At 75.5% G+C, this 57,200-nt stretch carries 40 protein-coding genes, 3 tRNA genes and 2 pseudogenes (1 of these 45 running past the window's edge); 19 read left to right on the top strand and 26 right to left on the bottom strand.

Features of this window, described 5'->3' with window-relative positions; translation table 11 throughout:
* Nucleotides 1-1,759, top strand: the 3' portion of a protein-coding gene (locus ACIRS1_RS17655; protein WP_402840565.1) for a phosphocholine-specific phospholipase C. It extends 347 nt beyond the left edge of the window; the window shows 1,759 of its 2,106 coding nt (coding positions 348-2,106); the start codon falls outside the window, past its left edge; its stop codon occupies nt 1,757-1,759.
* A gap of 9 nt (nt 1,760-1,768) precedes the next feature.
* On the opposite strand, the gene ACIRS1_RS17650 is transcribed toward ACIRS1_RS17655, so the two are convergent.
* Entirely contained in the window at nt 1,769-2,572 is an 804-nt protein-coding gene (locus ACIRS1_RS17650; RefSeq protein ID WP_402840562.1) for a phosphoribosyl-dephospho-CoA transferase MdcG domain-containing protein, read from the bottom strand.
* A gap of 174 nt (nt 2,573-2,746) precedes the next feature.
* On the opposite strand from ACIRS1_RS17650, the gene ACIRS1_RS17645 reads away from it, so the two are divergent.
* On the top strand, nt 2,747-2,974 hold the full coding sequence (locus tag ACIRS1_RS17645; protein ID WP_360209329.1) for a hypothetical protein: 228 nt from the start codon (nt 2,747-2,749) through the stop codon (nt 2,972-2,974).
* A 47-nt stretch (nt 2,975-3,021) separates the two neighbouring features.
* Here the strand turns inward: ACIRS1_RS17645 and ACIRS1_RS17640 are convergent, their stop codons facing one another.
* A complete protein-coding gene (locus ACIRS1_RS17640) occupies nt 3,022-6,276 on the bottom strand; it encodes a S41 family peptidase (RefSeq protein WP_402840560.1) in 3,255 nt (1,084 codons plus the stop codon).
* Between the two features lie 232 nt (nt 6,277-6,508).
* Here ACIRS1_RS17640 and ACIRS1_RS17635 point away from each other — a divergent pair, with 232 nt between their 5' ends.
* On the top strand, nt 6,509-8,188 hold the full coding sequence (locus ACIRS1_RS17635) for a chitinase (protein WP_402840558.1): 1,680 nt from the start codon (nt 6,509-6,511) through the stop codon (nt 8,186-8,188).
* 174 nt (nt 8,189-8,362) lie between these two features.
* Entirely contained in the window at nt 8,363-9,559 is a 1,197-nt protein-coding gene (locus ACIRS1_RS17630) for an MFS transporter (RefSeq protein ID WP_402840556.1), read from the top strand.
* A gap of 36 nt (nt 9,560-9,595) precedes the next feature.
* Here ACIRS1_RS17630 and ACIRS1_RS17625 read toward each other — a convergent pair whose 3' ends face one another.
* The 4 genes from ACIRS1_RS17625 to ACIRS1_RS17610 all read right to left on the bottom strand — a co-directional run bounded on the left by ACIRS1_RS17625 (nt 9,596) and on the right by ACIRS1_RS17610 (nt 12,509).
* Nucleotides 9,596-10,228, bottom strand: coding sequence for a DJ-1/PfpI family protein (locus ACIRS1_RS17625; protein ID WP_360209320.1), 633 nt, complete (start codon nt 10,226-10,228; stop codon nt 9,596-9,598).
* Nucleotides 10,228-11,214 carry a GlxA family transcriptional regulator gene (locus ACIRS1_RS17620; protein ID WP_360209317.1) on the bottom strand — a complete coding sequence of 329 codons (987 nt, stop codon included), beginning with the start codon at nt 11,212-11,214 and terminating at the stop codon, nt 10,228-10,230. The genes ACIRS1_RS17625 and ACIRS1_RS17620 overlap by 1 nt, the downstream gene beginning before the upstream one ends.
* Nucleotides 11,215-11,419: 205 nt before the next feature.
* Nucleotides 11,420-11,493, bottom strand: a tRNA-Lys gene (locus ACIRS1_RS17615).
* A 107-nt stretch (nt 11,494-11,600) separates the two neighbouring features.
* A complete protein-coding gene (locus ACIRS1_RS17610) occupies nt 11,601-12,509 on the bottom strand; it encodes an NADP-dependent oxidoreductase (protein WP_402840551.1) in 909 nt (302 codons plus the stop codon).
* Nucleotides 12,510-12,726: 217 nt separating this feature from the next.
* Between ACIRS1_RS17610 and ACIRS1_RS17605 the strand changes: the two genes are divergently transcribed.
* Both ACIRS1_RS17605 and pgi read left to right on the top strand, forming a co-directional pair.
* Nucleotides 12,727-14,310 (top strand): Na+/H+ antiporter, encoded by a 1,584-nt coding sequence (locus ACIRS1_RS17605; RefSeq protein ID WP_387901364.1) that lies wholly within the window; start codon nt 12,727-12,729, stop codon nt 14,308-14,310.
* A 224-nt stretch (nt 14,311-14,534) separates the two neighbouring features.
* Complete coding sequence (pgi, locus tag ACIRS1_RS17600) at nt 14,535-16,196, top strand: glucose-6-phosphate isomerase (protein WP_402840548.1); 1,662 nt, start codon at nt 14,535-14,537, stop codon at nt 16,194-16,196.
* 115 nt (nt 16,197-16,311) lie between these two features.
* Here pgi and ACIRS1_RS17595 read toward each other — a convergent pair.
* The 3 genes from ACIRS1_RS17595 to ACIRS1_RS17585 form a co-directional block, all read right to left on the bottom strand.
* Nucleotides 16,312-16,385, bottom strand: a tRNA-Lys gene (locus tag ACIRS1_RS17595).
* Nucleotides 16,386-16,453: 68 nt separating this feature from the next.
* Nucleotides 16,454-17,011 (bottom strand): bifunctional DNA primase/polymerase, encoded by a 558-nt coding sequence (locus ACIRS1_RS17590; RefSeq protein WP_402840545.1) that lies wholly within the window; start codon nt 17,009-17,011, stop codon nt 16,454-16,456.
* Between the two features lie 155 nt (nt 17,012-17,166).
* Nucleotides 17,167-17,541 carry a hypothetical protein gene (locus ACIRS1_RS17585; RefSeq protein ID WP_360209305.1) on the bottom strand — a complete coding sequence of 125 codons (375 nt, stop codon included), beginning with the start codon at nt 17,539-17,541 and terminating at the stop codon, nt 17,167-17,169.
* A 317-nt stretch (nt 17,542-17,858) separates the two neighbouring features.
* Here ACIRS1_RS17585 and ACIRS1_RS17580 point away from each other — a divergent pair, with 317 nt between their 5' ends.
* Nucleotides 17,859-18,176 (top strand): hypothetical protein, encoded by a 318-nt coding sequence (locus ACIRS1_RS17580; RefSeq protein WP_360209303.1) that lies wholly within the window; start codon nt 17,859-17,861, stop codon nt 18,174-18,176.
* Nucleotides 18,177-18,260: 84 nt separating this feature from the next.
* Here the strand turns inward: ACIRS1_RS17580 and ACIRS1_RS17575 are convergent, their stop codons facing one another.
* From ACIRS1_RS17575 to ACIRS1_RS17565, 3 genes are read right to left on the bottom strand one after another with little or no spacing between them, the layout of a single operon-like run.
* Nucleotides 18,261-19,613 carry an AAA domain-containing protein gene (locus ACIRS1_RS17575; protein WP_360209513.1) on the bottom strand — a complete coding sequence of 451 codons (1,353 nt, stop codon included), beginning with the start codon at nt 19,611-19,613 and terminating at the stop codon, nt 18,261-18,263.
* 8 nt (nt 19,614-19,621) lie between these two features.
* Nucleotides 19,622-21,253, bottom strand: a complete 1,632-nt coding sequence (locus ACIRS1_RS17570) for a hypothetical protein (RefSeq protein ID WP_402840541.1) — start codon at nt 21,251-21,253, stop codon at nt 19,622-19,624.
* Between the two features lie 46 nt (nt 21,254-21,299).
* On the bottom strand, nt 21,300-22,508 hold the full coding sequence (locus ACIRS1_RS17565; RefSeq protein ID WP_402840538.1) for a hypothetical protein: 1,209 nt from the start codon (nt 22,506-22,508) through the stop codon (nt 21,300-21,302).
* Nucleotides 22,509-22,696: 188 nt separating this feature from the next.
* Between ACIRS1_RS17565 and ACIRS1_RS17560 the strand changes: the two genes are divergently transcribed.
* The gene (locus ACIRS1_RS17560; RefSeq protein ID WP_402840535.1) at nt 22,697-23,353 is read left to right on the top strand and encodes a histidine phosphatase family protein; all 657 of its coding nucleotides are present in this window, start codon (nt 22,697-22,699) and stop codon (nt 23,351-23,353) included.
* A gap of 79 nt (nt 23,354-23,432) precedes the next feature.
* Here ACIRS1_RS17560 and ACIRS1_RS17555 read toward each other — a convergent pair whose 3' ends face one another.
* Nucleotides 23,433-25,031, bottom strand: a complete 1,599-nt coding sequence (locus ACIRS1_RS17555) for a tetratricopeptide repeat protein (RefSeq protein WP_402840533.1) — start codon at nt 25,029-25,031, stop codon at nt 23,433-23,435.
* 265 nt (nt 25,032-25,296) lie between these two features.
* Between ACIRS1_RS17555 and ACIRS1_RS17550 the strand changes: the two genes are divergently transcribed.
* Together ACIRS1_RS17550 and ACIRS1_RS17545 are read left to right on the top strand one after the other, a co-directional pair.
* The gene (locus ACIRS1_RS17550; protein WP_402840530.1) at nt 25,297-25,797 is read left to right on the top strand and encodes a hypothetical protein; all 501 of its coding nucleotides are present in this window, start codon (nt 25,297-25,299) and stop codon (nt 25,795-25,797) included.
* Nucleotides 25,798-25,938: 141 nt separating this feature from the next.
* Nucleotides 25,939-26,862: a spermidine synthase gene (locus ACIRS1_RS17545; RefSeq protein WP_402840527.1), complete on the top strand. Its 924-nt coding sequence runs from the start codon at nt 25,939-25,941 to the stop codon at nt 26,860-26,862.
* A 215-nt stretch (nt 26,863-27,077) separates the two neighbouring features.
* Here the strand turns inward: ACIRS1_RS17545 and ACIRS1_RS17540 are convergent, their stop codons facing one another.
* From ACIRS1_RS17540 to ACIRS1_RS17520, 5 genes and pseudogenes are all read right to left on the bottom strand, one after another.
* Nucleotides 27,078-28,013 carry a hypothetical protein gene (locus ACIRS1_RS17540; protein ID WP_402840524.1) on the bottom strand — a complete coding sequence of 312 codons (936 nt, stop codon included), beginning with the start codon at nt 28,011-28,013 and terminating at the stop codon, nt 27,078-27,080.
* Nucleotides 28,014-28,123: 110 nt separating this feature from the next.
* A complete protein-coding gene (locus tag ACIRS1_RS17535) occupies nt 28,124-28,570 on the bottom strand; it encodes a DUF4442 domain-containing protein (RefSeq protein WP_387901349.1) in 447 nt (148 codons plus the stop codon).
* A gap of 133 nt (nt 28,571-28,703) precedes the next feature.
* Nucleotides 28,704-28,779, bottom strand: a tRNA-His gene (locus ACIRS1_RS17530).
* A 222-nt stretch (nt 28,780-29,001) separates the two neighbouring features.
* Nucleotides 29,002-29,604 carry an oligoribonuclease gene (orn, locus tag ACIRS1_RS17525; protein ID WP_360209279.1) on the bottom strand — a complete coding sequence of 201 codons (603 nt, stop codon included), beginning with the start codon at nt 29,602-29,604 and terminating at the stop codon, nt 29,002-29,004.
* 895 nt (nt 29,605-30,499) lie between these two features.
* Nucleotides 30,500-31,505 (bottom strand): annotated as a pseudogene (locus ACIRS1_RS17520) (helix-turn-helix domain-containing protein); the annotation flags it as partial.
* A 946-nt stretch (nt 31,506-32,451) separates the two neighbouring features.
* Between ACIRS1_RS17520 and ACIRS1_RS17515 the strand changes: the two are divergent.
* Nucleotides 32,452-33,252, top strand: a complete 801-nt coding sequence (locus ACIRS1_RS17515) for a GNAT family N-acetyltransferase (RefSeq protein ID WP_402840521.1) — start codon at nt 32,452-32,454, stop codon at nt 33,250-33,252.
* 132 nt (nt 33,253-33,384) lie between these two features.
* Here the strand turns inward: ACIRS1_RS17515 and ACIRS1_RS17510 are convergent, their stop codons facing one another.
* Complete coding sequence (locus ACIRS1_RS17510; protein WP_402840518.1) at nt 33,385-34,455, bottom strand: HAD family hydrolase; 1,071 nt, start codon at nt 34,453-34,455, stop codon at nt 33,385-33,387.
* Between the two features lie 946 nt (nt 34,456-35,401).
* Between ACIRS1_RS17510 and ACIRS1_RS17505 the strand changes: the two are divergent.
* Nucleotides 35,402-35,863 (top strand): annotated as a pseudogene (locus ACIRS1_RS17505) (universal stress protein); the annotation flags it as partial.
* Nucleotides 35,864-36,005: 142 nt separating this feature from the next.
* On the opposite strand, the gene ACIRS1_RS17500 reads toward ACIRS1_RS17505, so the two are convergent.
* The 4 genes from ACIRS1_RS17500 to ACIRS1_RS17485 form a co-directional block, all read right to left on the bottom strand.
* Nucleotides 36,006-37,196, bottom strand: coding sequence for an acyl-CoA dehydrogenase family protein (locus tag ACIRS1_RS17500; RefSeq protein WP_360209269.1), 1,191 nt, complete (start codon nt 37,194-37,196; stop codon nt 36,006-36,008).
* A 164-nt stretch (nt 37,197-37,360) separates the two neighbouring features.
* Nucleotides 37,361-38,347, bottom strand: a complete 987-nt coding sequence (locus ACIRS1_RS17495; protein ID WP_402840514.1) for a hydroxymethylglutaryl-CoA lyase — start codon at nt 38,345-38,347, stop codon at nt 37,361-37,363.
* Nucleotides 38,344-40,644: an acetyl/propionyl/methylcrotonyl-CoA carboxylase subunit alpha gene (locus ACIRS1_RS17490; RefSeq protein ID WP_402840511.1), complete on the bottom strand. Its 2,301-nt coding sequence runs from the start codon at nt 40,642-40,644 to the stop codon at nt 38,344-38,346. Before ACIRS1_RS17490 ends, ACIRS1_RS17495 begins: the two co-directional genes overlap by 4 nt.
* A 154-nt stretch (nt 40,645-40,798) precedes the next feature.
* A complete protein-coding gene (locus ACIRS1_RS17485; RefSeq protein WP_402840508.1) occupies nt 40,799-42,508 on the bottom strand; it encodes a carboxyl transferase domain-containing protein in 1,710 nt (569 codons plus the stop codon).
* A 132-nt stretch (nt 42,509-42,640) separates the two neighbouring features.
* Between ACIRS1_RS17485 and ACIRS1_RS17480 the strand changes: the two genes are divergently transcribed.
* Nucleotides 42,641-43,306 (top strand): TetR/AcrR family transcriptional regulator, encoded by a 666-nt coding sequence (locus ACIRS1_RS17480; RefSeq protein ID WP_402840505.1) that lies wholly within the window; start codon nt 42,641-42,643, stop codon nt 43,304-43,306.
* A gap of 375 nt (nt 43,307-43,681) precedes the next feature.
* Nucleotides 43,682-47,758 carry an ABC transporter transmembrane domain-containing protein gene (locus ACIRS1_RS17475; RefSeq protein WP_402840502.1) on the top strand — a complete coding sequence of 1,359 codons (4,077 nt, stop codon included), beginning with the start codon at nt 43,682-43,684 and terminating at the stop codon, nt 47,756-47,758.
* 168 nt (nt 47,759-47,926) lie between these two features.
* On the opposite strand, the gene ACIRS1_RS17470 is transcribed toward ACIRS1_RS17475, so the two are convergent.
* Complete coding sequence (locus ACIRS1_RS17470) at nt 47,927-48,928, bottom strand: ATP-grasp domain-containing protein (protein WP_402840500.1); 1,002 nt, start codon at nt 48,926-48,928, stop codon at nt 47,927-47,929.
* 96 nt (nt 48,929-49,024) lie between these two features.
* Between ACIRS1_RS17470 and ACIRS1_RS17465 the strand changes: the two genes are divergently transcribed.
* Nucleotides 49,025-49,558 (top strand): NUDIX domain-containing protein, encoded by a 534-nt coding sequence (locus tag ACIRS1_RS17465; RefSeq protein WP_360209251.1) that lies wholly within the window; start codon nt 49,025-49,027, stop codon nt 49,556-49,558.
* 149 nt (nt 49,559-49,707) lie between these two features.
* Here ACIRS1_RS17465 and ACIRS1_RS17460 read toward each other — a convergent pair whose 3' ends face one another.
* Both ACIRS1_RS17460 and ACIRS1_RS17455 read right to left on the bottom strand, forming a co-directional pair.
* Nucleotides 49,708-50,973 carry a hypothetical protein gene (locus ACIRS1_RS17460; RefSeq protein WP_402840497.1) on the bottom strand — a complete coding sequence of 422 codons (1,266 nt, stop codon included), beginning with the start codon at nt 50,971-50,973 and terminating at the stop codon, nt 49,708-49,710.
* A gap of 118 nt (nt 50,974-51,091) precedes the next feature.
* Nucleotides 51,092-52,147 (bottom strand): ABC transporter substrate-binding protein, encoded by a 1,056-nt coding sequence (locus ACIRS1_RS17455; RefSeq protein WP_402840787.1) that lies wholly within the window; start codon nt 52,145-52,147, stop codon nt 51,092-51,094.
* A gap of 279 nt (nt 52,148-52,426) precedes the next feature.
* On the opposite strand from ACIRS1_RS17455, the gene ACIRS1_RS17450 reads away from it, so the two are divergent.
* The 4 genes from ACIRS1_RS17450 (at nt 52,427) to ACIRS1_RS17435 (ending at nt 57,097) form a co-directional block, all read left to right on the top strand.
* Nucleotides 52,427-53,998, top strand: coding sequence for an APC family permease (locus tag ACIRS1_RS17450; protein WP_360209510.1), 1,572 nt, complete (start codon nt 52,427-52,429; stop codon nt 53,996-53,998).
* Nucleotides 53,999-54,248: 250 nt separating this feature from the next.
* Nucleotides 54,249-55,307 carry a tryptophan--tRNA ligase gene (gene trpS, locus ACIRS1_RS17445; protein WP_402840494.1) on the top strand — a complete coding sequence of 353 codons (1,059 nt, stop codon included), beginning with the start codon at nt 54,249-54,251 and terminating at the stop codon, nt 55,305-55,307.
* Nucleotides 55,308-55,405: 98 nt separating this feature from the next.
* Complete coding sequence (locus ACIRS1_RS17440) at nt 55,406-56,365, top strand: LD-carboxypeptidase (RefSeq protein ID WP_402840491.1); 960 nt, start codon at nt 55,406-55,408, stop codon at nt 56,363-56,365.
* 51 nt (nt 56,366-56,416) lie between these two features.
* A complete protein-coding gene (locus ACIRS1_RS17435) occupies nt 56,417-57,097 on the top strand; it encodes a nucleoside/nucleotide kinase family protein (RefSeq protein WP_402840489.1) in 681 nt (226 codons plus the stop codon).
* Nucleotides 57,098-57,200: the final 103 nt, after the last annotated feature.

Below are 57,200 nucleotides of genomic sequence, written 5' to 3'. Positions count from 1 at the left end.
GCAGTTCAGCCAGACCAAGCCGGCCGGCGGGGCCGACCCCGAGCGCCTCGCCCAGTGCAACGGCGACCTCGCGCACGGCTGGAGCGACCAGCACAAGGCCTGGAACGGCGGCAAGCTCGACTCCTGGGTCGCCGCCAAGGGCAACGTCCGCACCCTCGGGTTCCTCACCCGCCAGGACATCCCGTTCCACTACGCGCTGGCCGAGAACTGGACCATCTGCGACGCGTACCACTGCTCGGTGCTGAGCGCGACCGGCCCCAACCGCACCTACCACTGGTCGGGCCAGATCGACCCGGCCGGCGCCGCCGGCGGTCCGGCCTACGACGGCGGCGACGAGAAGGGCCTGCGCTGGCAGACCTACGCCGAGGCGCTGGAGAACGCCGGCGTGAGCTGGAAGGTCTACCAGAACGCCGCCGACAACTACGGCGACAACGCCCTGGCCTACTTCACCCAGTTCGCGAACGCCCCGGCCGGCAGCCCGCTGGCCGTCAAGGGCATGGGCTCGGTGCCCAAGGCCACCGGCCGCACCCCGGACGACATCGTCGCCGCGATCAGGGCCGACGTGCTCAACGGCACCCTGCCGCAGGTCTCCTGGATCGTCCCGGACCAGGCCTCCTCCGAGCACCCCTACGCCACCCCGGCCGACGGCGCGCACTTCGTCCACAACGTGGTCGACGCGCTGAACGCGAACCCGGACGTCTTCAACTCCACCGTCCTGTTCGTCAACTACGACGAGAACGACGGCTTCTTCGACCACGTCCCGCCGCCGGTCGCCCCGGCCGGCACGCCCGGCGAGTTCTACAGCGGCACCAACATCGGCCTCGGCTTCCGCGTCCCGCTGATCGCGGTCTCGCCGTGGACCCGCGGCGGCTGGGTCAACTCCGAGACCTTCGACCACACCTCGGTGCTGCGCTTCCTGGAGGCCTGGACCACCGCCCTCGGCACCCCGGCCACCTGTCCGAACATCAGCGACTGGCGCCGCCGCGTCTGCGGCGACCTCACCAGCGCCTTCGACTTCGCCAACCCGGTCTACGGCCTGCCCGCGCTGCCGGACACCTCGCAGACCATCGGCCTGTCCGCCTGCGGCCCGCTGCCCAACCCGGCGCCGGTGAACAACCAGCTGCCGCTCCAGGAGTCCGGCACCCGGCAGGCCCGCGCCCTGCCGTACCAGCCGAACGCCAACCTGGACCACCTGGAGTTCGGCTCCGGCGGGGTGATGAAGGTCTGGATCGCGATGGCCAACCAGGGCGCGGCCGCCACCAAGTCCGCGCACTTCGCGGCCTACGCCAACGCCTACCGCAGCGGCGGCCCCTGGCAGTACACCGTCGACCCGGGCGGCAGCACCAGCGACTTCTTCAACTGCGGCACCGGCTTCGGCGGCGGCCCGTACGACCTCACGGTGGTCGGCCCCAACCGCTTCCTGCGCCGCTTCAAGGGCGACGCCACGAAGGCGGGCAAGAACGCGGCCGTCACCGCCTCGTACGCGGTCGAGCCGGGCACCGGCAAGCTGGCGCTCTACTTCCGGCTCGCCAACTCCGGCAGCACCCCGCTCACCTTCACCATCGCGTCGAACAACTACCGCACCGACGGCCCCTGGACGTACCAGGTGCCGGCCGGCGGCAGCGTGAGCGACTACTTCAACGCGGTGGCCTACGGCAACGGCTGGTACGACTTCACCGTCACGGTGGACGCGGACGCCACCTGGTCGCAGCGGTTCACCGGGCACCTGGAGACCGGCGCGCCCAGCGTCAGCGGCTGACCGCACCCCTCAGTACAGCGGGCCCCGGGGGAACCACGGATCGTGGACCTCCCGGGGCCCGTAGGGCGTCAGCAGGGTGAGCGCCTGCGGCCCCGCCGCGTACTCCGCCAGCAGCACCGCGCCGTAGCGGGTCTCCAGTTCGGCCTGCACCGGCACCGGCAGCTTGCTCAGCGCGCGCCGCAGCTGGAGCGCGTCCCGCCGGCTGACCGGGTGCGGGGCCCGCAGCACCAGCCGCAGCGGGCTCAGCGGCCCGGCGACCGGCACCCCGCTGCCCAGCTCGTAGCCGACCGCGCCGATCGGGCCCCAGGCCAGCCGGTGGTCGGCGACCAGCCGGTCGACCTCCGGCAGCAGCGCCAGCGCCGGGACGTCGGCGAGCCGTCCGGGGGCCAGCCGGGCCCGCCGGGCCACCAGCTGCTCCGGCCGCAGGGTCCGGGCGACGGCCGCCCAGGGCGCCAGCGCGTCCAGGCGCTGACCGGGCCGCGCGCCGCACACCGTCACCGGGATCCACTGGTCGGGCGCCGGGGCGTCGTCCCGGGCGCAGCGCTGCGGGCCCGGCGCGGTCGGCGCCGCGAGCAGCACGGGCGCCCGCCCGACGGTGACCCACGGGTGCGCGCGCAGCACCGCCCGGGCCCAGGGCGGCAGTGCGCCGCCGGCGAGCGGCCGCAGCGAGCCCGGGCACTGCATCAGCAGCAGGTCGTGCGGTCCGGGCAGCCGTCCGTCCAGTGCGGCCAGCGGGCCGACCCGGCGGCGCGGTCCGTCGTGCAGGTCCTCGGCGGGGCGCCGGGTGGGGCGTTCGGGGTGGGCGACGGTCACAGCGGGCTCCAGACGGTGGACGTCAGATCGGCCGACGGCTCCACCCTGCGCCCGCCGCGGGCCGCCCCGCTACGGCCCTTGGACGCGTCCGACCGGGACCAAGGACTCAAGGTGCGGCGGTCCGGCACCGGTGTGAGAGTGGGGGCAGCCCGGTATCCGTCCGGAGGAGGAGTCATGGGCATCTTCGACAGGTTCCGCCACAAGACGCACGACACCGCCGGGCAGGACGCCACCGAGCGCGCCGCCCTGGCCCACGACGAGGCCGCCGACGCGTACAGCGACGAGGTCGAGCGGGCGCGGGGGACCCGCGAGTCGGAGCGGCTCTCCGCGCAGTCCGCGCAGGAGGAGGCCGACCGGCGCGCCGCCGAGAACATGACGGCCGAGGGCGACCCCTGGGACTGACCGGGCCGTGACCCCCGCGCCCCCCCCGGGTCCCGCGCCCGGGGGGATCAGCGCGTGCGCGGCGGCAGCGGCGGGCGCCGCAGGTCCGGCCGGGGCGTGGACTCCGGCGGGGGCGCCGCCGCGGGCAGGTCCTCCAGCAGATCCAGGGCGAGCTGGACGGCGGCGACCAGTTCGGGGTGGCGCCCGCGGGCCCAGTCCTGCGGGGTGCGCAGCACGTGCACGTCCGGTTCGACGCCGCGGTTCTCGATCGACCAGCCGAGGCCGCCGCCGAACCAGGAGGCGTTCTTCGGCACCGAGATCTGGGTGCCGTCGCCGAGGGTGTGCCGCCCGGTCATCCCGACCACCCCGCCCCAGGTCCGGTTGCCGATCACCGGGCCGAGGCCGAGCAGCTTGATCGCGGCGATGACCACGTCGCCGTCCGAGCTGGTCGCCTCGTCGGCAAGGGCCACCATCGGGCCGCGCAGCGCGTCCCGGGGCCAGCGGACCGGTTGGCGGTCCCGGCTGAAGTCCCAGGCGAGGACGTGCCGGGTGAGCTTCTCCAGCACCAGTTCGGAGACGTTGCCGCCGGCGTTGCCGCGCACGTCCAGCACCAGGGCGGGCTTGTCCAGCTCGCGGCGCAGGTCGCGGTTGAACTGGGCCCAGCCGGAGCCTCCGAGGTCCGGGATGTGCAGGTAGCCGCACCGGCCGTCGCTGAACTCCCGGACCAGGGAACGGCGTCTGGCCACCCAGTCCTGGTAGCGGATGGCCCGCTCGTCGGTCAGCGGGGTGACGGTGATCCGCCGCACCGGCCCGTCCGGGGCGCTGCGCAGCGCCAGCTCCACGGTGGTCCCGCCGGTGCCGGCCAGCAGCGGCAGCGGTCCGCGGACCGGGTCGACCGGGCGGCCGCCGACGGTCAGCAGCTCGTCGCCGTCCCGCACGCCCTGGGCGGCCAGCGGGGCCCGGGCGCGCGGGTCGGAGGACTCGCCGGGCAGCACCCGGCTGACCAGCCAGCGCCCGTCGGGGGAGCGGTGCGCGTTGGCGCCGAGCAGGCCGAGCGGCTGCTGGGCGAGCGAGGGCCCCTCGCCCCGCCGGGACGGCGTGACGTAGGCGTGCGAGGTGCCGAGCTCGCCGAGGAGTTCGCGCAGCAGGTCGGCGAAGTCGTCCGGGGAGCAGATCCGCTCCAGCAGCGGCTCGTACTGGGCGACCAGCGCCGGCCAGTCCAGGCCGGACATCCGCTCGTCCCAGAACTGGTCCCGGACGATCCGGGCCGCCTCGTGGTAGGCCTGGTGCCACTCGGCGGCCGGGTGCACGGTGTGGGTGATCCGGCGCAGGTCGACGGTGGTGCCGGCGGAGGGGGCCCCGACCGGGACGATCCGCAGGGATCCCGCCGAGTACACCGCGACCGAGCCGCCGTCGCCGGAGACCGCGTAGCCGTCCAGCTTGTCGACCAGGGTGCTCCGGGTGCCGCGGGCCAGGTCGAAGTACTCCAGGGAGGGGCGCCCCGAGGTGTCGTCGGGGCTGGCGAAGGTCTGGCCGAGGGTGCCGGAGATCGGCCAGCGCAGCCAGACCAGGCCGCCGCGCACCGCGTCGGTGGCCGAGTACTTGGAGGCGATCACCGGGAACTGCACCAGCCGTTCGCCGATGCCCTGCGGTTCGACCCGGACGGTGCCGTCGCCGCCGCCGTCCCCGCGCGGGGCGCCGTCCCCGGCGGGGGCGGCGAACGGGGACGGCGTGTCGGCGGTGAGCGGCACGAGGTAGGGGCGGCAGCCCACCGGGAAGGAGAGGTCGCCGGTGTGCACGTCGTGCACCGGGTCGAAGCCGCGCCAGGACAGGAAGGCCAGGTAGCGGCCGTCCCGGGTGAACACCGGCTGCTCGTCCTCGAACCGGCCGTCGGTGACCTCGGTGATCGGCGCGGGGGCGTCGGTCCGGGTGAGCCGGATCCGGCGCAGCGAGCGCCCGGCCACCGGTTGGGACCAGGCGAGCCAGAGCGAGTCGGGGGAGAACCGGGCGCTGGAGACCGGCCCGTAGCCGGACGCGGCGATCTCGCGGACGGCCCCGTCCGCGGCGGAGACCAGCAGCAGCCTCCCGTCCGAGGAGGTGGCCGCCAGGTGCGCGCCGTCGGGGGAGGCGGTGAGCTCCAGGACCCGCCCCAGCCGGCCGGCCGCGAGCACCCGGTGCCGGTGCCGGCCGGCGCCGTCGTGCCCCGGGTCCGGGGTCGCCGGGTCGCCGTGCCCGGGAGCGCCCTCGTGGCCGGGCAGCGGCACCACCTCGACGGCGTCGGCGCCCTCGGCGTCGGTGATCCAGGCGACCTCGCCGGTGTGCCCGAGCATGACCGGCAGCCGGGTCCGCACGCCCGGGGTGTCGGCGAGGGCGCGGGCCGGGCCGTCCTTGTGGGTGAGCCAGTACTGGCTGCCGCGGACGGTGATCACCCCGGCCCGGCCGCTCTGGTCGCAGGCCAGGTCCTTGACCTGGGAGGCGGCGCTGACCTGGTACGGGCGGCGGCCGGCGCGGGCGCCGCCGAGCGGGACGGCCAGCCGGCGGGGGGCGGGGGCGTCCAGGCCGTCCAGCAGCCAGAGGTCGCTGGCGTGCTGGTAGACGATCCTGGTGCCGTCGGTGGCGGCCTCGCGGGCGTAGTAGGAGGCGTGGTCGGTGTGCCGGCGCAGGTCGGTGCCGTCGGGGCGGCAGGAGTAGAGGTTGCCGATGCCCTCGTGGTCGGAGAGGAAGGCGATCCGGTCGCCGACGGGCATCGGTGAGGCGAGGTGGCCGGGGTGGCCGGCCAGGACCTGCTCGCCGTCGACCCAGAGCCGGCCGGTGGCCCCGCCGCGGTAGCGCTTCCAGGCGGCGGGTTCGTGCGGGGCGGCGCCGGTGAGCAGGACGGTGCGCCGGCGGCTCATCTGGGCGTCGCCGACCGGGCCCCAGGGCATCCGGCGGCCGGGGGAGCCGTCAGGCGGCAGGGCGTGCGCCCAGGTGTAGTGGCCGAACGGTTCGTGGTACGAGGTGACGGCCAGGACCTCGCCGTCGGGCAGCCAGCCGCGCACCCGGGTGTCCTGGCTGCCCCAGTAGCTGAGCCGGCGGGCGCCGCCGCCCTCGACGGGGGCGGTCCACACCTCGGGGGTGAGGCTGAGCCAGCTGGTCCAGGCGAGGGAGCGGCCGTCGGGGGAGAGGCGGGGGTGGCTGACCCGGGTGCGGTCGCAGCCGATCCGCCAGGCCCGGCCGGTGCCGCCGGCGCCGTCCAGCGGGGCGATCCACACGTCGTCCTCGGCGGTGAAGGCGAGCAGGTCGCCGTGCAGGTGCGGGTAGCGGAGGTAGCCGGGCGGGGTCACCCCTCCATCCTTCGACGGGGTGTCACACCCGGCAACCGGGGCGGTTCCCCCGCCGACACCCCCGTCGGCCCCCGGCGCCCCGCAGCCGGTCTGGACCATTGACACCGAAGCGTCGGATCCACTTCAGTGGTCTAGTCCAACTAGGGTGCCAGGCCGGGCCGTTCCCCCCACTGGCGCGTGCTCCGGCGTGCCCTCGGACGTCCCCCACGACCGTGTCACCGCAGGAGCCCCCATGCCCAGAAGCTCACCTCCGCGTCCCCGCGCCCTGATCGCCGCCGGCACCGCCTCCGCCGTCGCCGCCGCCACCCTGGTCGGCCTCACCCTGGGCCTGGCGCCCGCCGCCTCGGCCGGCGAGTTCCTGGTCAACGGCGGCTTCGAGTCCGGCTCGCTCGGCCCCTGGAGCTGCAGCGGCGGCACCGGCAGCGTCGTCACCGCCCCCGTGCACGGCGGCACCCGTGCGCTGGCCGGCGCCGCCACCGCGGGCGACACCGCGCAGTGCGCCCAGACCGTCGCCGTCGCCCCCGGCACCACCTACACGCTCAGCGCGTACGTCAACGGCTCGTACGTCTACCTGGGCGTCGACGGCGGCGGCCCCAGCACCTGGACCCCCGGCACCGGCGGCGGCTACCAGAAGCTCAGCCTCAGCTTCACCACCGGCGCCAACCAGACCAGCGCCACCGTCTACACCCACGGCTGGTACGGCCAGGGCACCTACTACGCGGACGACGTCTCGCTGGACGGCCCGGGCGCCCCCACGCCCACGCCCACGCCGACCGCGACCGCCTCGCCGACGGCCACCGCCTCGCCGACCGCGACCGCCAGCCCCACCGCCACGGCCTCGCCCACCGCGACGAGCAGCCCGACCGCCACCGGCACCCCGACCACCCCGCCCGCCGGCGGCCACACCCTGGTCGGCTACCTGCACGCCAGCTTCGCCAACGGCGCCGGCTACACCCGGATGGCCGACGTCCCGAACTCCTGGGACTTCATCGACCTCTCCTTCGGCGAGCCCACCTCCGTCACCTCCGGCGACATCCGCTTCAACCGCTGCTCCGCCGCCGACTGCCCGGGTGTGGAGTCCGACGCCGACTTCAAGGCCGCCATCGCCGCCAAGCGCGCCCAGGGCAAGAAGGTGCTGATCTCGATCGGCGGCCAGAACGGCCAGGTCCAGCTGACCACCGCCGCGGCCCGGGACACCTTCGTCAGCTCGGTCTCGGCGATCATCGACAAGTGGGGCCTGGACGGCCTCGACATCGACTTCGAGGGCCACTCGCTCTCCCTCAACACCGGCGACACCGACTTCAGGAACCCGACCACCCCGGTCATCGTCAACCTGATCTCGGCGCTGAGGACCCTGAAGGCCAAGTACGGCCAGGGCTTCGTGCTGACCATGGCGCCGGAGACGTTCTTCGTCCAACTCGGCTACCAGTACTACGGATCCGGCCCCTGGGGCGGTCAGGACCCGCGGGCCGGCGCCTACCTCCCGGTCATCCACGCGCTGCGCGACGACCTGACCCTGCTGCACGTCCAGGACTACAACTCCGGCTCCGTCATGGGCCTGGACAACCAGTACCACTCGATGGGCGGCGCGGACTTCCACGTCGCGATGACCGACCTGCTGCTCACCGGCTTCCCGGTGGCGGGCAACACCGCCAACGTGTTCCCGCCGCTGCCCGCCTCCAAGGTGGCCATCGGCATGCCCGCCACCACCAACGCCGGCAACGGCTACGTCGCCCCGGCCGAGGTGGACAAGGCCCTGGACTGCCTCACCCGGCTCGCCAACTGCGGCTCCTACGTGCCGCGTTCGGGCGCCCAGCCGAACCTGCGCGGGCTGATGACCTGGTCCGTCAACTGGGACCAGTTCGGCGGCCGGGAGTTCTCCAGGAACTTCGACGGGTACTTCCACCGCTGACCGGCCGCCCGGCCCCCGCGCCGTGCGGGGGCCGGGCGCCGCACCGGAGCGCGCGAACGCACGCGAACGGCGCCCGAACGGCACGCGAACGCGCCTGAACGGCCGTGACCGCACGTGAACCGCGCCGGAACGCACTTGAACCTGACACCGGTGTGAGGTTCGAGCATGGTCCCCATGGCGACCACACAGCTCCCGACCCCCGCGGCGCGCGGGCGGTCCCCGTTCCCGCTCCCGTCCCTGCTCGCACTGGCCACCGCCGTCTTCGTCACCGCGCTGACCGAGACCCTGCCCGCCGGCGTCCTGCCCGGAATGGGCGGGGCCCTCGGCGTCGGCGAGTCGGCGGCCGGGCAGACCGTCACCGTCTACGCACTCGGCACCGCCGCCACCGCGATCCCGCTGACCGCGGCCACCGCCGGCTGGAGCCGCAAGCGGCTGCTGCTCGGTGCGATGGCCGGCTTCGCCGTGGCCAACACGGTGACCGCGGCCTCCACGAACTACCCGCTCACCATCGCCGCCCGCTTCCTCGCCGGGGTCGCGGCCGGCCTCGCCTGGGCGTTGCTGGCCGGCTACGCCCGCCGCCTGGTGCCGGCCGGGCAGCAGGGCCGGGCCATGGCCGTCGCCATGGCGGGCGTGCCGGTGGCGCTCTCGCTGGGAGTACCGGTCGGCACCTTCCTCGGCCGGGTGCTGGCCTGGTGGGTGCCGTTCCTGGCCATGACGGCACTGGCGGTCGGCGTGATCGGCTGGATCGCGGCGGCCCTGCCGGACCAGCCCGGCCGGGCGGACGGCGACCGGACCCCGGTACGGCGTGCGCTCGCCCTGCCCGGAGTCCGGCCGGTGCTCGCCGTGACGGTGCTCCTCGTCCTCGCCCACACCGTCCTGTTCACCTTCGTCGCACCGTTCCTCGACCGGGCCGGCCTCGGGACCGCGACCGACTCGGTGCTGCTGGTCTTCGGGCTGGCCTCGCTGGTGGCGATCTGGTTCACCGGCGTGCACATCCACCGCCGGCTGCGGTGGCTGACCGCCGGCGGCGTCCTGCTGATCGCGGCGGCGGCGGCCCTGCTGGGCCTGTGGCCCGACGGCTCGCCGCTGGTCCACCTCGCGGCGCTGCTCTGGGGCCTGGGCTGGGGCGGCGCGCCGACCCTGCTGCAGACCGCCGCCGGCGACGCGGGCGGCGCGCAGGCGGACGCCGCCCAGGCCGCGCTGGTCACCCTGTGGAACGTCGCGATGGCGGGCGGCGGTGTGGCCGGCGGCCTGGTGCTGCGCCGGTTCGGCACCGGGGCGCTGCCGTGGACCGTCCTGCTCCTGCTGGTACCGGTCCTCGCGGTGGTGCTCGGCGCCCGGGCCCACGGCTTCCCGGCCCGGCGCACCTGACGCCCGGCCGGGAAGCCCCGGGGCCGACGGAGGACCCTAGAGCAGCAGCCCCTTCGCCAGCAGGTCCTCGACCATCCCGGCCGGCGCGGTCGCGGTGGAGCCCGTCGAGTAGGGCGGCTGCGGGTCGTACTCGATGACCAGCTGGATCGCCTCCGCGACGGAGTCCCCGGCGAGCCGGCCGGTCAGCGACAGCGCCAGGTCGATCCCGGCCGAGACCCCGGCCGCGGTGGCGTACTTGCCGTCGATCACGACCCGCTCGGCGGCCGCCGGCTCGGCGCCGTACCGGGGCAGCTGGTCCAGGCAGCACCAGTGCGAGGTGGCCCGGCGCCCGGTCAGCAGTCCGGCGGCGCCGAGCAGCAGGGAGCCCGAGCAGACCGAGGTCGTCCAGCGCGTGGTGGCGTCCACCGCGCGGACCCACTCCAGCAGGGCCGCGTCCGCGAGCCGCTCCTGCGTCCCGGGCCCGCCGGGGACGAGCAGCACGTCGGCCGCGTCCACCTCGTCCAGGGCGGCGTCGGCGGTGAGCGCCAGGCTCGCCATGTCGGTGCGCACCGGCCCGCGCCGGGCGGCGGTGAACACCACCTCGGCGCCCGGGATCCGGGACAGCACCTCGTAGGGGCCGACGGCGTCCAGGGCGGTGAACTGGTCGTACAGCAGGACGGCGATGCGCATCAGGTTCCTCCGGTTCGGTGGGTGGTGGGGCCGGGGTGGAAGCGGCGCCGGTACTCGGTGGGGGCGACGGCCAGGGCCCGGACGAAGGCGCGCCGCATCGCCTCCGGGGTGCCGTAGCCGCAGGAGCGGGCGACCTCCTCGATCCCGTCCGCGGTGTCCTCCAGCCGGCGCCGGGCCGCCTCCAGCCGCACGCGGTCCACGTACCGGCCGGGGGTGACCCCGACCTCGGCGGCGAAGGCGCGGGCGAAGTGCCGCGGGGACAGCGCCGAGCGGCGGGCCAGTGCCTCGACCGAGAGGTCGTCCTCCGGGTGTTCGGCGATCCAGCGCTGGACCTCGCGCAGCGGGTCGCGGGCCGCGACCTGGGCGGCCAGCTGGGTGCTGAACTGCGCCTGGTTGCCCGGCCGGCGCAGGAAGACCACCAGGTGACGGGCGATCAGCAGCGCGGCGTCGCGCCCGAGGTCCTCCTCGACCAGGGCGAGGGCCAGGTCGATCCCGGCGGTCACCCCGGCGGAGGTGGCCACCGGCCCGTCCCGGACGTGGATCGGCTCGGGGTCGACCCGGACGTCCGGGAAGCGCCGGGCCAGCGTGTCGCAGTACGCCCAGTGGGTGGTGGCCCGGCGGCCGGCCAGCAGTCCGGCCTCGGCGAGCAGGAACGCCCCGGTGCACACCGACGCCACCCGCTCGGCCCCCTCGGCCAGCTCCCGGATCCGCGCCACCAGTGCCGCCCGGCCCGGGTCGTCGGCCTCCGCCCCGCCGGGGACCAGCAGGGTGTCCGCCGGGCCGGCCCCGGCCAGGTCCGCGTCCGGCAGCAGCCGCAGGCCGCTACGGCTGCGCACCGGGGCGCCGCCGGGCGAGGCGGTGGTCAGCCGGTAGGCGCCGGGCCGCCCGGCGGCGGCGCCCGCCCCCGCGAACACCTCCAGGGGGCCGGTCACGTCCAGGCTCTGCACGCCGTCGTAGAGGACGACGAGCACGCTGCGTGCTCTCATGCGGCCAGCCTGTCAGCGGGCTCCGATGGCGGCAATGACCTGTTTCCCACCTTTCCTGCCACCGCGGGCGCCCGGCCGCGGCGGCAGGTGTGCCGGAGACGGAAGGGCCCCTGGACGGGGGAGCGGCGGAAGCCCCTGGACGGGGGAGCGGAGCCGGAAACGCCGGAAGGCCCCTCGCTCTCGCGAAGGGCCTTCCGGCTGTCTGTGCGCCGCCAGGGACTCGAACCCCGGACCCGCTGATTAAGAGTCAGCTGCTCTAACCAACTGAGCTAGCGGCGCCTGCTGACGTGGAGAACATTACCTGGTCAGCAGCCGAAACACACAATCGGCCCGGACGGGCTGCAGCCGGAGCGGCCGGCGCCCGGGCCGGGGTCGGCCGGCGGCCGTCAGGGGACCAGGACGACCTTGCCCCGGACGTGCCCGGTGCCGACCATCCGGTGCGCGTCCGCGGCGCGCTCCAGCGGGAAGGCCTCGGCCACCTCCAGCCGCAGGCCGCCGGCCTCCCAGAGCCCGACCAGCTCGGCCAGCCGGGCGGCGGTCCGCTCCGCCCGCAGCCCGCGCACCCCGAGCCGTTCGGCGCCCGGGTAGTCGACCACGGTGCCGATCCGCGCCCGGTCCGCGACCAGCTCGACCGAGGCCTCCAGCGCGCCCCGCCCGGCGGCGTCGAAGGCGGCGTCCACGCCCTGCGGCGCCACCGCCCGGACCCGCTCGACCAGCCCCTCGCCGTAGGCGACGGGAAGGGCGCCCAGCCCGCGCAGGTACGCGTGGTTGCGCTCGCCGGCCGTGCCGATCACGGTGGCGCCCCAGGCCCGGGCGAGCTGGACGGCGACGGTGCCGACCCCGCCGGACGCACCGTGCACCAGGACGGTGTCGCCGGGGCCGACGCCCAGCAGGCGGAGGGCCATGTGCGCGGTCTGGCCGGAGGCGGAGAGCGAGCCGGCCTGCTCCCAGGGCATCGCGGCGGGCTTGGCGACCAGCTGGCCGGTGTCCACGGTGACGAACTCGGCGTGGCAGTTCAGGAGCCGGAAGCCCAGGACCTCGTCGCCGACCTGCCAGCCGTGGCTGCCGGGGCCGAGCCGGTCGACCACCCCGGCGAACTCGTTGCCGAGGACGAACGGCGGCTCGATCCGCGCCCCGGGCGGGGAGAAGCCCTCGCGGACGGCGAGGTCGACCGGCTGGACCCCGGCCGCGCGGACCCGGACCCGCACCTCGCCCGGCCCGGGCAGCGGGTCGGGGGTCTCGGCCGCCCGCAGGACCTCCGGTCCGCCGAACCCGGGAACGGTGACTGCCTTCATGGGTGCTCCTGTCCTCTCGGTCGTGCGCGCGTGCCGCGGCGGGTCCGCGCCGGCGTGTCCGCGTCCGCGGGGGAGCGTCCGCCGCGGGCCGTGCCCCGATCCTCGAACCTGAAGCGCGCTTGAGGTCAAGCACCTCCCGGCGTGTCCCCAGGGATAGGCGCATTGTCAGATTTATCCTGGCGGCGCTCAGCCGTCCGCCGTCGAGAGGAACCTCCCCGTGGGTCAGCTGCCCCTGCTCTTCCTGGTGCTGCTCGCCTCCGTGGTGACCATGCCGCTGGCCCGCCGGACCGGGGTGCCGCAGCCGGTGCTGATGACCCTGCTCGGCATCGTCATGGCGCTCGTCCCGCAGATCCCGGACATCACCATCGAGCCCGAACTGATCCTGCCGCTGGTCCTGCCGCCGCTGATCTTCGCGGTCGCCCGGCGCTCCTCGGTCCGCTACTTCAAGGCCAACGTCCGCTCGATCCTGCTGCTCGCCGTCGCCCTGGTCGTGGTCACCACCGTCGCCGTGGCCGGCACCGTGCACTGGCTCCTGCCCGCGCTGCCGCTGGCCGCCGCGATCGCGGTCGGCGCGCTGGTCTCCCCGCCCGACCCGGTCGCCGCCGTCGCGGTGGCCGGCAGCGTCGGACTGCCCCGCCGCCTGGTGGCGATCCTGGAGAGCGAGGGCCTGTTCAACGACGTCACCGCGATCGTCATCTACTCGCTGGCCATCGACGCCGTGGTGAGCGACGACTTCTCGGCCGGCCACGCGATCCTGCGCTTCGTGCTCTCCGCGGTGCTCGCCGTGGTGGTCGGGATCGTCCTCGGCTGGGTGAACAGCAAGCTCGCCGAACTGCTGGACGACCCGACCCAGCAGGTCGCGCTCAACCTGCTGGTGCCCTTCGCCGCCTACACCATCGCCGAGGAGATCCACGGCTCCGGCGTCCTCGCCGTGGTGATCTGCGCGCTCTACCTCGCCGAGCGGGCCGCCGACGCCGACGCCGTCTCCTACCGGCTGGTCGGCAACGCCTTCTGGGAGGTCGTCGAGATCCTGATCACCGGCGTCGCCTTCGGTCTGATCGGGCTGGAGCTCGCCACCGTGCTCAAGGAGGCCGGCACCGGCTGGACCGGCATGCTCGGCGACGCCGGGGTGGTGATCGCCGTCGTCGTCCTGGTCCGGCTGCTCTGGCTGCTGCCGGCCGGCTGGGTCTCCCGACGGCTGCGCTCGGGCGAGGAGGAGGACACGCCGTTCAGCTGGCGGGAGAGCGTGGTGCTCTGGTGGTCCGGCATGCGCGGCGTGGCCACCGTCGCCCTGGCCCTCGCCATCCCGCTGACCGTGCACTCCGGCGCGGACTTCCCCGAGCGCGGCCGACTGGTCTTCATCGCCTTCAGCGTGGTGCTCTTCACCCTGCTGGTCCAGGGCCTGACCCTGCCCTGGCTGGCCAAGCGGCTGCAGCTGGACATCGACCAGGACCGCCACGAGCAGGCCGTCCGCCGGCTCTGGTGGCGGGCCGCCAAGGCCGGGCTGCTGCGGCTCGGCGAGCTGGAGGAGCAGGACCGGCTGCCCGCCGAGGTCGCCGACCGCCTGCGGGACCGTCAGCACGACCGGCTGGCCCGGCTCTGCCCGGAGAACTACGCGGAGGAGGAGGCCGCCGAGGCGAAGCTGCGGCTCTCCCAGTGGCGGGCTGCCCGGGAGGTCGAGCAGGAGATGATCGCCGCGTCCCGGCGCGAGATGCTGGTCGCCCGCAGCGAGGCGGGCACCGATCCGGAGCTGGTCGACCAGGTGCTGCGCGGGCTCGACCTGCGCTCCGAGAGGAAGTGACGCACCGTCGGTCCACCCCGCTGACACCTCCCCGTCACCGGGCGGCCGACCCGCCTCGGGACGTGACCGAACGGAATGTGCGCGGCCCCGCCGGACGTTGCATAGGCTGAGCCCGGGCAGGCCGTCAACGGAGTCGGCGCACCACCAGTACCCGCACGACCTCGCGAAACCCTCACCGCCTGGCCCTGCCGGTATCTGCACCCAGATGAATCGAGGAACCACCGATGTCGGAGACCCGCGCCGACGCCCGCACCCCGCTCGACCGGACCCCGCAGTGGGCGGCCCTCGGCAAGCACCGCGCCGAGCTGGGCGAGACGCACCTGCGCGAGCTGTTCGCCGCCGACCCGGAGCGCGGCCGCCGCTACACCCTCCAGGTCGGCGACCTGCACGTGGACTACGCCAAGCACCTGGTCACCGACGAGACGCTGGAGCTGCTGCGCGAGCTCGCCGCGGCCACCGGGGTCGCCGGGCTGCGGGACGCGATGTTCCGCGGCGAGAAGATCAACAACACCGAGCAGCGCGCCGTCCTGCACACCGCGCTGCGCGCCCCGCGCGGTGCCGTGGTCGAGGTCGACGGCGAGAACGTCGTGCCCGCCGTGCACGCCGTCCTGGACAAGATGGCCGCCTTCGCCGACCGGGTCCGCGGCGGCGAGTGGCGCGGCCACACCGGCAAGGCGATCCGCACCGTCGTCAACATCGGCATCGGCGGCTCCGACCTCGGCCCCGCGATGGCCTACGAGGTGCTCCGCTCCTACGCCGAGCGCGACCTGGACGTCCGCTTCGTCTCCAACGTGGACGGCGCCGACCTGCACGAGGCGGTGCGCGACCTCGACCCGGCCGAGACGCTGTTCATCGTCGCCTCGAAGACCTTCACCACCATCGAGACCATCACCAACGCGGTCTCCGCCCGGGACTGGCTGCTCGCCGGGCTGGGCGCCGGCACCGAGGCCGTGGCCAAGCACTTCGTCGCGCTGTCCACCAACGCGCAGGGCGTGCACGACTTCGGCATCGACACCGCCAACATGTTCGAGTTCTGGGACTGGGTCGGCGGCCGCTACTCCTACGACTCGGCGATCGGCCTCTCGCTGATGATCGCCATCGGCCCGGACGCCTTCCGCGAGATGCTGGACGGCTTCCACCTGGTCGACGAGCACTTCCGCACCGCCCCGCCGGAGCAGAACGTCCCGCTGCTGCTCGGCCTGCTGGGCGTCTGGTACGGCGCGTTCTTCGACGCCCAGGCGCACGCCGTGCTGCCGTACTCGCACTACCTCTCCAAGTTCACCGCCTACCTGCAGCAGCTGGACATGGAGTCCAACGGCAAGTCGGTGACCAGGGACGGCACGCCGGTGAACTGGCAGACCGGGCCGGTGGTCTGGGGCACCCCCGGCACCAACGGGCAGCACGCCTACTACCAGCTGCTGCACCAGGGCACCAAGGTGATCCCGGCCGACTTCATCGGCTTCGCCCGGCCCGTCGCCGACCTGCTCCCGGGCCTGGTCGCCCAGCACGACCTGCTGCTGGCCAACTTCTTCGCGCAGACCCAGGCGCTGGCCTTCGGCCGGACCCCGGAGGAGGTCGCGGCCGAGGGCGTGCCCGCCGAGCTCGTCCCGCACAAGACGTTCCGGGGCAACCACCCGACCACCACCATCCTGGCCGCCGAGCTGACCCCCTCGGTGCTCGGCCAGCTGGTCGCGCTCTACGAGCACAAGGTGTTCGTCCAGGGCGCGATCTGGAACATCGACTCCTTCGACCAGTGGGGCGTCGAGCTGGGCAAGGTGCTGGCCAAGCGGATCGAACCCGTGCTGCTCACCGGCGAGGGCGCCGACCAGCTGGACGGCTCCACCGCGGAGCTGGTGGCACGCTACCGCGCACTGCGCGGCCGCTGAGCCCCGGCCGGGCCGTCCGCTCCCGCGGGCGGCCCGCCGCCCGGGCGCTCCCGGGCCCCGCACGCGGAAACGCCGAAGGGCCCCTCGCTCTCGCGAGGGGCCCTTCGACCGTCTGTGCGCCGCCAGGGACTCGAACCCCGGACCCGCTGATTAAGAGTCAGCTGCTCTAACCAACTGAGCTAGCGGCGCCTGCTGACAGAGAAGACTCTAGCAGCGGCCCCGGGCCGCGCCAAAATCGAATACCGTCCGTCCGGGGTTCACCCGCCGGTCACCGCCGCCGCGCCGACCGGCACCGCCGCACCGGGCTCCCGGGCCGCCCGCACGCAGGCCCACAGCACCACCGAGGCACCGGGCAGCCACGGCTCCCGGTCCTCCGGCGCGACGATCCACCGGCCGGAGCCCAGCCCGGGGGAGTCCGGGCCGTTCACCATCCGCTGCACCGGCGGCACCGTCACCGTGTCGCCCCGCCCGTGGCAGAGCAGCGGCGGCACGTCCCGGGCCCACTCCTCCCAGGCCAGCAGCCGGCGCAGCCTGGCCGCCGCGCCGGGCCGCACGAACAGCAGGGTCCGCCCCCGGTAGGAGGCCACCGGGCCGCAGCCGGGGCCGGAGGCCCACAGCTCGTCCAGCACCCGGCGGCCGAACAGCGACGGCATGCTGATCACGTCGAAGGCGCGACCGCAGGGCAGCACCGAGGGCGCCCACGGGCGGGCCTCCCAGAGGGCGCGCATGCTGCGCGGGTACTCGCTGGCGGAGGCGAGCCAGGCCTCCCCGGCGACGGTGACGTACTCCACCGACTGATAGGTCCAGATGTCCACGCACAGCAGCGTGCGCGCTCGGCGGGCCGGGTGGGAGGGAAAGCGCCGTTCGTCGGACAGGGCGGTGCGGCACGGCGTACCCTTCCCGCCGCGCATATGCCAGCGGCCCGTGTCCGGGGCCCGTGTGGCGGACGGGGCGGATGCGGCGCCGGGGCTCAGTCCTCGTGGCGGCGGGGCTGGAGCAGCCCGCGGCCGTACTCGATCATCTTGGCCGCGTAGTCCGGGGTCCAGTCCGCGCGTCGGGCGATCTCGGTGTCCGGCAGCGCGTCGAACCGGCGCGGGTCGGCCAGCTGCGCGGCGGCGACGGCCTGGAAGTCGGTGGCCCGCTCCGCGGCGGCGCGGAAGGCCAGGGCCAGCTCGGTGGAGCGGCGCAGCAGCTCCGCGGGGTCGTCGATGGACTCCAGGTCGAAGAACCGTTCCGGCTCCGGCTCGGCGGACTGCGGCTCGAACAGCAGCTGCGCCGGACGCTGGCGTCGCGCGGGGTCGGACGGACCACCGTGGTCGGACGCCTTCGTGTGGGAGTCGGGCATGGACGGACACCTCCGGGGCTCGATGAGGGGGTGGGCGGCGGCTGCTCCGGGCCGCGCCGCCCGGTCGTGGCCGTCGTCCATTGTCGCGCGGCGACGGCCGGTAACGGAACGGTGCGCGTGCGGGCGCTATTCCCCCGCACGCGCCGGGGGCGCGCCCCCGCGGCCCGGGTACCCCTTCGGGTGGTCCCGGCGCCGTGCCGTCATCGCGGCCCGGCCTGCGGCGTTGTCCCGGGTGAACCGGCACCGGCCGACGTGCCGACGCAGGCCGATTGCCCACCGACCACCGACCGCCGTCCGACCGCCGTCCAAGGAGGACCATGCGCACCGGGAAGACCCTCGCGACCCTGTCCCTCGCCCTGCCGCTCGCCCTGCCGATCGCCGCCACGGCCCCCGACGCCGTCGCCGCCGAGACCACCGTCGTGGTGACCGGCGGGCAGAGCGCACCCGGCGGCTGGTCGACGGCGACCTGCCCGGCCCGCAGCCACCTCACCGGCGGCGGCTACACCCTCACGCCGGCCGATCCCGCCGACGCCGTCCTGGTCAGCGCCCCCGTCCCGGACGCCCCGGCCACCTGGGCGGCCCGGGCGGCCCGCGGCGTCGTCCGGGCCTACGCGCTCTGCGAGACCGAGGACTGACCGAGGACCGACCGGGACCGGCCGAGGACCGACGCCGGACCGGCCCGGGAGCGACCGCCGGGCCGTTCACGGCCGCCCCGGCGGTCAGCGCAGCCGGACCCGGTGGCCGCCGAGGTGGTGCAGCACCTCGTGATTGGCCTCCCAGCCGTCCGGGAAGCTCACCGGGGCGCCCAGCTGCACCGGCTCGGTCGACGGGTGCTCGTCCAGCAGCTCGCCGATCCCGGCCCGGGCCACCACGATGCAGGCGTGCCGGTGCCGGGAGGCGAGCACGCACAGCCGGCCCGTCTCCAGGTGGAAGGCCGTCGCGTCCGGCCGCCCGGAGAGCGGGTGCAGCACCACGGTGACGTCGTACTCGCGGCCCTGCAGCCGGTTGGCGGTGTCCACCGTGACGGCCGGGCCGGCCGCCACGTCCACCGGGACGCCCGCCCTGAGCAGGGCCGCCCGGACGGCCGCGGCCTGGTCCCGGTGGGCGGTCCCGACCGCGATCCGGCCCGCGGTGAGCGGGGCGGAGCCCTGCTCGGAGTGGGCGGTCAGCCCGCGGTCCAGCAGCCGGCGGACGGTGGCCGCGACGGCCGCCACCGCCTGCGGGTCGGTGCGCACGGTGTGCCGGGCGGGCAGCTCCAGCAGGGCCCAGCCGTGCTCGGCGGCCCGGTCGATCGCGGCGTCCAGCGCCGAGCCGTCCGGCCGTACCGCGGCCGTGAGCCGGCGGTCGTCCGGTCCGGTGCCGGAGCGGAACGGCGTGTACGGGTAGAAGGCCCGCGAGATCAGCGGCGCCGCGCTGGCCGGCAGCCGCCAGGAGACCGGCAGCCGGTGCGGCTCGATCTGCGGGTTGTGCGCCAGCATGGTGACCACGGCGCTGCTCGACGGGTCGTAGGACAGGCCCGCCCACTGCTCGGTGCCGACCACGGTGAACGGGTCCAGCTGGCCGGGGTCGCCGACGAACAGCGCCCGCTCGAACAGCCGGGCCACCGCGAGCAGCGCGTCCGAGCGCATCTGGTACGCCTCGTCGACGATCGCGTGCCGCCACGGCGCCTCGGCCCGCACCCACTGCCACTTCGCCGAGGTGGAGATCACCACGTCCTGCTCGACCAGGTCGGCCACCTTGTCGGAGGGCGTGACGTTGGCGTGCCGCAGCACCTCCGGGCCGGGCCGGGCGTCCGCGGCGTGCAGCCGGCCGATCGTCAGCTCCGGCGCCTTCTCGGCCAGTCGGCCGACGAGGTCGTCCACCTGGCCGTTGGTCTGGGCGACGATCATCAACCGCTCGCCGGCCCCGACCAGTTCGCGGGCGGCGCGCACCACCAGCGTCGACTTCCCGGCCCCGGGCGGGGAGTCCACGACCACCCCGCGCGGGGCGCCCGCCGGCGGGTGGACCGTCGCCGCCAGGATCCGGGCCACGGCGGCGTCGGCGGCCTCGCCGGGCGCCTGCTCGGTGCTCATCCCGCCCATCACTCCCACTCCTCGGCGGCGTCGGCGGACGGCCCGGCCGCGGGCGCGGCGCCGGGCGGGCCGCCGTGCGTCCACGGGGTCTCGTCCGGATCGGGCAGCGGGGCGGACTGGCGGACCGTCAGCTCGAAGAGCGTGAAGGTCACCGGTTCGCCGGGCTCCGGCAGGCTGCCCGGCTCCGGCTCCTTCCTGCGGCCCATCCCGGACAGCACGCGCAGGGTGATCGTCCCCGCGGCCTGGTCGACCGCGGCGATCTCGGCCTTCTGTGCGGACGGCCCTGCGCCGCCCTCCGGCCGGGGGAACCCCCAGACCCGGTGCGCCTCCCGCCCGAGGTCGGCGTGCGGGCGGTCGGTCGTCCGCAGGGTGACCAGCGGGCGCGGCTTGGGGGAGCGGCCGGAGGTGTCGTAGTCCGGCACCACCTCCGTCACCACGCCGGTGAACGCCTCTCCCGCCAGACGGTGTTCGGCCATCGCCAGCGGATCGTCCAGCGCCTCCTGGACGTCCAGCCGGGCCTGCTCGCGCTCGCGCTGGGCGAGCTTGCGGGCGGCCGTCACCGCGTCGTCCTGCCGGGGCTGCGGCGGCTCGCCGGCGGCCAGCCGGTCCCGGTGGCCGGTGTAGGACCAGCGGTCGCCCGTCCAGCGCTCCGCCAGGTGCCCGGCCGGCGGCAGCGCCCGCAGCAGGTCCAGGCCGTGCCAGACGTCCCGCCAGGTGGGCAGCAGTACTGCCGTCAGCGCCTCGCGCAGCTGCCCGACGGCCGCCCGGACGGCGTCCCGGGCCCGTTCGGCGGCGGGCTCGTCCCCCTGCTCGGCGGCGTGCCGCAGGGCGGCCGCGGCGGCGTCGTAGCGGGCGATCGCCGGGGCGAGCACGGCCTCGTCGAACTGCGGGTCCGTGGCCGGACCGGCCGGCGGGTGCAGCAGCTGCCCGCGGTCGTCCCGGGCCGACTCGGCGCGCTCGGCGGCCTCGGCGCCGGTCAGCCCGTCCGGCGGCGCGTGCCAGGCCAGCCGGGCGGCCAGGTGCTGGTCCTCGAGGTGGCTCTGGCCGGTGGCCCAGTGCCGGGCCAGCAGGCCGGTCATCGACAGCAGCAGGCAGGTGCCGGGCACCTGGGCGCGGTCGGTGAGGTGGGTCAGCCAGCGGCCGAGCAGCGGCACCCGCACCGGCGCCGGGTAGGGGCCCGGGTCGGCGTCCTCGGCCGTGCGGCGGAACCGGGTCGAGCGTCCGAGCAGTGCGAGGTGCTGCACGCCGGCGCCGTTCGGCACGATCAGCTGCGGCGCGTCGGAGCACAGCTCGCGGAACACCTGGGTCTTCTCGCCGGTCTCCGGGTCCTTCTCGGAGCCCTCGATCTGCTCCACGTCCTCGGCGAAGGACTCCAGGTAGGGCAGCAGGTCGGCGGCCAGGCCGGCCAGGAAGTCGAAGCGCAGGGTCCGGTTGAGCGGCTGCGGCACCAGGTGCACCCGGGGCCGTTCCCGGTCGGTGCCCAGCATCACCGCCAGCGGCGCGCCGGACTCGCCGGCCGCGGTCAGCGGCACCAGCACCATCGGGCGGTCCGACAGGTGCCGGTGCCGGACGGTGGCCAGCGGCTCGGCCCGGCCGCTGCGGACGGCCTCCAGCCGGGCGAGGGTGGTCAGCAGGCTCATGCGCCCGCCCCGCCGCGGCCGGGCACCGGCCCGTCGCCGCGCCCGCTCACCGTGCGGCTCCGACCAGTGCCCGGCCCAGCGCCTCGGCGCGCAGGGCGGCCGCGTAGGCCAGCCGTTCGGCGGCCTCGTCGGTGTCGGCACCCGTCTCCTCGGCGGCGGCCAGCGCCTGCGCCACCGTCCGGATGCTGCCCAGCTCGCCGCGCACGCCGCGGCCCAGCTGCTCGACCCGGTCGTCGCAGCGGGCCCGGGCGCGGCAGTGGAAGCCGAGCTCGCAGGTGGAGAGGCAGTCCGGGCTGTACGCGGCGGGCACCGCCTCCACCGAGGCGGTCAGCTCCTCGGCGGAGCGGGCGGGGTCGCCGTCCTCGCGGGTGGCCAGGTCGAAGTCGGCCCCGGCGGGCAGCTCCGCGAGCAGCCGGCCGATGCCGGTCAGCCGGCTCAGCTGGCGGCGGGTGGTGGCGAGCTCCCGGCGGACGTCGACGGCGACGGCCGTCGGCCGGTTGCCGAAGTCCTTCGGGCAGACCAGCAGCACGCTCGACCGGGGGCTGCCCGGCAGCGCCTGCTCGGTGTACGAGTCCTCGGCGAGCGGCCGGCCGGCCCGTGCGGCGGCGGCGTGCTGGAGCGCCAGCACGTAGACCGCGGCCTGGCGGGCGGCGGCACCGACCTTGGCCGGGTCGGCACCGCCGTCCAGCACCGGGAAGGACTTGATCTCGACCACGGTGCACCGCCCGCCGTGCACCACGACGGCGTCCGGCTCCAGGTAGGCGGTGCCGCCGGCCACGTCCAGCCGCAGCATCGGGTGGTCCAGCAGCGTCCAGGCCTCCGGCTCGGCGGCGGCCCGGGCGAGCGCCTCGGCTGTCCGGTCGGCCCGGACGGCGGGGCCGGAGCGGTGCAGCAGGTCCGGGACCAGCAGCGGGGCGCCGCCGCCGTCCACCGGGACGCCGAGGCGGGCCCGCAGCGGCTCCAGCAGCGCGGCGTAGTCGTCCGCCTTCAGCCGGGCCTCGAAGATCACGCCGCGGGAGATCGCGAACGGGGACTGCCCGAAGGGGGCGGGGCGGCCGAGCCGGGCGGCCAGTGCCGACTTGTCCACCCCGGCCGCGTCGAGCACGGCGCGGCGGTGGCAGCCCGGATTGGCGGCGAGCGCGGCGAGGGAGCGGGCGTTCAGACTGCGCTGCGGTGCCGGTCCGCGCAGCTCGGCGAGCCGCTGGGCGAGCGGCTCAGCGTGCCCGCTGGACGGGACGTTCGTCGAGACGTTCATGGTGCGGCCCAGTGTCGCATCCGGGTCCGACAACGCGGTGCGGCCCGGCCCCTTCCGGCCTGCGGCCGCCCGCCCCCGCGAACTCCCCCCGCCCGGGATCGTGTCCGCCGTCCGGGTGAGGGATCATGGAACCCGGTGCTCAAGGGTGAGACCGAACGTTGCCACCGCCCCGCTGCGAGGAGCCCCCCATGCCCGCCCGAATCGTGCTGGTCCGCCACGGCGAGACCGAATGGTCGGCCACCGGCCGCCACACCGGCCGCACCGACATCCCGTTGACCGAGGAGGGCCGCGCGATGGCCCGGGCGCTCGGCGCCCGCCTCGCCAGGGCCCCCTGGAACGGGCTCTCGGACGCGCTCGTCTACACCAGCCCGCTCGGCCGCGCCAGGGAGACCTGCGAGCTGGCCGGCCTCGGCGACCGCGCGGTCGACCGCCCGGAGCTCCTGGAGTGGGACTACGGCCAGTACGAGGGCCGCACCGGTGCGGACATCCGCGCCACCGACCACCCCGGCTGGCTGATCTGGCGCGACGGCGTGCCCGGCGGCGAGAAGCTCTCCGAGGTGGCCGCCCGGGTGGACGCCCTGCTCGCCGACCTCAACGAGGAACACGGCGTCCCGGACGAGGACACCACCGTCATGCACTGCGCGGACCGCGACGTCGTGCTCTTCGCGCACGGCCACCTGCTGCGCATCCTGACCGCCCGCTGGCTGGGCCTGCCGCCCGAGTTCGCCCAGCGGTTCAAGCTCGGCACCGCCGCGCTCTGCGTGCTGTCCTGGGAGTACGGCGCCCCGGCCGTCGAGGTCTGGAACGACCTCTCCCACCTGGAGGGGACGGGCGCCGCCCACTGACGCTTCGCTCACGGCGCGTCGCCCACTGGCGCGCCGCCCATCGACGCTTCGCCCACGGCGCGCCGTCGAGCGCCGTGCCTCAGGCGGCCGCCGCCCGGTCGTACCCGACCAGGAAGCGGCGCACCTCGGGCACGGCGGCGTGGCCGCGCAGCCGTCCGGCGGTGTCCGCCAGCATGCCGCGGATCCGCGCCGAACGGACCTCGCCGAACAGCGCCACGGCGGCCGAGCCGTGGTGCGCCGCGCCCACCAGGTCGCCCCGGCCGAGCCGGTCGTGGGCGAGTTCGGCGGTGTAGAGGACCCGGTTGCGCACGAAGTGCGGCTCCTGAAGCGCTATGGCCAGCGCGGCCTGCTCGCTGGCGCGGTCCCAGTCGCCGAGCGCCGACCAGCACTGCGACCGCAGGCCGGCGAGCTCCGCCTCGCCGAAGAAGGACATCCACTCCGGGTCGGCGTCGACGGGGCCGTGGTCGAAGAGCGTGCGGGCCCGGGTGAGGGCGCGTTCGCAGGCTGTGCGGTCCTGCAGCACGGCCCAGCCGCCGGCCTCGCGCATGGCCAGCAGGGCGAGCAGCCGGTCGGAGCCGAGCCGGCGGGCGGCGACCTGGCCGGCCTGGGCGGCGCGCAGCGCCTCGCGGGGCCGTCCGGCGTCGCGGGCGAGGAAGGCGCTGTTGCAGAAGACGTGCGCCTCCAGTGCGGCGTCGCCGGCCATCCGGGCGGTGGCGAGCGCTTCCGCGTAGAGCGAGCGGGCATCCGCGAGCCGGTTCGAGTCGTGCGCCAACCAGCCCACCGAGATGGCGAGTTCGCCGGCCCCGGCCTGGAGCCTGCGTTCGGTCTTCGCGCTGTACTCGCCCTCGTTGAGCAGCACGTAGGCGGTGCGCAGCGACTGCCCGGCGCGTTCGAACAGGGTGTCGCCGCCGTGCGCGTCGTCGGCCAGCCGGATGTCCCGGACGGCCTGTTCGACGCCGAGCACCTCGGCGGCGCCGACCTTGCGCAGCGGCGGCACCGGTCCCGGGCGGCCCGGCACCAGGGGGCCGGGTCCGGGGTCGAACAGTCGCGGCACGGCGGGGTCGGTGGCGGGGCCGCCGGCAGCGGTGGCGCGGCCGGCGGCGGCCGCGGCCGACCGCTCGATGCCGATCACGGCGGCCAGCGCGGTCGAGCCGCCGGCCAGGAACGTACGGCGACGCACGTCGTCGTTCTCCTCGTCGAGATAGGGCGATCCGTCGGACCCCCGGGGCACCGCGCCGGCCCCCGGCCACGGGGGCCCGTCCGGAGCGGTTGGATCCGCGTACGGCGAGGCAGCGTACGGGAGTTGGGTGGAGAGCGGTGAGCGCGGGGCGGGCAGGGGCGGGAACGGGGGGTGGCACGTGGGCGGTTCGGCCCGCAGGCCGCCGGGGGCCGCCGTGCGGCCCCGGACGGCGGTGCGGGGGGAGAAGCCGAGGTCGGTGAGCGTGCGGTCCGGCCACATGTGCCGGAACACCCGCTCGTAGGCGTAGTTGGGGCAGCGGATCTCACCGGACTCGACCCGCCCGACGTAGCGCGCGTCGCAGGACACGTGCTCGCCGATCTCGCGGGCGGCCCGGCGCACCGCCGTGGCGAACTCGCCGGGAGAGCGATCGCCGCGCAGCGCGCGCATCACGGAGTTGGGGGACGGACGGTTCGGCTCGGCCGGTGGGGTGGCTGCCATGCCGCCGACAGTACCGGGCGTGACCGGTCGACCACGGCGGGTTCACGGGAGATGTGCTGTCAATCCGGTACATACCGGGCTTTGTTGCGGGTATCCGCCATGAAATGCCATGCCTTGCTGTAAGGCGCCCCGTGGCCTGCCGGGCGTCCACCGCGTTGTCCTGATACGTGGAAGCCCGGGCCCCGCCCCGGCCCGTCGCCCGCCCCCGCGGCCCCCACCTCCCGGACGGCGGCGGCTTCCGACCCGACGAGGTACAGGAGGGCCCATGATGGCCACCGGACTGCCGCAGTACCGACCCGTCGTCGGAGGGGCGCTCGCCGGCGCCGCCCCCGCCCTGCTCCCCGAACCCGCCGACGAACGGATCCCCGGCCGCGGGCCGGTCGAGGGCGGCCGGGCCCCCTGCGGCGCGCGGAACCGCACCGGAGCCGCCGAGGACACCCCCGCCACCTCCTACGACACCGTGACCGTCGCGCTGCGGCACGGCCTGGAGGCGGTCGACATCCTGCGCCTGCGCCGCGCCTGCGGCGCCGTCCTGCAGAGCCGCAACGGCAGCACCGTCGTCTTCCTCGTCCCCGCCGGCACCTGCGACACCTGGCACCTGCCCGGCAGCTCCTGCACGGCCGGCGCCCTGCTGCCCAGCGCCACCGACCCGCGCTGGGTGATCCCCCCGGCCGGCGTCGCGCGCCCCACCGACGCCTGGGTGCTCCGTTCCGCCCTGTGCGAGGCCGCCTGCACGCTCACCGCCGGCGGACTCGGCCCGTTCTAGCGTGCGTGCCGTGCGGATCCAGCCGGGCCCGCGAGCCCGACCCGCCCCTCCGGCCGGATCCACCCGGTACGCCCCTCGACGCCCCTGACCTGTGACGACCGGCCTGTGGCGCCGCCCCGCCCGGCGGCGATAATGGCCGGCATGGGACGAAGCAGAGCCGCCCGCGGTACGGGCCGCGACACCGAGCGCGACACCGGACCGGCCGCCACCGGCCCCGGTGGCCGCACCCACGCCCAGGGCCCGCTCACCCGCCCCGTCGACTCCGGCCTCGCCGAGCTGCGCCCCGACCGCGACCGGCCCGACGCCTGGTCGCTGTTGATCGACGGCGCCCCGCAGTCCCTGGTCGACCTCGCCGACCCCACCCACCTGGGCTTCGAGTACCAGCGCCGGCTCGGCCACCTGATCGACCTGGCCGCCCCGCCGGGCCGACCGCTCACCGTCCTGCACCTCGGCGGCGGCGCCCTCACCCTGGCCCGCTACGTCGCCGCCACCCGGCCCCGCTCCCGTCAGCAGGTCGCCGAGATCGACACCGCGCTCACCGAACTCGTCCGCACCGAACTCCCGTTGGAGCGCGGCTGGCTGATCAAGGTGCGCGGCTCCGACGCCCGCAGCGTGCTGGAGCGCACCCCCGAGGGCAGCGTCGACCTGGTCATCACGGACGTCTTCTCCGGCGCCCGCACCCCGGCCCACTGCACGACCGTCGAGTTCACCACCCTCGCCGCCCGCGCCCTCGCTCCCGGCGGGCGGTACGCGGCGAACATCGCCGACGGCTCGGCCCTGCGCTTCGCCCGCTCCCAGGTGGCCACCCTCGGTGCCGTCTTCCCCGAGCTGTGCCTGATCGCCGACCCGGCCGTGCTGCGCGGCAAGCGCTTCGGCAACCTCGTCCTCGCGGCCGGCCACGACCCGCTGCCGCTGGCCGACCTCACCCGCCGGGTCGCCTCCGACGCGGCGCTCGGCCGGGTCGAACACGGGCCCGGGCTCACCGACTTCACAGCCGGCGCCGTCCCGGCCACCGACGCCACCGCCGCCCCTTCGCCGGCCCCGCCGCCGGGCGTCTTCCGCTGACCGGTCCGGCCGTCCCGGCTGCCCGCCCGGCCGGCCGGGACGCCCGGCGCCGACCGGAACGGCAGGCCGTCCCGCCCGCCGTGGGCGCCACGCCGACGGGCCCGACCTGACCTGACCGGGCCTGACAGGCCTGCCGTCCGGTCCGGCTCCCGGTGCGAACTCCCGCCGCGCCTCCGGCGGGTGGGCCCCGTTGCCGTCCTCCCGGGCCGGGCCCGTCAGTGTCCGCGCGGCAGGCCGCGGTGCTTGCACATGGCCGCGCCGGTCAGCAGCAGTCCGGCGGCGATCGGGGCGAGGACGGCGGTCACCGTGGCGGAGTCGTCGCCGACGGCCGTGACCGGGGCGGTGTCGGCGAGGGCGATCGGCGCGGCCGGACCGTCAGGCGTGACGGTGCTCACCGGCGCGGCGGTGGCGGTGCCGGCGAAGCCCCGGTCGGCCGTGCTCCGCGGGTCCGGGGCGACGGTCTCCCGGGCGGGCGGGGGCGTGGCGGCCGCCCGGGGCTGGTGGGGCGCGCGGGCGGTGGCCGCGGTGCGGCCGGGGCCGCTGCCGGGCCGGGCGGCGGTGGGCGGTGCGGACGGTTCGCCCTCGCGGGGCGCGCGGGCCTCGACGCGGCGGCCCTGCGCGGGGGCGGTGTCGAGCAGGCCGGAGGCGATCGCGAAGGCGTCGGGGACGGCGGCCCGTTGGCCGGGGAGGGGGAGCCCGCCGGCCCGGATCCGGTCCTGGAGGAGGCCGCCGACGGCGCCGGTGGTCCCGGCGAGTCCTGTGCCGGGCGGTTCGCCGACGGGGCCGGAGGGCCGGGCGGTCTCCCCGCCCGGTTGGTGCCCGGCTTCGGGGGGCGGTCCGGCTGATGTCCCGTCGGGCGGGGAGCCATCGGTGGCGGGGCGGCTCCGGGGCGCCCCGCGCGGGGCCGGTCCGCCGTGCGCGCCGCCGTCGTGCGGCGCGGTCCGTCGGACGGCGGGCCGGGTCCCCTCCGGCGGGGGTTCGGCGGAGGCCGCGTACGCTCCGGGTGCGCCGATCCCCCAGAGCTGGGCGAGGAGCGCGCCGCCGGCCGCGACTGCGCGGGGGTGCGGCAGCCACCGTCGGATCGCGCGCCGCGCTCCGGTGACGCCGCAGGGGGCGGGCTCCTGGGGCCTGGTCGCGTGATTGGCTCGCACGTGAGTCGAGAACGAGCGGACGGGGCGTGAGGTCACGCCGGCCGTCACGGACGGTCATCGCGCTAGTGGCCCGGGGGGTCGGCCCCCCGGGGCCACCGGCCGCGGGGTGGTCAGGAGTTGGGGCGCAGGGTCCAGGTGACCGTCATCACACCGGTGACGGCGCCGTCGGCGCGGGTGATCTCGACGGTGACCGGGAACTCGGGGCGGCCGCCGGCGTCCAGCTCGGCGACGACCTCGGCGGCCGGGCGGCCGAGCAGGGCGGTGGCGGTGACCTCGCCCATGGCGAGCTTCTTGTAGGCGATCTCGGCGTTCACGGCGAGCGGCACGGCCCGGGAGAGCTGGTCGCCGAAGGCGGCGAGCACGATGCAGCCGCTGGCGGACTCGGCGAGGGTGAACATCGCGCCGGCGTGCGGGCCGCCGACGTGGTTGTGGTACGCGGGCTGGTCGGGCAGCCGGAGCACCGCGCGCTCCGGGGTGGTCTCCAGGTACTCGAGCTTGAGGGTGTGCGCCATCGGCACGGTGGAGTCGAGCAGCTGGCCGATCGAAGGAGTCGTCATGACGGCAATGTTACTTGTCGGTAGCTTCTGGCGGCAGGTCTGCGCCGGGAAAACCCGAACCGCCGGGGAGAACTGAGGGAACGCGAAAACGCCCGAGGGGCCGACCTCTTGAAGAGATCGGCCCCTCGGGCTCTGGGGTGAGTGACGGGACTCGAACCCGCGGCCACCTGGACCACAACCAGGTGCTCTACCAACTGAGCTACACCCACCATCTGTCCGGTCCGTTCCCGCTCTCGCGTTCCCGTTCCGACAGGAAGAACTCTACAGGATCCGAGAGGGTGCTCGCGCCAGGGTTTCGTTCGGGCGGACGCGGGCACTCCGCGCACCCCTACGAGCCCGCGGCGGCGGGGTCGGGTGGCGGCCGTCGGTGGCGGGGGCCGGGTCGGCCGGGCCCCGCCACCGGGGACGGTCTGCCGGGGACGGTCTGCCGGTCAGGCCGTCGGAGCCTGGTACTTCTCGGCGATGGCGCGCGCGGTGTCGGTGTCGGGGCCGGGCTGCGGGACGAACACCGCCTCGCGGTAGTAGCGCAGTTCGTCGATGCTCTCGCGGATGTCGGCGAGCGCCCGGTGGTTCCCGCCCTTCTGCGGGCTGTTGTAGTAGGCCTTCGGGTACCAGCGGCGGGCCAGCTCCTTGATCGAGGAGACGTCCACGATCCGGTAGTGCAGGTGCTTCTCCAGCGCCGGCATGTCCCGGGCCAGGAAGCCGCGGTCGGTGGCCACCGAGTTCCCGCACAGCGGCGTCCGGCCGGCCTCCGGCACGTGCTCGCGGATGTACGCGAGCACCCGCTCCTCGGCCTCGGCCAGCGTCACGCCGTGCTCCAGCTCCTCCAGCAGGCCGGAGGAGGTGTGCATGGCGCGCACCACCTCGGGCATGTTCGCCAGCGCCTCCGCCGGCGGGCGGATGACGACGTCCACGCCCTCGCCGAGGATGTTCAGCTCGGAGTCCGTCACCAGCGCCGCGACCTCGACCAGGGCGTCCTGGTCGAGGTCGAGGCCGGTCATCTCACAGTCGATCCATACCAAACGGTCATTCACGCAGCTCACCCTACGGCGCGATCACGCGCCGCGGGGACCGGTGGCGCCGACCGGGGCTCCGGGGCGCAGCCCTCGGCCTGGTGCTCCTCCGCGCCGGCGTGCGGGCCGTGGCCCTCCGGGCGTTCGCCGTCCCGGCCGGTGCGGACCGCGTGGCCCTCCCGGGCCGGGCGTGCCTCGTGAGCCGTCCGGGCGCCCTCGGCACCCGTCCGGCCGGCCTGCGGACGGACCTGCGGCGCCCGCGCCTGCCGGCCCCGGAGCTCGCCCGCCCCGCCCGCCGGCTGCCCGGCGGGGGCGGGCGCCGGCACCCGGCCGCCGCCGGTGGCGTGACCGCGGCCGGCCTGGCCCGCCCCGGTCGCGCCGGCGTCGTCCGCGGGCCGCTCGACCGCGCTCCGGTGCCCCTGGCCCTGACCGCGCGCCCCCGGCTGGGGCAGGCCGTCCTCCGCGGCCGCGTGCTCGGCGGTGCGCGGCGGACGCCCCGCGCCGGCCCCGGGCCCGGCCTGCGGCGGCACCATCGGCGGCCGCGCCGGACCGCGCCCCGCACCCTGCTGCCCGGGGTGCGGGGGCTGTGCGGCCTGCTGGTACGGGTACGGCTGTCCGGCCCGGGCGTGGAAGGCCTGGGCGGTCGGCGTCCCGGCCTGCCCCGGACCGAACGGACCGGGCTGGCCGTGCGGGCCCAGCTGACCGGGGCCGACCGGCTGCGCGCCGTGCGGCACCGGCTGACCGTGCGGGCCGACCGGCACCGGCGACCCGGGGCCGCCCGGGAACGGCTGCCCCGGTTGCCCGCCGTGCGCGCCGCCGAACAGGGCCCCGCCCGCCGCGGCGGCCGCGGCCGCGTGCGGCAGGGCACCGGGCAGCCGGAGGTCGCCGCCCTGCACTCCACCCGGCAGGGCGGACGCCGGACCGGGGCGGCGGGCCCGGTAGCTGGTCCGGTACGCGGCAGGGGAGACCCCGAGCTGGCGGCGGAAGTGCCCGCGCAGCGCCACCGGCGAACGGAACCCGCACCGGCGCGCGACGTCGTCCACCGACAGCTCCGAGGTCTCCAGCAGCCGCTGCGCCTGGAGCACCCGCTGGGTGATCAGCCACTGCAGCGGCGCACTGCCGGTGAGCGTGCGGAACCGGCGGTCGAAGGTGCGTCGGCTCATGTAGGCGCGCGCCGCCAGGACCTCGACGTCGAACTGCTGGTTGAGGTTCTCGAGCGCCCAGGTGACCACCTCGGCCAGGGGGTCGTTGCCGATCTCCTCCGGTAATGACTGGTCGATGTACTGGGCCTGTCCTCCACCGCTGCGGCGGCTCGGCACCACCAGGCGGCGGGCCAGCGCGTTGGCGGCCTCGGCGCCGTGGTCGCTGCGGACCACGTGCAGGCACAGGTCGATGCCGGCGGCGGTGCCGGCCGAGGTGAGCACGTCGCCGTCGTCGACGAACAGCTCGCGCGGGTCGACGTGGACCCGCGGGTAGCGCTTGGCCAGCGTCGGCGCGTACATCCAGTGGGTGGTCGCCGGGCGGCCGTCGAGCAGGCCGGCGGCGGCGAGGACGAAGGCGCCGGTGCAGAGTCCGATGATCCGTGCGCCCTCGTGGTGGGCCTTGCGCAGGGCGGTGATCGCCTCGACGGGCGGGGGCTGCGAGATCGAGCGCCAGGCCGGCACGACGATGGTGCCGGCGCGGGCGAGCGCCTCCAGTCCGTAGGGCGCGGAGAGGGTGAGACCGCCGGTGGTGGCGAGCGGGCCCTCCTCGCCGGCGCAGACCAGCAGGCGGTAGCGCGGCACCCCGGCGTCCTGGCGGTCGACGCCGAAGACGGAGAGCGGAATCGAGCTCTCGAAGATCGGGGCCCCGCCGAAGATCAGCACCGCGACGGTCTCACGGCGGCGCCGGCCGGAGAGCTTGCGCGGGGCGGAGCCGGTCATCGGGGTGGGGGAGCCGTTCGGGCCGGGACCACCGTGGCCGGTCTGGCCGTGGCCCGGTGCGGCTCCGAGGGCGAGGGTCCCGAGCGGGCCGGCGGGGGAGCCGTTCGCGCCGGGCCCGCCGTTCAGGCCCGGGTAGCCGGCCTGGGCGGGGTAGCCGGCCTGGGCGGGGTGGCCGACCTGGGCGGGGTGGCCAACCTGGGCGGGGTGGCCTGGGTGGTCGGCGCCGTAGGCCTGGGCGGGGTTGACGGCCCCTCGGCTCGCGAGCGGCCCGCCGTGCGGTGCTCCGCCGTGCAGGAGTCCCGCGTGGATGCCGCCGTGCTCCGCGGGCGCCGAGGAGGGGCCGGTCGCGGTGCCGGGCCCCGGCGCCGAGGAGTACGAGAGGTGGTGGGCTGCGCCCGGGGCGCCGGAGATGCGGGTGCCGGCGGCGATCGCGGAGGTGCCAGTGCTTCTCGCGGACCTGGCCGCGATACCGGCCACCGCCTGGCCGCTGTCAGGACCCGCGTCGCTCCTGCTCACCCTGCTCAAGGCGCTCAAGCCCCCTCGGTGGTGTGGTGTGGGTGGTGCGGCACTGCTCGCCAAGATCGAAATCTATCGGGTGGACCGTTGCCGTTGTGACAAGTTCACCATCCGACGCTATGTCGACATGGCAATTTGGCGTGATGCATTCGATCACGAAGCGTGGCACCCGTCGACCCTTCTGGGAAGAGGGCCCGTGCAACGGTGGCTGGTTGTCGAGGGGCTGCTCCCGGGGTGCCCGGGTTCCGCGCACCCGGCCGGCGGGTCTGGGCTGCGGATTTGCCCAAGCGGGAGGGACCGGCCCGAAATTGACCGAAAATAGCCGGTGCACAAGAGGGCGCACGCAACTCCTCCGTGCGCCTCCCAGGCCTCATCCGGCCAAGGCGGCGACGGCCGGACCGGGGCCGGGACGCCGGGTTACCGTCCTGCTGTGAACACCCTCAGCCGGCTCGAACAGGCCAACGACAACGCCGCCGCCTTCTGGCTCGCCCAAGCCCGCGCGCACGGCTGGCGGTACCGGATCCGCCCCGACTGGACGGCGGTCCGCTGCGCCCGCACCCCCGATGACCCGCCCCGCCTCCTGGTGACCCGCCGGTACGCCGAACCGAAGCCCCTGGAGGCGGAGTTGGCCGAGCTCATCGAGGAGTGGGAGGCCGTCCGGTTCACCGTGGAGGACCCGTACGGCGGGCTCGACCTGACCGGCCTCGGAGCCGCCAGGATGCCCGCCATGCCGGTGATGACCCGTGAGCCTGGCCCGGTCGAGGGCGCCTCCGCCGCCCTCCCCGCCCGCGCGGAGGCGCGCGGCGGTGGCGTCCTGACGGTCGATGAGGCGCTGGACGGCGACACGTTCGCGCTGGTCGAGCGCGCCGTCGTGGACGGCTTCCCGCTGCCGGCCCGGCAGCCCTGGAGCCGCGGCGGGGCCCTCCCGGAGAGCCTGCTGGGCGACGCGGGGTGCCGGGCCTGGCTGGGCCGGGTCGACGCCGCCGTGGCGGGAGCCTGCCTGACCTACGACGACGGGCGGGTCACGGGCGTCTACTGGGTGGCCACGCTGCCCGCGCACCGCGGTCGGGGCGTGGCCGGCGCCGTGCTGCGGACCGCCCTCGCCCACGCGCACCCCGACCGCCCGGCGAGCCTCGTGGCGACGTCGCTCGGCGAACCGCTCTACCGCCGGCTCGGGTTCACCGAACAGGCCCGGACCAGCTGGTGGATCCGCACCCCGGCCGACTCCTGAGGGCCGGGGTGGGCGGGCCGCCGGCCGGTTGCAGGCCTTCGACGGGTGACCGGACGGACGGCTGGCGGTGCGTGGAGGGACGGACGGCCGGCAGCGGGTGGGTGGGCGGCCGGAGGTGGGCGCGCGGGGGCGCTACGGGGCGGCCGCGGCCGGGGCCGCGACGAAGGCGGTCGGTCCGGGCCCGGCCACCCCATCGGGCCTCCCGCGCAGGGGTGTTGGGCGGGCGCCGGCGGTCGCGCGGCGGCCGTCCGCCCCCGGAGCAGTGCCCTGGGTTGAGCCGGCGAGGCCCTCCGAAGGGCTCTCGGTGAGCAGGGCAAGCTCGCCGGTGCGGTTTCGGACATCCGACGGCCCCACTGGCGCACCGGAAGCACCGGCCGTCCCGCCGCCCACGGCAACAGGCGCAAACGGGCTCGCCGGGGCGGTCGTCGCCAGGTGTGCGCCGGGCCGAGCGCCGAGGAGCGCCGTCGTGCGCACCGCCGCTCCGGCCGCCCGGCGCCGCACCGGACCGTCCGCCCGGATGCCCGGCCGCGGCGAGGGCGCGTTGCGCGCCGTGAGCACCTGGCCGACCGCCTCCGGCAGGCCGGCCGCCTTCAGCGTCGGCCGGTAGCCGGTCTCGGCCCAGGGGCGGCCGTGGTGCAGCCAGACGCTGCGCAGGCCGGTCAGTTCGGCGCCGGCGATGTCCGCGGGGGCGTGGTCCCCGACCATCCAGGTGTGCGACGCCCAGTCGCCGGTCGGCGCGACACCGCACCGCTGGGCGGCGATCTCGAAGATCAGTGGATCGGGCTTGACGCAGTCCGCCTCCTCGGAGATGACCCAGCCGTCGACCATCGGCCCCAGCCCGGTCCGCCGGATCTTCTCCAGCTGCGGCCGCGTGCCGCCGTTGCTCACGATGCCCAGCGTCCACCCGGCCGCCCGCGCCGTCCGCAGCGCGTCGATGTGACCGGACGGGCAGTGGATGTGCGAGTTGATGCCGCGTCGGTAGTGGGCGAGCAGGAACTCGGCGGAGACGTCCAGGCCGTAGCGGCGCCGGACGGCGGACAGTACGGTGCTGCGCGGTACGTAGCCGCCACCATCCAGGGTGACGAACCAGTCGACGTCTCCGGGCGGTAGGTCTCGTTCGGACAGAAAATCCTGAGCCCAGGCCCGGAAAGCGGCGTCCCTGGGGAGCAGCGTGTTGTCGAGGTCGAACAGGAGCAGGGGCATGTGTCGCATGGTGCCAGCGGCCGTGCCTATGCACCTGGCAAATGCCAGAGCGCGTCGTGAAGCCGTGCACACTGGCTGAATCGGCATCCCGGCCCGGGTGGCGGACGGGGCGGGGCGGGTCCGTCGGGGCTGGTGGGACCGGTGGGGCGTGACGGTTGGCGACATGTCGCAACGGATCGTCGCCGATCCATGACAGTCCGGTCACGGTGTCCGGTGGGCCTGTTGCGTCACCCGGTCCGCTCAGTCAAGCTCCAGGGAACCTCCTTTCCGGAGGGGCGCGTCGCCGGCGGGCGGGGCGCACTGCCGTCGGCGGGCGCATCCTCCTTTTGCGGGAACAAGGGCGCTCCGAGGCTTCACCGCTGGGCTGGGACTCCCGCCCGTCGTACTCTGAAAGGAACAGGTCACATACGGTGCTGCGCGGCGCAGACCGACGTCATGCCGTGGGCGGGCCTGCTGCCCGGGCAGCGTTGTCCTCTCCTGTCGGCCCCTCTCCCTCGAAGAGCCGTGAGCCATGGCTGGTTTTGAGTCCTCCCGACCGCTGGAACCGGACGCGCCCCGCAGCGCGGGCGCAGCGACCGGGGACGGCCACGGCCCCGCAGCCGACGGCCCGGGCCCCGCGGACCGCGTTCCGGCCCCGGCAGAGCGCGTTCCTGCCCCTGGAGACCGCATTCCGCCCGCTGCCGGCCACGACCCGACCGACGGGCACGCCGAAGCCCGCGGCGACGGGCACGCCGACGCGTCCGCCGACGGTCGTACCGACGGCCCGGGCCTCGTACGCGCACTGCGCGACGCCGCCCGGCGGGGCGGCATCGTCCGCCGCGGCCGGTCCGGCCCGCGCCAGCGCCGCGGCGAGCGTCCGGCGGGCTCTCCGGAGCCCCCGGTGACGGGCCGCCTCGGCCCGGGCGCCGAGCGTCCGAAGGCGTCCGACCCGTCCGGTGCGTACGTCGAGCCCACGGCCCAGGACGCGCCCGCGCGCCCCCTCGACCCGGTCTTCCAGCACGGCGTGGTCGTCGGCTTCGACGGCTCCCTGTCGAGCGAGCGCGCGCTCGCCTACGCGGTGGGCATGGCACGTCGCTCGCAGTGCGGCCTGGTGATCGTGCACGTCGCCAACCGCCTGCCCGCCACGGTGTGGGCGGGGTGTGAACCTCCCGTCTTCGTCGACCTCCCCGACCACCGGACCGAGGTCCTGGGCCTGGAGCTCGCCTGTGCGGACTTCCTCGCCGGCGTGCCGTGGATCCTGATCGAGCGGGGCGGCGACATCTGCCACGAGATCGAGGAGGTCGGCCGTGAGTACGCCGCCGACGCGATCGTCGTCGGCACGACGCACGGCCTGCTCGGCAAGCTCTTCGGCTCCGTCTCCGGACGGCTGGCCCGGCGGGCCAACCGTCCGGTGATCGTGATCCCCTGACGCCCTCTCACGGCGCCCGGCCCGGCGCTCCCCGCGCCGGCGGCCTCGCGATGCCGGCGGCCTCGCGATGCCGCCGGCTTCGTGGTGCCGGCCGCTCCTCAACGCCGTGTGAGGAGCGGGGTGTCGTTCCGGTGGGACCGGCTCAGAACGTGGCGCCGATCTCCCGCGCGATGAGCATCCGCTGGACCTCCGACGTGCCCTCCCCGATCTCCAGGATCTTGCAGTCGCGCCAGAACCGGGCGACCGGGAACTCGTTCATGAAGCCGTACCCGCCGTGGATCTGGGTCGCCTCGCGGGCGTTGTCGACGGCGGCCTCGGACGAGTACAGCTTCGCGATCGCGGCCTCCTTCTTGAAGGGTTCGCCGTGCAGCAGCCGGGAGGCGGCGTCCCGCCAGGCCAGGCGGGAGGTGTGGGCGCGCAGCTCCATGTCGGCGAGCTTGAACTGGATGGCCTGGTTGGCGCCGATCGGGCGGCCGAAGGCCCGGCGGGTGCCGGCGTACTTGACGGACTCGTCGACGCATCCCTGGGCCAGGCCGGTGGCCAGGGCGGCGATCGCGATGCGGCCCTCGTCGAGGATCCGCAGGAACTGGGCGTAGCCTCGGCCACGCTCGCCCAGCAGGTTGGCCGCGGGGACGCGGCAGTCGGTGAAGGACAGTTCGCGGGTGTCGGATGCGTTCCACCCGACCTTCGAGTACTTCTTGGACACCTGGAACCCCGGGGTCCCGGTGGGCACGATGATGGAGGAGATCTCGCGGGTGGGCGAGCCGAATTCGCCTTCTTCACTCGAACGAGCGATCGGTTCGGTGAGCGCGGTGACGGTGACCAGACCGGTGATGTCCGTCCCGGAGTTGGTGATGAAGCACTTGGTGCCGTTGATGACCCACTCGTCGGTGGTCTCGTCGTAGCGCGCCGTGGTGCGGGTCGCGCCGGCGTCCGAGCCGCCCTCGGGCTCGGTCAGGCCGAAGGCGCCGAGGAGTTCGCCCGAGGTCAGGCGGGGCAGCCACTCGCGCTTCTGCTCCTCCGTCCCGAAGCGGTGGATCGGCATCGCGCCGAGCGAGACGGCCGCCTCCAGGGTGATCGCCACCGAGGAGTCGACCCGGGCGAGCTCCTCCAGGGCGATGCCGAGCGCGAAGTAGTCGCCGCCCATGCCGCCGTGCTCCTCGGGGAACGGCAGGCCGAACAGGCCCATCCGCCCCATCTCGCGGACGATCTCGTAGGGGAACTCCTCCCGCTCGTAGAACTCGCCGATCTTCGGCGCCACCACGTCCTGGGCGAACTCGGCGACGGTGCGCCGCAGTTCCTCGTACTCGCTGCTGAGTCGGTGGTCGAACACGGTGATCCTCCTGGGGCCCGGCCGGGGTGGCAGCGGGCGTGAGCGGGACGACCGGCGTCCGTCGGACGGTGTGACGGTCGCACGGTGGGATTGGGTGACGAGCGGGGAACCGGGGCCGGCCGGCGGTCGGGTGGCCGCGCGGCCGGCCCCGGGCGGGGGGCGGGTCAGCCCCGGGCGGCGCCGAGCAGCGCCTGGACGGTGCGGGAGGGGCTGGGCCGGCCGAGCCGCTCGGCCATCCAGCCGCTGGTGGCGACCAGCGCGCGCAGGTCGACGCCGGTCCGGACGCCGAGCCCGTGCAGCATCCACACGAGGTCCTCGGTGGCCAGGTTGCCGGTGGCGCTCTTGGCGTACGGGCAGCCGCCCAGTCCGCCGGCCGAGGCGTCCACCGTGGTGACGCCCTCGCGCAGCGCCGCCAGGGTGTTGCTGAGGGCCTGGCCGTAGGTGTCGTGGAAGTGCACGGCGAGCCGCCCGACCGGCACCCCGGCGCGGGCGAAGCCGGCCAGCAGGGCGCCGACCTGCCCCGGGGTGGCCACGCCGATGGTGTCGCCGAGGCTCAGCTCGGTGCAGCCCATCTCCAGCAGCTGCACCCCGAAGCGGACCACCTGGTCGACCGGGACGGGGCCCTCCCACGGGTCGCCGAAGCACATCGAGAGGTAGCCGCGGACGGCCACGCCGGCCTCGGCGGCCCGTGCCACGACGGGGCGGAACATCGCCATGGCCTCGTCCGCCGAGCGGTTGAGGTTGCGGCGGGCGAAGGTCTCGGTGGCGCTGGCGAACACGGCGATGTCGGCGGCGTGGTGGGCGAGCGCGCGGTCCAGCCCGCGCTCGTTGGGCACCAGGACGGGCAGCCGCAGGCCGGGGTGGCGCCCGGGCAGGCCGGCCAGCCGGGGCACCAGCTCCTCGGCGTCGGCCAGCTGCGGCACCCACTTCGGGTGCACGAAGCTGGTGGCCTCGACGGTGCGCAGCCCGGCGGCCGCGAGCCGGGCGATGAACTCCGCCTTGACCTCGACGGGCACCAGGGCGCCCTCGTTCTGCAGTCCGTCGCGCGGTCCGACCTCGTGGATCCGGACCTCCTCGGGCAGGCCGGGGGCGCGGACGGGGTCGGGCAGCCCCAGGTCGAGCGCGTCGGGCTCGCGGGCGGGGGCGGTCACGACCGCACCCCGGCGGGCGCGGGGGCGGCCTGCCCGTCGGTGTCCCGGCCGTCGGCGTCGTCCTCGGCCGGGGCGACCACGACCAGCAGGTCCTCCATCGCGACGGTGGCGCCGGCGGCGACCCGGAGGTCGGCCACCACGCCGTCGTGCGGGGCGGCGATCACGTGTTCCATCTTCATGGCCTCCAGCACGAGCAGGGGCTGGCCCTTGCGGACCGTCTCGCCCGCCGTGGTCTTGACGACGGTGACGGTCCCGGGCATCGGGGCGGTCAGGGCGCCGTGGTGGGCGGCGGCCCCGGCGGCGTTCTCGGCGACCGGGTCGTGGGGGTGCAGCGGCCAGGCGTCGCCCTCCACGCCGAGCCAGGTCACCGGACCGGCGGCGAGGCCGGGGGAGGCGTCGACGGCCAGCGCGAACGCGGTCCGCAGGCCGTCGACGGTCAGGTGCAGCCGGTCGCCGGTCAGGGTCGCGCGGGCGCGGTGGACGGGGCCGGCGTCGAGCCGGAGCTCCACCTCGCGGGTGACCTCGGCGGGATTGTCAGTGGCATCGGCTACGTTGCCCGCAGTGATCGGACGGACGCACACCGACACCGGGTCCTGGCCGGGGGTGCGGAGTCGGTGGGTGGTCCAGGCGGGGGTGCCGCCCAGGCGCCAGCCGGAGGGGAGGGAGAACGGGTCGGTCCAGCCGCCGGGGTCGGCGGCGGGGGTGAGGTCGAGGTGCCGCGCCAGCGCGGCCGCGTAGTAGAGGAGGTGGGCGGATGTCGGAGCGCCGGAGGGATGCGGGCCGGTCGCCCCCGTGCCGTCGCCGTTGCCGGCCTCCTCGGCCGGGTGCCCGGGGTCGGCCGCGTTCGCCGGCGAGTACGGCGAGGCGAGCAGTCCGGGCTGCTGCCGGGCCGTCTGCTCCACCAGTCCGGTGTCCAGTCGGCCGGCGGCGACGTCGGGGTGGGCGAGCAGTCGGCGCAGGAAGCCCGTGTTGGTGGTGACGCCCAGGATCCGGGTGTCGGCCAGCGCGGCGCGCAGCCGGCGCAGCGCGGTCGGGCGGTCGGGCCCGTACGCGATGACCTTGGCGAGCATGGGGTCGTAGGCGCTGGTGACGACGGATCCGGGGGCGACCCCGGAGTCGACGCGGACGCCCTCGCCGCGGGGCTCGTCCAGGACGAGGATGCGACCGCCGGTGGGCAGGAAGTCCCGCTCCGGGTCCTCGGCGCAGATCCGGGCCTCGATGGCGTGGCCCAGGAAGGAGACGTCGGACTGACCGAAGGAGAGCCGCTCTCCGGCGGCGATCCGCAGCTGCCACTCGACCAGGTCGAGTCGGGCCGCGTCCTCGCCGACGGCGACGGCGAGCTCGGTGACGGGGTGTTCCACCTGGAGACGGGTGTTCATCTCCATGAAGAAGAAGTCCCGTACCCCGTCGGTGGTGGCGGAGGCGGGGTCGGCCGGGTCGATGCCGGGGACGATGAACTCCACGGTGCCGGCCCCGGTGTAGCCGCAGGACTCCGCGGCGCGGACGGCCGCGGCGCCCATCGCGGCACGCGTCTCGGCGTTGAGCAGGACGGAGGGAGCCTCTTCGATCAGTTTCTGGTGGCGGCGCTGGAGGCTGCACTCGCGCTCGCCGAGGTGGACGGTGGTGCCGTGGGCGTCGGCCAGCACCTGCACCTCGATGTGGCGCGGCCGGTCGACCCAGCGCTCCAGCAGCAGGGTGTCGTCACCGAAGGCCGTCCGGGCGACGCGGCGGGCGGCGGCGATCTCGGTGGGCAGGTCGGCGGGGTCCCGCACCAGGCGCATGCCCTTGCCGCCGCCGCCGGCGGACGGCTTGAGCAGGACGGGGTAGCCGATCCCGTCGGCGGCGGCGACGAGCTCGTCGTCGGTGGGCGCGGTGGCCTCGCTGCCGGGGACCACCGGGACGCCGGCGGCGCGGACGGCCTCCTTGGCGTTGATCTTGTCGCCCATCAGTTCCACCGCACCGGGAGGAGGTCCGATGAAGACGAGGCCGGCGTCGGCGCAGGCGCGGGCGAAGCCGGCGTTCTCGGCGAGGAAGCCGTAGCCGGGGTGGACGGCCTGGGCGCCGGTGCGGCGGGCGGCGGCGAGGATCTGGTCGGTGCGCAGGTAGGTCTCGGCCGCGGAGCTGTCGCTGCGGTCGGCGGGGCCGAGCCGCACCGCGACGTCCGCCTCGCGGACGTGCGGGGCGTCGGCGTCGGCGTCGCTGAACACGGCAACCGAGCGCACGCCGAGCCGCCGCAGGGTGCGGATCACCCGGAGGGCGATCTCACCGCGGTTGGCGACCAGAACTGTGTCGAACATGGGAGGCGTTCCTCCGGGTCGAGGGGGCCGTACGAAGAGAGGTGGCGGGCGGGGCGGGCGCCCCGGCCCGGGCGGTGCGTCGGCACCGCCCGGTCACGCCCGCGGAAGCGGGGTCACGGTCGGACGGGAGGGGTCGGAACCCGCGGGGGCGGGGTCACATCCGGAAGACGCCGTACGGGCCGGGCTGCGGGAGCGGGGCGTTGGCGCAGGCGGTGAGCGCGAGGCCGACGACGGTGCGGGTGTCCATCGGGTCGATCACGCCGTCGTCCCAGAGCCGGGCGGTGGCGTAGTAGGCGCTGCCCTGGCGCTCGTACTGCTCGCGGACGGGGCGCTTGAACTCCTCCTCCGCCTTGGTCGGCCACTGCTCGCCGTGCGCCTCCAGCTGGTCGCGGCGGACGGTGGCGAGGACGGACGCCGCCTGCTCGCCGCCCATCACGGAGATCTTGGCGCCCGGCCACATCCACAGGAAGCGGGGTGAGTAGGCCCGTCCGCACATCGAGTAGTTGCCGGCTCCGTACGAGCCGCCGATCACCACCGTCAGCTTCGGGACGCGGGTGCAGGCGACGGCGTTGACCATCTTGGCGCCGTGCTTGGCGATGCCGCCCGCCTCGTACTGCCGGCCGACCATGAACCCGGTGATGTTCTGCAGGAAGAGGAGGGGGATGCCGCGCTGGTCGCACAGCTCGATGAAGTGGGCGCCCTTGACGGCCGACTCGGAGAACAGCACGCCGTTGTTGGCGACGATGCCGACGGGGTGGCCGTGGATCCGGGCGAAGCCGGTGACCAGGGTCGAACCGTACTCGGCCTTGAACTCGGCGAACCGGCTGCCGTCGACCAGGCGGGCGATCACCTCGCGCACGTCGTAGGGGGTGCGCGGGTCGACCGGGACGGCCCCGTACAGCCCGGCCGGGTCGACGGCCGGCGGCTCGACGGGGGCGAGCGGCCACGGCGCGGCCGAGCGCGGGCCGAGCCCGGCCACGATCGTGCGGACGATGGAGAGCGCGTGGGCGTCGTCCTCGGCGAGGTGGTCCGTGACGCCGGAGGTGCGGGAGTGGAGCTCGCCGCCCCCCAGCTCCTCGGCGGTGACCACCTCGCCGGTGGCGGCCTTCACCAGCGGGGGCCCGCCCAGGAAGATGGTGCCCTGGTTGCGGACGATCACGGCCTGGTCGCTCATCGCCGGGACGTACGCGCCGCCGGCCGTGCAGGAGCCGAGCACGGCGGCGATCTGCGGGATGCCCGCGGCGGAGAGCCGGGCCTGGTTGTAGAAGATCCGGCCGAAGTGGTCGCGGTCCGGGAAGACCTCGTCCTGCATGGGGAGGAAGGCGCCGCCCGAGTCCACCAGGTAGACGCAGGGCAGCCGGTTCTCCAGCGCGACCTCCTGGGCGCGCAGGTGCTTCTTCACCGTCATCGGGTAGTAGGTGCCGCCCTTGACGGTGGCGTCGTTGGCGACCACCACCACCTCGCGTCCGGCGACCCGGCCGATGCCGGCGATCACCCCGGCCGCGGGCGCCGCCCCGTCGTACATGCCGTCGGCGGCCAGCGGGGCCAGCTCCAGGAAGGGCGAGGCCGGGTCGAGCAGGGTGTCCACCCGGTCGCGGGGGAGGAGCTTGCCCCGGGAGGTGTGCCGGGCGCGGGCCTTGGCGCCGCCGCCGAGGGCGGCCGTGTCGAGCTTGTCGCGCAGCTCGGCGACGAGGGCCCGGTGCGCCTCGGTGTTGGCCAGGTAGGCCGCGGAGCCCGGGTCAGCGGAGGTGCCGAGCCGGGGTGCGGGGGCCGCGGCCCCCGGCGGTGCGGCGGACGGCGCCGCGGTGCCGTTCGCCGTGCTGAGCTGGACTCCGGCGGGTGTGCCGGCGGTGGAGATGACCATTCCCAAGAGCTCCCTTGCCCTCGGCGCCTGGTGGGCGGCCGGGTGCGGTACGCCCATGAGTCACACGTTAATTAACGTTAACTTACGCGCCCAGGTTAACGGCCGATAACCCGACTGTCTACGATGGGCAGCATGCCGAACGTCCCCGCAGCCTCCGCGCTCCCACGCCGCGACCAGATCCGCCGGGAGGCCGCGCGGCTGTTCGCCGCCCGGGGCTTCCTCGGAGTGGGCGTGGACGAGATCGGCAAGGCGGTCGGCATCAGCGGCCCCGGGCTCTACCGCCACTTCGCCGGGAAGGACGCGATGCTGGCCGACCTGCTGATCGGCATCAGTGAGCGCCTGCTGGAGGAGGGGCGCCGCCGGGCCGGGGGCGGTGACGGTCCGGCCGCCGCACTCGACGCCCTGATCGGCGGCCACGTCGAGTTCGCCCTCGACGACCGCGACCTGATCACCCTGCACGACCGCGAGCTGCTGAACCTCAAGGAGGAGGACCGGCGCAGCGTCCGCCGCCTCCAGCGCGGCTACGTCGAGCTCTGGGTGGACGTGGTCCGGCAGGCCTATCCGCAGCTGGCGGGCCCGAGCGCCGAGCCGGTGGCCCGGGCCGCCGTCCACGCCGTCTTCGGACTGATCAACTCGACCCCGCACAGCCTCGCCCCGAACCCGGCCCAGGGCGAGCGGGTCGGCCTCCAGCGCGACGGCATGGCCTCCCTGCTGCACGCCCTGGCCCACGGCGCCTTCGCCGCGGCGGCCGGCTCCGTCGCGGCCGAGGCGGCTCCGGACGCGGCTCCGGACGCCTGAGGCCGGCACCGGCACGCCCCGCGGACCCCGACCTGCACCCCTGGTCCGCGCCCGCCGCGCGCCCGCCGCCGCGCGTCCCTGATCCGCGTCCCTGATCCGTGCCCCGGCCCCGCCCGGCGCCCCCGGCCCGGGTCCTAGGTCCAAAGGACGGCGCCCACCGGCCCGCGGCCGCTGGGCGTCCGCCGGGCCGTCCGCGACCCTGGAGGCAGGCGGGGGTGGCGTGCCGTGCGGGTCCGATCGGGAATCACCGCAGGGCGCGGGCTGTTTGCCAGACCGCCGGACCGGACGATCCGGGCTGTCCCGGCCCACTCCCACCCCACCCCGGTGGGAGAACGCCGTGGCGGCCACCCGACGAAATGGTTAGCATCCCTAAATATGCCTGAGACTCACGGATCCACGGTGGAGCAGTCCCCGAGCGGCCCACCGGTTCCCGGCGCCGGCCGGCAGGACACCGGCGCCGGCCCGCAGACCGGTCGGGGCCCGCAGAACGCCCCGGGCCCGCAGGGCGGCGGGAGCCCGGAGACGACCGGCTGGCTCCGCCGGCTGGTCGGCTACTGCTGGCACTCCCGCCGGAGCGTGCTGCTCGCGTTCGGCGCCTCGCTGGTGGGCATGGCCGTCACCTCGCTGGTGCCGCTGGTCACCAAGCTGATCATCGACGACGTCATCACCACGCACACCCGCTCGCTGGCCCCCTGGGCCCTGGTGCTGCTGCTCGCCGCGGTCGTGGTCTTCGGCTGCACCCAGGTCCGTCGCTACTACGGCGGTCAGCTGGCCCTCGACGTCCAGCACGACATGCGCAGCGACCTCTTCCGCTCGCTCGGCCGACTCGACGGCCACCGCCAGGACCGCCTGGACACCGGCCAGGTCATCGGGCGCGCGACCTCGGACCTCCAGCTGATCAACGGCCTGCTCTCGATGCTGCCGATGATGACCGGTTACCTGCTGATGTTCGTCATGTCGCTGGCCGTGATGGTCTGGCTCTCCCCGCCGCTCACCCTGATCGCCCTGGTGATGGCGCCCGCGCTGTGGTGGGTCTCCTCCCTCAGCCGCAAGCGGCTGTTCCCCGCCACCTGGGCCGCCCAGCAGGAGGCGGCGGCCGTGGCGGGCGTGGTGGACGGCGCCATCGGCGGCGTCCGGGTGGTCAAGGGCTTCGGTCAGGAGGCCCAGGAGCTCGACAAACTGGAGCTGGCGTCCCGCAACCTGTTCGCCGCCCGCCTCCGGTCGATCCGGCTCAACGCCCGCTACAACCCGGCGATGCAGGCGATCCCGGCGCTCGCGCAGGTCGCGGTGCTGGCCTTCGGCGGCTGGCTGGCCGTCGACGGCCGGGTCTCGCTCGGCACCTTCGTCGCCTTCTCGGCCTACGTCGCGCAGATGACCGGTCCGGTGCGGATGCTCACCGCGGTCATCACGATCGGCCAGCAGGCCAGGGCCGGCGTGGAGCGCGTGCTGCAGCTGATCGACGACCGTCCGCTGGTGCAGGAGCGCCCGGACGCGCTGACCCTCGACCTCACCCGTTCCGGCCGGGACGGCGGGGCCGCAGAGGCCTCGCCCGACGCCGCCGTCACCCCCGGTTCCCCGGCCGGCTCCGCCGGCCCGCGCACGCCGGACGTCGCCCTGGAGTTCGACCAGGTCGAGTTCCGCTACGACCCGGAGCACCCCGCCCCCGTGCTGCACGGCCTCAGCCTGCGGCTGGCCCCGGGCGAGACCCTCGCGCTGGTCGGCGCCTCGGGCTCCGGCAAGTCGACGGTGGCGCAGCTGGTGCCCCGCTTCTACGACCCGGCGGCCGGCGCCGTCCGGATCTACGGGCACGACCTGCGCGACCTCACCCTGGACTCGGTCCGCGCGGCGGTCGGGATCGTCCCCGAGGAGAGCTTCCTCTTCTCCGAGTCGGTCCGCACCAACATCGCCTACGGCCGCCCGGACGCCACCGACGAGCAGGTCGTCGCGGCCGCGCGCGCCGCCCAGGCCGACGAGTTCGTCCGCGAGCTGCCGGACGGTTACGAGACCAGGGTCGGCGAGCAGGGTCTGACCCTCTCCGGCGGCCAGCGCCAGCGCATCGCACTGGCCCGGGCGATCCTCACCGACCCCCGGATCCTGCTGCTGGACGACGCCACCTCGGCGGTGGACCCGCAGATCGAGGCGGAGATCCACGACGCGCTGCGCTCGGTGATGACCGGCCGCACGACGCTGCTGATCGCGCACCGGCGGTCGACGCTCCAGCTCGCCGACCGGATCGCCGTCCTGGATCACGGCCGGCTCCTGGACATCGGCACGCACGAGGAGCTCGACGCCCGATGTCCCCAGTACCGGGCGCTGATCACCGACCACGAGGCGGGCCGCGCCTCCCGGCGGCCGCAGGCGGAGCCCGCACCCGGGCAGCCGTCCGAACAGCACGCCGGGCAGCATTCCGGGCAGCAGGCTCCCGACGACGCGACGGACCCGACCGCGGACCGGGCCCCCGACCACGCCCCTGACCAGGCCCCTGACCAGACCCTCGACGGGCCCCCCGGGCGGACGGCCGGCCAGACCGCCGCGCCGGAGCGCGGACCGGCGGTCCCCGCCCTCCCCACCCCCGCCCTGGTCAAGGCGGCCCGCACCGCCAACCCCGACCTGCTGGCCACGGTCGCCGCGCTCCCGCCGGCCACCGACACCCCGGCCATCCCCCGGTCCGAGGCCGAGGCCGGCGACCCGGACTTCACCCTCCGCCGGATGCTGCGCCCCTTCCGGGCCCCGCTGGCCCTCGCCCTGCTGCTCGTCGCGCTGGACGCCGGCGCGGCCCTGGTGCTGCCGGTGCTGATCCGGCACGGCATCGACCAGGGCGTCAGCAAGGCCCTGATGTCCGGGGTCGCCGTCGCCGCGCTTGCCGCGCTCGTCGTGGTGCTGCTGGACTGGCTGGTGCAGAGCGCCGAGAACCGGGTCAGCGGACGGACCGGCGAGCGGGTGCTCTACTCGCTCCGGCTCAAGATCTTCGCCCACCTGAACCGGCTCGGCCTGGACTACTACGAGCGCGAGCTGTCCGGTCGGATCATGACCCGGATGACCACCGACCTGGACTCGCTGACCTCGTTCCTGCAGACCGGCGTCGTCACCGCCGTGGTCAGCCTGCTGACCTTCGCCGGGATCTTCGCCGCGCTGCTGATCATCGACGCCGGCCTGGCCCTGGTGGTCTTCGCGGTGCTGCCGCTGCTGGTGATCGCCACGCTGGTGTTCCGCAAGAAGTCCAAGGACCAGTACGAGCTCTCCCGGGACCTCATCAGCACCGTCAACGCCGACCTGCAGGAGAACGTGGCCGGCATGCGGATCGTCCAGGCCTTCCGCCGCCTGGACGCCAACACCGACCGCTTCGTCGCCCGGGGGGAGGCCTACCGCGAGGCCCGGGTCCGTGCGCAGCTCTACATCTCGCTGTACTTCCCGTTCGTCCAGTTCCTCTCCAGCGTGGCCGCCGCGCTGGTGCTGATCGTGGGCGCCGCCCGGGTCGACGCCGGGACGCTGACGGTCGGCGCGCTGGTCGCGTACCTGTTGTACATCGACCTGTTCTTCGCGCCGGTCAACCAGCTGTCCCAGGTGTTCGACGGTTACCAGCAGGCCTCGGTGGGCCTCGGCCGGATCCGGGAGCTGCTGCGCACCCCGACCACCACCGTGCAGTCCGCCGACCCCGTACCGGTCCCCGAGGGGCTGCGCGGGGAGATCTCCTTCGAGGGCGTCAGCTTCGCCTACAACGGCGGGGCGGACGGCGCGCCGGACGTGCTGACCGGTGTGGACCTGCACATCCCGGCCGGGCAGACGGTGGCGCTGGTGGGTGAGACCGGCGCCGGGAAGTCGACGCTGGTGAAGCTGGTCGCCCGGTTCTACGACGCGACGGCCGGCACCGTCCGGGTCGACGGGGTCGACCTCACCCGCTACGACCTGGCGCAGTACCGGCACCGGCTCGGCGTGGTGCCGCAGGAGGCGTACCTGTTCGCCGGCACGGTGCGCGAGGCCATCGCGTACGGCCGGCCGCAGGCCTCGCCGGCCGAGGTGGAGACGGCGGCCCGGGCGGTCGGCGCGCACGACATGATCCTCAAGCTGTCCGGCGGCTACGACCACGAGGTCGCGGGCCGCGGGCGCAACCTCTCGGCGGGCCAGCGCCAGCTGATCGCGCTGGCGAGGGCCGAACTGGTGGACCCGGACATCCTCCTGCTGGACGAGGCGACCGCGGCCCTGGACCTGGCCACCGAGGCGGCGGTCAACCACGCAGCCGACCGGCTCAGCGGCGGCCGCACCACCCTGGTGATCGCCCACCGGCTGACCGCCGCCGAGCGCGCCGACCGGGTCGTCGTGCTGGACCACGGCCGGGTGGTCGAGGACGGGACCCACGCCGAACTGCTGGCCAGGGGCGGCACCTACGCCCGGCTGTGGGAGGCCTTCATCGCCGACGGCCACCCGGTGGCCGAGGCCGTCCCGGCCGGGTAGGTCCCCGGGCCGGGTCGCCCGGAGCAGCGTGGGCCGGAGTCCGACCGGACTCCGGCCACCCTCCCCGTCCGGCCACCCTCCCCGTCCGGCCTCCCGCCCCGGCCGGGCGGCCTCCGGTCGGGGCGTTCGGAGCGGCGGTGCCTGCGAGGGGCGACGGCCGCCCCGGCGTCAGGCGGCGATCAGCGAGGTCAACAGGCCCGAGGCGTCGATGCCGTGCGGAAGCTCGCTCACCTGTCCGTCCCCGACCTCGACCACCCGCCAGCCGGAGCCGTCGGCCCGGTAGGCGAGGTCGGTGGTGACGAAGCGGCAGCCGAGCGTCCGGACCAGCGCCTGGACGCCGTCGAGGTCGGGTTCGACGGTGTGGCGGGGCCCGTCGGGGTGCGGTCCGACCAGGACGGGCTCGCCGTCCAGCCACCACACCCGCGCCTCCGCGGCCCGTCCGGCCCCGTCGCCCCGGCCGTGGGCGCCATCGCCGGTTCCGTCGGCCCCCGTTCCGTCGGCCCCCGTTCCGGCACCGCCCGGCGCGGCCGCCCCGGGGCCGCCGACCCCCCGCCCGGCGTCCGGGAGGCCGGCGAACCGCTCGAACCGCCGCAGCACCACCCCGCCGGCCAGGAACTCGCCCTGCAGCTCGACGAACCGGGCCACCACCCGGCCGACGGCCGCCAGGTCGGCCAACTCCGGGACGTAGCAGGCCTCGTGCCACTCGTGCTTGCGGGACTTCACGTAGTCCTTGACGATCGCCGGCCCGCTGCCGCCGAGCCGGGCCGCCGCGGCCGCCAGCTCCTCCGCCGCTGGCGCCGCCCCGGCGGTCGGGATCCACGTACTGGGCGGGGTCGCCCCCTCGAACACGCCGTACCAGCCGGGCAGTTCGTGGGCCGTCGCGTAGCCGGCCGCGCTGGTCAGCAGGTGTCCGCCGCGTGCGGTGAGCGCGGCGGAGAACTCGGCGTAACGGGCCGAGGGCAGCATCCAGCCCCGGTACCAGAGCGGGCCGCTGCCGCGCGGCACCCGTAGGACGGCCTCCTCGGCCCGTCCGGCGAGCAGCGCGTCGTGGTCGACCAGGTGGTGCTCGCCGCCCGACTCCCGCAACAGCCGCGCCTCCCAGGCGAAGTGCGGGTCGGGTCGGCGCGGGTTGAGCGGGTCGGCGGGGAGGAGGATCGCGGGTACGGGCATGGCCGTCAGGGTACGGCCGGAGCCCGCCCGTGTCGGCGGCTTTCACTCCGGCGAATTCGGCTCGACGGCCCGGGGCCGCGCTGCCAGAGTGATCCGATGCGAAACCTGCTGCGATCCCGCAAGCGCGTTCCCCGACAGGCCGCCCGCACCGTCGTCCTGGACGAGGGAGGCTCGGTCTTCCTGCTGCGTTCGGACAACGACGAGGTGGGCGTGCACTGGACGATGCCCGGCGGCGGACTGGACACCGGCGAGAGCCCGTGGACCGGCGCGCGGCGCGAGCTCTGGGAGGAGACCGGCTGGACCGACCTCGAACCCGGCCCGTTGCTCTGCACCTGGGAGCACGACTTCACCTGGCACGGCACCCCGGTCCGCCAGCACGAGCACATCTACCTGACCACCGGTCCGCACCGCGGGCCGGTCGGCGACGTCAGCGCCGTGCACGCCGAGGACCGGATCCTGGACTGGCGCTGGTGGACCCCGGCCGACCTGGCCGACGAGAACGCCGACGCGCTCTGGCCGCCCCGACTGCCGGAGCTGTTGGACGCCGTCCGTTCGGGCTGGGCGGTGGACGGACGGCCCCCGGTGCCCGTCGACCTCGGCTACGTGCCGAACGCCCCGGACGTCCGCTGACGACGACCGGATGCTGACGACCGCCCGCTGACGCTCAGCCACCGACGGCCGGCCGCGATCCGCCACGCACGACCCCGCCGCACATCACCCGCGGCACATCACCCGCCGACCGCAGGGCTCCCGTGCGGGCGGCCGTCGTCCCGTCGGCCCTACGGCCGCCCGCCGCGCCGGGCCCGCCCGCCCGGTCCGGCCTCCCAGCCGTGCAGGTCCAACTCCCGGTCGTGCAGCGCGGCGGGGTTCATCAGCACCGTCAGCTGCGCGCCGGCCAGTTGCTCGAAGGTGAGCCCGGTGGCGGCCAGCAGCCGGTCGGTCGGCACCGAGACGGCGATGGCGGGCCGCCAGGACGGCAGCACGACGAGGCTGGTGCCGCGGCCGAGCCGGACGGTGTCGGCCGCCACCCGGACCGGAGCCCGCTCCTCGGGGCGGCCGACGGCCTCGGGCTGGAGGGGGCTGCCACTGATCAGGATGCCCAGCGGGGTCTCGCCGCGCGCCGCCCCGGGGTCGGCGGCCGGCCACTGCTCCACGGTCCGGCCGGCATCGGCGGGTTCACCCGTACGGGGGAGGACCACCCGGCCGTCCCCGTCCTGGAGGCCGGCCGGGGCCGCCGGTTCGGCCGGGCCGACGGCGGCCGGTCCGGCCGGGGCGCTCTCCGGGTGCATCCGCCGCAGCCGGCGGGACGGGGAGGGCCGCCGCGACCCGAAGCCCCGCAGGTCCTCGCGGGCGGCCCGCAGGACGGGCACGTCGGTCTCGTCCGCGGTCGGGGCGGTCGTGAGGGGGAACCGGGTGTACCCGGTGGTCCCGGTGCCGCTCGCGCGCTCCGGACCCGCGGGGACCGCCGCGCTCCCCGGGTCGGCCGCGCCGAGGCCGCCGTGCACACCGTCCGTCCGGTCCCGACCGCCGGGGCCGCCCGCGGCACGGACCAGACCGTCCAGACCGTCCACGCCGTCTGAGCCGCCCGCGGGGCGCCCCCGGCCGACGCCGTCGGACTCCTCGGCCCGGCCCGCGCCGTCCCCGCCGAGCAGGGCCCGTACCTCCGCGACCGGCCGACGGCACGCGGCCGCCAGTTCGGAGACCGAGCGCCCCTGCGCGTGCGCGGCCCGCAGCCGTTCGGCGAGCGCCGCCCGCAGCCGTGACGTGGTCGGATCGTCCGTCGCGGCGTCCTCGTCGGCGGGGCGGCCGTCCAGCGGTGCGTCCTGCGAGCCGCGGGGCCGGGGCACCGAGTCGGGTCGCGCGCCGCCGGGGTGGCACGGGTCGCCGGCCGGACCGCTGGGGGAGGCCCCCGGGGCGCCGGCCGGGCCGGCCTCGGCGGCCGTCGTGACGGCGCAGCGCCCGGCGTGCGGTGCCGGCGTTCCGGCGCCGTCCGCGGGCGGGCCGGGCGGCGTCGGATCGGTTGCGGTGGGGTGGAGCGAGGTCATCGGCACGGGCCCTTCGGCGGACGGTCCCGACGATCCTCCCGCACCGCGCGATCAGCTCCAAGCGTCATTTCCGCGGTCGCGCGCGCGGACCGGGCCCGCCCCTACCCGGTGTGCCGGCTCAAGTGCCGGGCGCGACGAAACCCTTGAGGTCGCTGAGCACCGCGTTCGCCGCCAGGACGCCGAGCCCCAGGAACCAGGTCTCGTCCGAAACCGGTCGGGCCTGACCGGACTTGACCGCACCGAGGGTCTTCCAGAGCGCGCCGCCGAGCACCGTGTCCTGGTTGGTGGCGGTGGGGGTGCCGTAGACGCCGTAGAAGATCCAGTCGGCGTCGGCCTTGTCGATCTGCTCCGGGCTGACCTCCACCGCGAGTTCCTCGACCTGTTCGATCGGGGGCTGCGGCAGCGGCACGTCGGCGAGGACGGTGCCGATGAAGGACAGCCCGGCGTACAGCCGGGTGCGGCCCGGCATGAAGCGCAGCGGGGTGACGGTCGGCCGCTTGCCGCCGAGTCCGGCGCCGACCGCGGTGGCGGCCGCCTGGTAGGCGTCGAGCTGCGCACCGGCCTCCGCCTCCAGACCGAAGGCGCTGGCGTTGAGCCGGAAGTTCTGCTTCCAGGGGTAGCCCGGGCGCAGCGAGAAGACGGTCGGCGCGATCTTGGACAGTTGCGCGTACTGGTCCTGGGCGCGCAGCCGGCTGCCGAGGATCAGGTCGGGTTTGAGCGCGGCGATCGCCTCCAGGTTGAGGCTGTTGATGGTGCCGACCGCGGCGGGGGCGCCGGCCCTGTCCTTGAGGTAGGAGGGCAGCGACTTGGAACCGTCGGTGTGGACGACGCCGACCGGCTGGATGCCGAGCGAGACGACGTTGTCGAGCTCGCCGGTGTCCAGAACGACCACCCGGGTGGGCCGGGCGGGGACGACGGTCTCGCCCATCGCGTGCCGGACGGTGCGCGGGTAGACGCCGGGGGCGGCGTCGGTGCCGAAGCCCTTCATCTTCTCGATCACGGTGGCGTAGTCGTCGCCGCCCTGCTTCACCGACTTCTGGTCGGGCGGGGAGCCGCCGGTGCCCGGGGTCGACCCCCCGGAGGCGCCGGGGCCGCCGCTGCCGCCGGGTCCGCCGCAGGCGGTGAGGAGCCCGCCGAGGCCGAGCACCGCTCCGCCGGCGACGGCGGTGGACAGGAACCGGCGGCGGGACGGGGTGCGGGGACCTACCGGGGCGGGGCCGACGCGGGCCGGGTCGCCGGGGGCGGGGGCGCCGGAGGTGAGGTCGCCGGAGGTGGGGGCCACGCGACGCTCCTTCGAGATCGAGGTTAGGTTAGGCAAACCTACTACGTGCCCAAACCTCAACGTACGTGCATAAAATCACCAAGAGTTGGTCTGCTCAACCTTCTGCATCCGCACTAGAGTGCGCTGGTGCGTGATCAGCAGCTCTCAGAGCACGGAAGCAGCGGCCGGGCAATGGCGCCCGGCGCTCCGCAGGGCACCCCGGTCAGTGGTGCCAGTGGTGGAGTCCCCGACCGGGGGACGGCGGGGGGAGCGGGGGACAAGGGCCTGTCGGGCAACTCGGTGGGCCTGCTGAGCAGCGTGGTCCTGGGCGTCTCGACGGTCGCCCCGGTCTACTGCCTGACCGCGACGCTCGGGCCGACCGTCACCGCGGTCGGCGTCCAGATGCCCGCGGTGTTCCTGGCCGGTTTCCTGCCGATGCTGCTCGTCGCGTTCGCCTACAAGGAGCTGAACAAGGACTTCCCGGACTGCGGCACGTCCTTCACCTGGACGGTCAAGGCCTTCGGCCCCCGGGTCGGCTGGATGGCCGGCTGGGGCCTGACCGTCGCGACGATCATCGTGCTCTCCAACCTGGCCGGGGTCGCCACCGACTTCCTCTACCTGATGCTCGGCGAGATGACCGGCAGCAGCCGGGTCGCCGACCTCGACCAGAACCAGGCCGTCCACCTGCTCACCGTGGTCCTGCTGATCGGCGGCGCCACCGCGATGAGCTACCGGGGGATGACGGCCACCCGGTGGTTCCAGTACGGCCTGGTCGGGCTCCAGCTCGCCGTGCTGGTGCTCTTCTCGGTCATCGCCATCGGCAAGGCCGCCGCAGGCGAGCTCCCCGACTCGATCGGCTTCTCCGCCTCCTGGCTCAACCCGCTGGAGGTCGGCTCCTTCAGCGCCTTCACCGCCGGCCTGTCCCTGTCGATCTTCATGTACTGGGGCTGGGACACCTGCCTCACCATGAACGAGGAGACCCTCGGCAGTTCCAGGACGCCGGGCCGTGCGGCGATGACCTCCATGGTCACCCTGGTCGGCTCCTACCTCCTGGTGGCGATCGCCGCACAGATGTTCGCGGGCGTCGGCTCCACCGGCCCCGGCCTGGGCAATCCGGAGACCTCCGACAACGTCTTCGCCGCGCTCGCCCGCCCGGTGCTCGGGTCGCCCTGGAGCGTCCTGCTCTTCCTGGCCGTGGTCGCGAGCGCGGCCGCCAGCCTGCAGACCACCTTCATCCCGGTGGCCCGCACGCTGCTCGCGATGAGCGCCTACCGCGCCGTGCCGCCGCGCTTCGGCGCCGTCCACCCGCGCTTCCGCACCCCCGGCTACGCCACCGCCGCGGCCGGCGCCGCCACCGCGGTCTTCTACGTCGGCATGAGCCTGATCAGCGAGGACGTGGTCGAGGACACCATCCTGGCGCTCGGTCTGATGATCTGCTTCTACTACGCGCTGACCGCATTCGCCTGCGTCTGGTACTTCCGCCGCTCGCTGCGCAACGGCCCGCGCGACCTCTTCCTCAAGGGCGTCGCCCCACTGCTCGGCGGCGTGCTGCTGAGCGGGGTCTTCCTGCAGACCCTCACCGACGCCTGGGACCCGGAGTACGGCAGCGGAGCGGTCCTCGGCATCGGCTCGGTGTTCGTCATCGGCGTCGGCATCCTGCTGCTCGGCGCGGCGCTGATGACCGGCTACGGCCTGGTCCGGCCGGAGTTCTTCCGCGGCGAGACGCTGCGCCGGGACACCCCCGCGCTGGTCGTCGAGGACTGAAACGGGCGCCGGGCGCCGGTGGCCGGCGGTCGATCGCCGGATCGACCGACCGGCCACGCCGGCGGACCGTCGACGCTATCCTCGAGCACATGAAGCTTCACGCGGGCCTGAGCTGGTGGCCGTCCTAGGACGGCCACCCCTCACACCTGACCCAGGGCCGTCCGGATCGGACGGCCCTGTCGTGTTTCCCCACGGGACGGGCTCCCGCCCCCGGACGGCCGCCACCACCGCCGCACCGAGGAGAAACCCGATGACCACCACCGCGACCGCGACCGGCCCCGCCGGCGCCGCCACCACCGCGACCTTCACCGCCGACCCGGGCACCGACCGGGTCCTCACCGGCGACCGCCCCACCGGCCCGCTCCACCTCGGCCACTACTTCGGCACCCTGCGCAACCGCGTCCGGCTCCAGGAACAGGGCGTCGAGATGTTCGTCGTGGTCGCCGACTACCAGGTCATCACCGACCGGGACGTCGCCGACCGGCTCGCCGAGCACACCGAGGACCTCGTCCTCGACTACCTCGCGGCCGGCCTCGACCCGGACCGCGCCACGATCTTCGCGCACAGCGCCGTCCCCGCCCTCAACCAGCTGCTGCTCCCCTTCCTCAGCCTGGTCAGCGTCGCCGAACTCAACCGCAACCCCACCGTCAAGGAGGAGATCGCCCACTCCCGCCAGTCCGCCGTCAACGGGCTGATGTTCACCTACCCGGTCCACCAGGCCGCCGACATCCTCTTCTGCAAGGCGAACCTCGTGCCGGTCGGCCAGGACCAGCTGCCGCACCTCGAGGTCGCCCGCACCGTCGCCCGGCGCTTCAACGAGCGCTACCCGAACAGCGGCGGCGAACCCGTCTTCCCCCAGCCCCGGGCGCTGCTCTCCGACGCCCCGCTGCTGCTCGGCACCGACGGCGGCAAGATGAGCAAGAGCCGCGGCAACTCCGTCGCCCTCGGCGCCACCGAGGACGAGACCGCCCGCATCGTCCGAGCTGCCAGGACCGACGCCGACCGGCGGATCTCCTACGACCCGGCCGCACGCCCCGAGGTCTCCGGCCTCGTCCTGCTCGCCGCCCTCTGCCAGGACCGCGCACCCGAGGAGATCGCCGCCGAGATCGGGGACGGCGGAGCCGCCGCCCTCAAGCGCACCGTCACCGACTCCGTCAACGAGTGCCTCCGCCCGCTCCGGGCCCGCCGCGCCGAACTCGCCGCTGACCGCGCCCACCTGCGCCGGGTCCTGCGCGACGGCGCCGAGCGCGCCAACGCCATCGCCGACGCCACCCTCGCCGAGGTCAGGTCGGTGATGGGATCGGTGTGACGCGGACGGGGCATACCAGTTCCGGCGGAACCGGCCGGAACTGAGGCCGCATCACCCCGCCGACCGCGTCGCCCCGCGCCCCTGGAAGGATTCCGGTCATGGACCAGCAGCCGACCTCGCCCGCACGAGGGCTGACCCGACCGCCCCACCTGCGCCCCGGGGACCACGTCGCCGTGGTCGCCCCCAGCGGGCCGATCGACCCCGAGCGGCTCGCCGCCGGGGCCGGGATCCTGCGCTCCTGGGGGCTGCGGGTGACGGTCGCCCCGCACGTGCTCGACACCCACCCCTCCCTCGGGTACCTCGCCGGCGCGGACGCCGACCGCGCCGCCGACCTCCAGCAGGCCTGGCTCGACCCCACCGTCGACGCCGTCATGTGCGCCCGCGGCGGCTACGGCGTCCACCGCATGGTCGACCTGCTCGACTGGGACGCCATGCGCCGCGTCCCGCCCAAGGCGTTCATCGGCTTCAGCGACGTCTCCTCGCTGCACGAGGCGTTCGCCCAGCGCCTCGGGCTCGCCACCCTCTACGGTCCGCTGGCCTCCGGCTCCGCCTTCGTGACCGACGGACCGACCGCCGAACACCTGCGCCGCACCCTCTTCGAACCCGACTCGACCACGCTGCTCACCTCCGCCACCGCCACCGCCCTCGTCCCGGGCGTGGCCCGGGGCGTCACCGCCGGCGGCTGCACGCACGTGCTGGCGGCCGAACGCGGCACCCCGGGAGCGCGGCCGTCCTTCGCCGGCACCATCCTGATCCTGGAGGACGTCAACGAGCACCCCTACCAGCTCGACCGGATCCTCACCCAGTTCCTGCGCTCCGGCGCCCTCGACGGCGTCGCCGGCATCGCGCTCGGCTCCTGGGAGGGCTGCGGCCGACCGGACCGGGTCCGCTCCGTCATGCTCGACCGGCTCGGCCCGCTCGGCGTCCCCGTCCTGTGGGAACTCGGATTCGGCCACTGCCCGTCCTCGCTGACCGTGCCGCTCGGAGTCCCCGCCCTCCTGGACGCCGACGCCGGCACGCTGACCATGGCCGTTCCCGCGCTCGCCGGCCGGGCCTGAGGCGGACCGCGAGGCGGTGACCCGGTGAGCCGGGGTGAGTAGGGTGCGCGCATGAGTGTGAACGGGGACAGCCTCACCGCCCTCGCCCTCGGCCTCCTGCAGGGCCCGGGCAGCAACGCCCGGACGATCCTCGGGCTCGTCGGCCCGCCCGCGGCCGGCAAGTCCACGCTGGCCCGGCACCTGGTCGCCGAGGTCGAACGCGTCGAAGGCCCCGGCAGCGCCGCATACGTCCCGCTCGACGGCTTCCACCTCTCCGGCGCCCAACTGCGGCGCCTCGGCCTGACGCACCGCAAGGGCGCGCCGGAGACCTTCGACGCCCACGGCTACGTCGCCCTGCTGCACCGCATCGCCGGGGACCGCTTCCGGGACGTCTACGTCCCCGACTTCGACCGCACCCTCGACGAACCCGTCGCCGCCCGGCACGTCGTCCGCCCGCACACCCGCCTCGTCATCACCGAGGGCAACTACCTCGCCTCCACCGACGCCCCGTGGCCGGAGGCCCGCCGCCTGCTGCGCGAGCTCTGGTACGTCGACACCGACGACGCCCTGCGCGAGGAACGTCTGCTCCGCCGCCACCGGGACATCGGGCGCGACGAGGCCACCGCCCGCGACTGGGTCGCCGGCAACGACCACCCCAACGGCGAGTACGTGAAGACGGGGCGCCCGCGCTGCACCCGGACGGTCACCGGCAGTGGTTTGCCCGCGGCGCCGAACAGGGGTAGTGTTCCCTAGTCGCTCGGCAGGGAGCACCGGACACGCATCGGCGCGGACGGTCCCGGGGCGGCCAATCCTTCGAAACACCACTTCCCGGCTCGGGCTGGGTCGCGCTTTGTCG

Origin of the sequence: Kitasatospora sp. NPDC101176, from assembly GCF_044768035.1 — a bacterium.
Lineage (GTDB): Bacteria > Actinomycetota > Actinomycetes > Streptomycetales > Streptomycetaceae > Kitasatospora.
The sequence above is the reverse complement of the archived record's forward strand: the minus strand, read 5'-3'. Positions and strand labels throughout refer to the sequence as shown.

What these genes read in the sequence shown, in the direction of transcription:
- trpS (WP_402840494.1), top strand. Translation starts at nt 54,249, where the DNA reads ATGACCACCACCGCGACCGCGACCGGCCCCGCCGGCGCCGCCACCACC.
- ACIRS1_RS17485 (WP_402840508.1), bottom strand. Translation starts at nt 42,508, where the DNA reads ATGGTCATCTCCACCGCCGGCACACCCGCCGGAGTCCAGCTCAGCACG.
- ACIRS1_RS17465 (WP_360209251.1), top strand. Translation starts at nt 49,025, where the DNA reads ATGCGAAACCTGCTGCGATCCCGCAAGCGCGTTCCCCGACAGGCCGCC.
- ACIRS1_RS17620 (WP_360209317.1), bottom strand. Translation starts at nt 11,214, where the DNA reads ATGAGAGCACGCAGCGTGCTCGTCGTCCTCTACGACGGCGTGCAGAGC.
- ACIRS1_RS17440 (WP_402840491.1), top strand. Translation starts at nt 55,406, where the DNA reads ATGGACCAGCAGCCGACCTCGCCCGCACGAGGGCTGACCCGACCGCCC.
- ACIRS1_RS17480 (WP_402840505.1), top strand. Translation starts at nt 42,641, where the DNA reads ATGCCGAACGTCCCCGCAGCCTCCGCGCTCCCACGCCGCGACCAGATC.
- ACIRS1_RS17470 (WP_402840500.1), bottom strand. Translation starts at nt 48,928, where the DNA reads ATGCCCGTACCCGCGATCCTCCTCCCCGCCGACCCGCTCAACCCGCGC.
- ACIRS1_RS17570 (WP_402840541.1), bottom strand. Translation starts at nt 21,253, where the DNA reads ATGAGCCTGCTGACCACCCTCGCCCGGCTGGAGGCCGTCCGCAGCGGC.
- ACIRS1_RS17585 (WP_360209305.1), bottom strand. Translation starts at nt 17,541, where the DNA reads ATGCCCGACTCCCACACGAAGGCGTCCGACCACGGTGGTCCGTCCGAC.
- ACIRS1_RS17550 (WP_402840530.1), top strand. Translation starts at nt 25,297, where the DNA reads ATGATGGCCACCGGACTGCCGCAGTACCGACCCGTCGTCGGAGGGGCG.
- ACIRS1_RS17630 (WP_402840556.1), top strand. Translation starts at nt 8,363, where the DNA reads ATGGCGACCACACAGCTCCCGACCCCCGCGGCGCGCGGGCGGTCCCCG.
- ACIRS1_RS17535 (WP_387901349.1), bottom strand. Translation starts at nt 28,570, where the DNA reads ATGACGACTCCTTCGATCGGCCAGCTGCTCGACTCCACCGTGCCGATG.
- ACIRS1_RS17435 (WP_402840489.1), top strand. Translation starts at nt 56,417, where the DNA reads ATGAGTGTGAACGGGGACAGCCTCACCGCCCTCGCCCTCGGCCTCCTG.
- ACIRS1_RS17510 (WP_402840518.1), bottom strand. Translation starts at nt 34,455, where the DNA reads ATGCCCCTGCTCCTGTTCGACCTCGACAACACGCTGCTCCCCAGGGAC.
- ACIRS1_RS17610 (WP_402840551.1), bottom strand. Translation starts at nt 12,509, where the DNA reads ATGAAGGCAGTCACCGTTCCCGGGTTCGGCGGACCGGAGGTCCTGCGG.
- ACIRS1_RS17645 (WP_360209329.1), top strand. Translation starts at nt 2,747, where the DNA reads ATGGGCATCTTCGACAGGTTCCGCCACAAGACGCACGACACCGCCGGG.
- ACIRS1_RS17625 (WP_360209320.1), bottom strand. Translation starts at nt 10,228, where the DNA reads ATGCGCATCGCCGTCCTGCTGTACGACCAGTTCACCGCCCTGGACGCC.
- ACIRS1_RS17580 (WP_360209303.1), top strand. Translation starts at nt 17,859, where the DNA reads ATGCGCACCGGGAAGACCCTCGCGACCCTGTCCCTCGCCCTGCCGCTC.
- ACIRS1_RS17490 (WP_402840511.1), bottom strand. Translation starts at nt 40,644, where the DNA reads ATGTTCGACACAGTTCTGGTCGCCAACCGCGGTGAGATCGCCCTCCGG.
- ACIRS1_RS17450 (WP_360209510.1), top strand. Translation starts at nt 52,427, where the DNA reads ATGGCGCCCGGCGCTCCGCAGGGCACCCCGGTCAGTGGTGCCAGTGGT.
- ACIRS1_RS17460 (WP_402840497.1), bottom strand. Translation starts at nt 50,973, where the DNA reads ATGACCTCGCTCCACCCCACCGCAACCGATCCGACGCCGCCCGGCCCG.
- ACIRS1_RS17635 (WP_402840558.1), top strand. Translation starts at nt 6,509, where the DNA reads ATGCCCAGAAGCTCACCTCCGCGTCCCCGCGCCCTGATCGCCGCCGGC.
- pgi (WP_402840548.1), top strand. Translation starts at nt 14,535, where the DNA reads ATGTCGGAGACCCGCGCCGACGCCCGCACCCCGCTCGACCGGACCCCG.
- ACIRS1_RS17575 (WP_360209513.1), bottom strand. Translation starts at nt 19,613, where the DNA reads ATGAGCACCGAGCAGGCGCCCGGCGAGGCCGCCGACGCCGCCGTGGCC.
- ACIRS1_RS17560 (WP_402840535.1), top strand. Translation starts at nt 22,697, where the DNA reads ATGCCCGCCCGAATCGTGCTGGTCCGCCACGGCGAGACCGAATGGTCG.
- ACIRS1_RS17565 (WP_402840538.1), bottom strand. Translation starts at nt 22,508, where the DNA reads ATGAACGTCTCGACGAACGTCCCGTCCAGCGGGCACGCTGAGCCGCTC.
- ACIRS1_RS17545 (WP_402840527.1), top strand. Translation starts at nt 25,939, where the DNA reads ATGGGACGAAGCAGAGCCGCCCGCGGTACGGGCCGCGACACCGAGCGC.
- ACIRS1_RS17475 (WP_402840502.1), top strand. Translation starts at nt 43,682, where the DNA reads ATGCCTGAGACTCACGGATCCACGGTGGAGCAGTCCCCGAGCGGCCCA.
- ACIRS1_RS17555 (WP_402840533.1), bottom strand. Translation starts at nt 25,031, where the DNA reads ATGGCAGCCACCCCACCGGCCGAGCCGAACCGTCCGTCCCCCAACTCC.